This is a genomic window from Pseudomonas sp. B14(2017), assembly GCF_002113255.1.
Classification (GTDB): Bacteria; Pseudomonadota; Gammaproteobacteria; order Pseudomonadales; family Pseudomonadaceae; genus Aquipseudomonas; species Aquipseudomonas putida_Z.
This window is the reverse complement of the sequence record NZ_NEJY01000004.1, coordinates 229,357-287,027: the sequence shown is the minus strand read 5'-3', so window position 1 is coordinate 287,027 and position 57,671 is coordinate 229,357. Positions and strand designations below refer to the sequence as shown.

Sequence of the window (57,671 nt, the reverse complement as noted above, 5' to 3'; positions counted from 1 at the left end):
GCGTCCACCTGGTCGGCCGGCAGCCCCAGCACCCGCGCCACATCCCGCACCGCACCGGCAGCATGGTAGGTGTTGACCACCGCAGTGAGCGCCGCCCGGTGCCGGCCATAGCGACGAAATACATACTGGATCACCTCCTCGCGCCGGTCGTGCTCGAAGTCCACGTCGATGTCCGGCGGCTCGTTGCGCTCGCGCGACAGGAAGCGCTCGAACAACAGGTGGTGTTGCATGGGGTCGAGCTCGGTGATGCCCAGCACGAAGCACACCACCGAGTTGGCAGCCGAGCCCCGCCCCTGGCACAGAATGCGCTGGCTGCGGGCGAAGGCGACGATGTCGTGCACAGTCAGGAAGTAGCTTTCGTAGCCAAGCTCCTCGATCAGCGCCAGCTCCTTGGCCAGCACATCCCGCACCTTGCTACTCGGCCCGTCTGGCCAGCGCGACGGCAAACCCTGCTGGCACAATTCGCGCAACCAGCTCGCCGGGCTATGCCCCTGGGGCACCAGTTCGCGTGGGTACTGGTATTTCAATTCGCTCAGTTCGAACTGGCAGCGCGCAGCGATGGCCAGGGTCTCGGCCAGCAGGTCGGCGGGATAGAGCTCCCCCAGTTGCGCCTGGCTGCGCAGGTGCCGCTCGCCATTGGCAAACAGGAAGCGCCCGGCCTCGGCCACCAGGCAATGCTGGCGAATGGCGGTCATGCAATCTTGCAGGGCGCGGCGACCGCGCACGTGCATGTGCACGTCGCCACAGGCCACGGCGCGGATACCGACCCTGGCCGCCAGACCGCGCAGGCGTTCAAGGCGCAAGGTATCGTCACTGCCGCGGTGCAGGTGCACGGCCAGCCACAGGCGCTCGCCGAACACGCCGTGCAGCCACTGCCCGGGGGTGGCATCGCCGCTGTCATCGGCTACCCACAATGCCAGCAGGCCCTGATGGTGCTGCTGCAGGTCATCGCGAAACAGTTGGTACTCGCCCTTCTGCGCCCGCCGCCGGGCCCGGGTGATCAGCGCGCACAGGTTCTGGTAGCCGGCCAGGTCCTGCACCAGCAGCACCAGCCTGGGGCCGTCCTGCAACTGCACTTCACTGCCCACGATCAGCCGCAGCTGGTGTTCCTTGGCCGCCTGCCAGGCACGGACGATACCGGCCAGGGTGCATTCGTCGGTGATCGCCAGCGCCTGGTAGCCCTGTTCACGCGCGCGCCGGAACAGCTCGTCGGCGCTCGACGCGCCGCGCTGGAAGCTGAAGTTGGACAGGCAGTGCAGCTCGGCATAACCCGGGGTGTTCATGCGAACCAGCCCTGCAGCCACAACGGGCCGGCCTTGCCCAGGTCGCGGTAGGCCCAGCCGCGCAGGCCGTCGCGGGTTTCGATGCGGTAATAGTCGCGGCGCACATCGCCGCCATCCCACCAGCCCGACTCGATGCGCTCGGCATGGCCTTGCAGGCGATAGCCGCCTTCGTCCAGCGCCATGGGGGCCGACAGCAGCCAGCCAGGGCGGCTGCCAGGAACGACCGGCATGCTGCCCTGGGCACCCTGCTCTACCGCTTGCCAGGCACATTCGGGGCGATGATCGGCTGCCGCGCTCAGGCCCTTGACCGCCTCATCCCCCAAGCGGGCGCGCAGCCGTTCGCGCAATTGTTCCCAAGGTTGCGCCTGTTGCGCACGCGGGTCGAACAATGCCTGGTGTTGCGGCACGAAGGGTGGCAGGTCCTCGGCAACCAGCCGCAGGTTGCGCACCGGTGCGGGAATGCGTAGCGGTTCCAGGCGCCCGCGCGCCAGCTCGAACAACATTGCCGCATCGCGTTCGGCGGCCAGCAGGCCTACCTTCAGCAAGGTATCCGGCCCTTCGGCGTGCTCCAGGTGCAGGCAGAAACGCTGCACGCCACAGTCACGCCCGGCGAGGAACGCGGCAAGGTCGTTGAGCATGCGCCGCAGCGGGAACAGCAGGGCCTGGTGCGATTCGACGTCGAAGTTCAGCTCCAGCCGGGCTTCGAAACGGTCCGGCGGCTGGTAGAAGCCCAGCCCCAGGTTGCGCAGGCCGAGCAACTGGTCAAGGTGCAGCTGCACCTGGGCCGGAAAGCGCCTGGCCAGGCTGTCGCGGGGCAAGGCCAGCACCTGGCTCAACTGGCGCAGGCCCATGCGGGCAAAGGCCTCGGCAGCCTGCGCAGGCAGGCCGATACGCTCGATGGGCATGCCCAGCAGCGCCGCACGGGTGGCATCGGCGTCACTCACGGCCAGGCCATCGTGAGCGTTGGCGAGCATGCGCGCCGCCACCGGGTTGCTGGCCAGGACGATGCGTTGGCGCAAGCCCAGTTCCGCCAGTTCCTGGCGCAGGCGTGCCTCGAACAGCGGCCAGGGGCCGAACAGTTGCAGGCTGGAGCCCACCTCCAGCAACAGCGCCCGTGGGTAGTGCAGGCTGACCTGGGCACTGAAGCGGTAGGCCCAGGCTGCCAGCAACTGCTGCACCTGGTCGATGCGCCTGGGGTCGGCTTCGACGCAGCTGAAGCCATCGGCCAGCGCACGCGCCGCCGTCAGGGTTTGCCCGGCCCGCAGGCCGAGCGCGGCCGCCGCCGGGTTGACCGCCTGCAGCACGCGTCGCTGGGTCGGCCCGCCAAGCAGCACCAGAGGGGTATCAGGGTCGTCACGCTCGCGCAGGACCGTGTCCAGCGCCAGCTGCGGGAGCAGGATGCAGGCCCAGAGCATGTTGCATCAGCCCCGCCCCGGGCAGGCGATGGGCAGCGCCGGTGGCATGCCGCCACGGCTTTTCAGCACGCGCCATTGTGCCGGGCGGGTGTCGACGGCAATACGCAGCGCCGCGGGTGAAGGGTTGTGCGCCGCCTGTTGCGGCCGGCAGGCGAAGGCCAGCGCCTGGCCGGTTTCGGCAGCCACCTGCAAGCGCCGCAGGGCGCGGTCATCGGCACGTTCCGGCCAGCACAGCACCGCCGCGCAACTGCCGGAGCGCAGGCACTGCTCGGCGGCCCACAAGGCATCGGCAGGCGCGGCGTCCACTTGTACCAGCCAGCGCAGGTCCACCCCCGCGGCCTGCCAGGCCGGGGCGTAAGGAATGAATGGCGGTGCCACCAGCACGATTCGGCTGGCTTCAGCGCTCAAGCGGGCCAGGGTTGGCCACAGCAGCTGCAATTCGCCACAGCCGGGGCTGGCCAGCAACAGTTCGCTGAGCGCAGACGCCGGCCAGCCGCCTTCCGGCAGGCATTGGTCAAGGGCTGCATGGCCCGTGGGCTGCAGGCCGAGCGGCCGCGCCTGGGCCTGCCGACCGCGCCATACCCGGCGCTGGTCGAGCAACCTGTCGAGGTCGACCACCGCGCCCATCAGTCACGCCTCAGCAAGCCGCAGAACACGCCTTCGATGAAGAACTCCTGTTCAGGCCGCACATCGATGGGCGCATAGGCCGGGTTGCGTGGCAACAGCCGGTAATTGCCACCCTGGCGCTGCAGGCGCTTGATGGTCACCTCGCCGTCCAGGCGGGCGACCACGATCTGGCCATCGCGAGCGTCGGCCTGCTGGAGGATGCCGACCAGGTCACCGTCGAAAATGCCGTCGTCGATCATCGAGTCGCCACGCACCTTCAGCAGGTAGTCGGGGGTACGGCGGAACAGGCTGGGGTCGAGCAGCAACTGCTCGTGAATGTCGAGGTCCGGGCCGATGGGGGCACCTGCCGCCACCTGGCCCAGCACCGGCACTTCGAGGATTTCCGGGCGGCGCAGCCGTTCGGCCAGGCGTATGCCCCGCGCCTGGTTCGGCGTGACGTCGATGTAGCCGGCCTGGCACAGGGCGGTGATGTGCTTGCGCGCGACACTGCGCGAGGCAAAACCGAAGCGCGTGGCGATATCGGCCAGGCTCGGCGGCTGGCCGTGGTCGGCGATGCGCTCACGGATGAACTCGAAGATGGCGCGGCGTTTTGGGGTAAGATTGTCCATGGAGCACATTTGTACTCTTTTCGGAGCACGCTGAACAGCCCCCTTCGTCGACGGCTTGGCGGCTGCGATCAATTGCGACAGTGATCAGAACTGAAAAGGCCAAAAAGCGGTAAGTCAAACCCCCAAATCGACCCTACCGCACATTCCCTAAACATTAGTTCCAGGCCGCCCACCACCATCGCGTGGTCTCAGTCGTTCCGCCTGGCCCTCTCTGTGTCTACTGTGTCATCGGGGGATGCTCCTAGGCCGTTGCGTGAAAGCTCCACATCCGTGGCGTACATACGCTTCCGCTGAACGACCGCCCTTGCCACGTCGACCATAAAAGCCACACAGCTGTGGCTTTGCTTACTGTTGATTTGGGGGCATGCTGTTAACGAAAGGTCGCGAGGGGAACAAGTCATGAACCAAGAGGCATTTCAAATAAGCGCGCTGTCAGCTGCTGAATTGGCTGATTACCTACGCAACACGAAAGGGACAACCTCTCCAGGGGAACGTTACGCCAGGGCTTTTGGTCTGAACCCAGCTGAGTTTGACGTTTACCTCGCTACGTATCGCAAAAGCCAGGCAGATGGTGCAACCACGACTGACTCCGAAGCAGCGCTACGCTTCATAACAGATGTCCTACGTGTGGTTCTGATGGTGACTGAGACCGGTGCGACTATCGAGCAAGCAATTGGCTGGTTCCGCCAAGATCAATTGTTAACTTTCGAGGGGCGAACTGCGGAGCAACTAGTCAGTCAGGGCCAAGTTGAGCAGGTGCTGCAATTTCTGGCCTCCTGGCAGGCCGGGAGTCAAGGATGAGTAACGACGCCTACCTACAGACCGGCCAGCAACCGAACTATCACTTATGCTATCGAACCATCCTTTGCGCCATGGATGAGCGATACGACATACGCGGCTATGTACTGGCGGAAATGGTGAAAACATGTCTGAAGCACCGAGCCTGTCTATCTGCGGCCCAGCGCGAGTGCTTTATGCGATATGCGCAACCGGAGGCGATCATCTATCTCGAATATCTAACGGCCAATTTATTGTTTGGCCCACAGGGACGCTTTTCACCCAAGGAGTATCATTATTCACAAACAGCAGATATCAATCAGTTTCGAGGCCTCTGATGAAAAATGAAAAAGAGCTAGTGTACAGGACATCGGACAGGATCAAGCTCGTACTTATTCGGAAGCCGATTAATCGGAGTATCATCCGCGAGCTGTAAGAAAGGGGTAATGGTACAAGCTTGATCAACCAGCGCCGTTTTGCACTAATCTGGAACCCGTTCACCATTATCCGCCAGACAAAGAAGGCGAGGTGGTTGGGCCTGGGCATTTTGTCTTTCACTCTAGGTTAGCGGATCGCAACGTCCGATCAGCCGCACATCAGTAATGATACGATGGTCCCTGGCGGCATCCCCAATCTTGCGTTCAAATCAACGGGCAGCGATTTCGCCCAGTCGGCGTCAAGATAGTCGCCTTCTTCATTGCGCGAGTGACAGCGACACGCATGGCTAAACGGGCCTGACGCACGCGATCCGGGGTTGCTTCGGTCGGCAAGAAACGCCCCTTCATCACTCCCTCATAAAGAATGACCTCTGTGAATTCCTTTCCCTTCGATTTGTGCATGGTCATCAGATGGAGCCCCTTCCAGTCCCTGGTGACAGCTTGAAAGTGGTCCTGAATAAGAGCATCCCGCACCAGCTTCTCTGCTCCTGAATAGCCTTCTGCTGAGCGCCACATCTCGCTCAAACGGCTTCGAAGCAGCGACCCCTTCCCAAGCAAGCGCACATACCGACCATCTATACCGATCTGCTTGAAAACCTGCTCGGTGCTTGAATCCAGAAATTGTCGTGCGGCAACCCAGTCAACTTGGGGGGCGCCAGTCAATTGCAACTCAAGACGCTGGACTGCAATAAGCTGTGCGGCAGCAAGAACCCGCTTGTGCGGCGCTCGACGAAGTGCTTGCCCACCGAACAACTGCTCCAGAGCGAGTACCAATTCCAAGTGAGCCTTGCTTGGGGCTTTCTCGCCTTTCCTGCCACGCAGATGAGCACATAGGTTTCTAAGAAGTCTTTCAGTAATGAGTTCAGCATTCGCGCCACCTTCCAGCAACGCGGCGATCGCCGTAGCAGAGAGCGCTGCTGCCTCCTGGTCGAACGCCACCTCATGGGAAAGCCTGGGCAGATTGTCCGCATCACTCGAAAGGTACGCAGAAACCTCAGCCATGAAGCTTTTGCTGGGAACCAGAATGGCTAGTGACCAATCACGTCCGTATCTATTCAACCGTGCTATAGCAGTCAGAATGGCAAATTTGAAAGCCCGATGGAGCATCCCCTTGCGCGGCGCATAGGGTGTAACCGACACATGGGTGTAGACTCTGCCCCTATTTACTCCTGCCAGCAGATCGTTGCCGAACTGGACGATGTCGGTCCCTGTGCTCCGGTGATTTTCCATTCCAAAAGAAAAGGAGGCGGGGCGGTAGGCCTGTTCGAACTCTTGAATCCTGCTAGCACTGGCACCGCGGAATTCGTAGATTCGTTGTTCCGGATCGGCTAAAGCCAGCACCTGGCTATGCCGAGTCAACGCCCGAATGAAACGCCACTCATCCTCGTTCGTGTCCTGGAACTCGTCGAGTATGATCAGTGGATAGCTGTTGCCGTAGATGCGCTGCAGCGACTGGCTTCTCTCCAGCAACATGGCAGCATTGCTGGCGAACAGGTCGAAGTGCAACAGTCCCTCCTCCTCGAGCAGCCTGATTTTCTCCAAGGCTATCTGTTCTTCGCTCAATGTGGACAATCGCGCAGCAGCCTCTGGCGGAGGAAGAAGCGATAAGGGTCGCCCGTTGCGGAGCAAGTAGCCATGGCTGCGCAGCAAATTCCACGTGAAGCCATGATAGGTATTGACCTCGAGCCGAGCCTGCTCAAGTTTCGGCAGCATTTTCCCGGCCTGTTCCGCAACCCTCGCGACCGTTGCCCTGGCGAAGCTCAGGAACAGCACCTGCTGATACTCTGTGAGGTCTAGTCGGCCTAGAAATGCTTCAGCTTTGAGCAATGCGACTGTGGTTTTCCCTGAGCCAGGGCCGCCCATCACCACCAGATGTCTGGGTGACTCGATAACATCCCGTCGAGACTGATCAAGCACCATCATGTGTTAAGGCCCAACCAAATCGAGAAAGTCATCATCCAGTTCCGAAAGTTCAGGCTCGGGCTTCTCGGGAACAATTGTGGCTGTAATGCTCTCGAGGGTGCTGACAATGAATTCCGGGAGTTGATGTCGGGTCATGGCGGTACAAAGTAAGCTGGCAGCAGCACCATCGCCTTTCCAGCGCTTCAGCAGCACCCCTAGAATCGCTGCTACCTCATCTTTCGTGGCATCAGGGCCCGGGGCCTTGTCCTTTAAGTCTGAAGGCCAAGCACCGCTGTCGACCAGAGACGCAACCCAGCCACGCAACACTTCCTCATCGGTTCCTTTGAGAACGACGTTCTCGAAACCTTTCTCAGGCGCTTGATAGAGGTAGTCGACCGACGCCCTAATAGCTTCCAATTGCTCGGGTGCCTGCTCGTCGAAAACGGCATAGACCTTCTTCCCGAGCCTGCGGTAGTAGGCACCCATCGGAGCGATCAGCGAGTCAGTCGTCGCATCGATGATTGGGATGCCCAACGCCTCAAGCGGCATGAAAGACTCCGGCTCCTGCTGATGAAGCAGTCGCGCTACGGCGGGCCAAGCGTCATATTCCGTCCGGCCTTCGGCAATCAGCACCCGACGTGCCAGAAGGGCCTCACAAACACGCAGCCGCATGTCTTGCCGGTACATTTTTGCTTTGATGCCCGGCGGCAGCCCTGCAGGCATAGCACTCAAGTTTCCATCGTTTCGGCTGATAACGATTACCTGCTCGGGGTCGAACTCTTCGAGCACGTAAGGCGAATGCGAGGTAAACAGCGCCTGGGCTGACTTGTTGCGCACACCGTTGATGATGCGTTTTTGAATATGCGGCGGGATTGCTATCTCTGGCTCCTCCATCGCAAAAATCACGTTCTGCTTTAGCTCCGCGATCAGTGACAGAAGTGCCAGTACCATCATGTTAACAGTACCGGTGCCTTGGCTCTGGAATGGTGCTGCATGCGCTTCGCCATCACTGCGCTGCGCACCGGTTGCCATGAAGACAGTTAACGCTTTTCGCAGAGACTCGCGAGTCAGTTGCGTGACACGCATTTGGGGATCGCTACCATCATCGCTGGGCATGTAGCCGCGGATCGAGGCCTGAACATCCGCCAGGATGTCGTTGATCCCGATCTCCGGATCAGCTGCAACCTGCAACTGTCGAAGCTCAACCAAAAGCCCTTCCCAGATTTTGAAGTTCTTGTTGTCCTGTAACCGCAAAATGATGTCCAAGAGCGAACCACGCTCAAGGCTCAACGCACGACTGCCGGTTCGGATCGTGCGCAGATACAGAAATCCACAGACACGCTTATCGGCAGTTCTGAAGAAATCGTAGGACCCATCCTGTTTCATCGGCGAACAGAAGTAAGTGGTACCAGTGAAATCATCCTCATCGGCATCGTAGCTGCCGATAAAAACGACGCGCAAACAGGCCTGAACCATCTGCTCGTCAGTACTCTCTGCTGGCGGGCCTCCGAGCAGATCTCCCGCGCCATTATCCCACCACTCGATGTGATCCCTAAAACGCATTTCCTGATCCATATTCAGATCAGTGATGACCACTTCTATGGTTATGTTTACTGGCTGCCCCTTCAGATCGACATACTCTCCCGCATAAAAATCGTGCTCATCTATCACTGGCCTACGGGAGAGTCGCTCAGGGCCTAGTACGAGATCAAGTGCCTCTAGGAGCGTAGACTTACCAATGTTGTTATCACCAACGATGACGGCATGTTTGGGCAACAAAACATCCGCACGCTTGATGCCACGGAAATTCTCAATCTGCAGCCGTGCAACCCGCATATCCGTCCGCTCCCGATCCTGTGTAAGCCTCAGACAAAAAGGCCAATAGCTATCACACAGTAGTCGAGAAATTGGCCCAATGCCTTCCGTGGGACTGCTTTTGCAGAGCGCGCGCGTTGCGCTCTCTACGAAGCAGATTCGGCATCGTAACCTTGGCAGCCACTGATCCCATCCGACTTGATAAAAGGCCTACTAGGATAAACGGCGTGACTGGCACATATGCGGAGGCGGCTTGGCATCATCCACGGCTTTTCTCTGAACGCTTGGGCCGGCTGGCCAGCGTTTCAACACGGGCTTCGGCAGCGATCGCACGCTCACGGGTCGCAGCCAACTCCTCGCGCACTGCCTGCAATGCACTTTGCAGAACAGCCATTTGCTCCCCCGCCCCAGTCGCTTGTTGCTGGGCGTGTATCAACTGGGCAGCCAATAGCTGCGCCTGGGTACGCGCGACGTGCGTTTGCTCACGGGCATCGCCGAGATTGAGCTGATACTCCTCGAGGCTGCGTTGGGCCACACTGAGCCGGCCCTGGGCGTCCTTGAGTTGTGCGCCCAGCGCCTTGCTCTCCTCCCGGGCTCGATCGATCTCGCGATAGGCCCGGTCTTCGACGTCACGGGTGTAGCGCTGCTGCTCCACGCGCGCATGTTCGGCCTGCTTACGGCTGTCATACAACTGCGACTCTATCTGCTCCAGTTGCTGGTGGGCATCGTCACGCTGCGCCTGCAATTCATCACGCTGCGCACGCAGGTCGTCGATCTGCGCCTGACGCTGAGCCAGCAATTGTTCTAGGTCTGCCAAGCGGGTTTCTGCGCCCTGCCGTGCGGTAACGGCCTCGGTTGTTTGCTGTCGCGCCTGGGCAACCTCCAGTCGGGCACGAGCTTCCAGCGCACCCAGCACTTCGCGCTCCTCGGCTAGGACCTGACGCTGGCCGGCCAACGCTTGCTCCGCCACACCCTGGGCCAGGGTAGTGGCCTGCTGCCAGATAGCCATAAACGCCTGTGCCACCTCCGCTGGCAATCCAGGCAAGCGCGTTTCGCCGCGCAGGCGCGCTGCCAGTTGCTCCCACCACTGATCGAGCAAGGCCCCGACCCGCGCGGGGCTGCCGCGCCCCAACTCTTGGCGCACCCGCTCCACCGTTGGCCGCTCGCCACGGGCGAGGACCGCGTCCGCCGCCGCAAACACGTCATTTTCCGGTACGCCTACCGCCATGCCCTGCCCTCCACCATTTTAGGTCTGATAATTAAATCTTATCCGACCTAATTCTCTAAATATTAAAATAATAATACGGTAAACGTAGTAGATAATACATTGCCTCCCTACGGTGGGCGCCAGCTAACTCTTGCGCTGGATGCTCGGCGCAAAACAGCCGCTCGGCCGCTGACGCGTTCATCGCCGGCGGTTCCGCTGATACCGTGCGCAGCTATCAGAGCGCCCTTGCCTAGGGTCAGACGTACTATCCACAACTGACCCGGAGTCGAGATGAACAGATTCGAGAACAAAGTGGCGTCGTGACTGGAGGTGCTGGCGGTATCGGTTCCGCAATAGCAGCGCGCCTGGCAAGTGAGGGGGCGACGGTCGTAGTCAGCGACGTCAATCTGCAAGCCGCGCAGGACGTTGCCAAACAGATTGAGGGCTCCGAAAGCCAAAAAGATCACACCCGTCGTACGGTCCATCCAGCGGATAGCCTTTTCTTTACGCAGCACCGTGGCCAACGACTGGGTCGCACCGATCAACACCAACGACACAGCAGCCGAAGCAGTACCTGAATCCCCCAAAGGCCGAATGTCCAAGCAGCCAGTGGTTGACCTTGCGGAATGAACTGGGGCGGGAACGAAACGTAGAAAATCCACACTTTCGGATTCAGTAGGTTCCCCATCATCCCCTTCACGAACCAGTTTGAGGACGCCTTCTCTGGGATGCCAAAGGCTGTCTACGCAGTGATTTTCGCCTTCCAGAGTGCTCCCGAAAGTCAGACCGCCGCTTAAACTCACCACCTTCGTAAACCGGGCTGCCCCAGCAGACCTGGCGCGGAGGATTGTCGGCACTGACCAACGGTCAGATAATGCGGTAGTGCTCGCGACTGGTGATTTCGAAACAACTGATGGCCTCTCTAAGCTCCCCTTGTAGGAGAACAGGAGCTTGGCCTTTTCGTGACCTTGTTCTGATCATGGCTAAAGCCATCTATCCAGCGAGGCAAAGCCAACCGGCAATGGCCTGTTGCATGTTCCGCTGATGTAGGCGCTTTTCAGAAACTCCCAACTGGCCATCAGCGATGGCCAGATTCCTGAACACGACAAATTTGCTTAGATCTTATGTCGACCTCGAGCCGAGAGATGGTGGAGGAGTCAGTCCTTACTTGCGTAAACCCGATCAGCAAACCTGGAAATCGCATCAGCCATCTCCTTCGGCCGTTCAGGTGCAAGGGCATGGCCTGCTCCGGCAATTACTTGGTGTTCCACTCGATCACCCAGCATCGACTTGAGTATATTGGGAATTACAACTGCATCCTTTTCAGCTTGAAGGTCCAGAATGGGCACTGTGTTACCAGCAGACCAGTAGCTCTCAACCGGTGTGCTATCTCGGGCGTGATCTTGAGCCACATGTGTTTTGTCATACCACCCGGTTAACCACGCTCGCGCATCATTGCCAGGGGCGAAGAATGCTAGCTCAAGGTATTTGATTCGCTGAGCTTCAGGTAACGCATAGTTGCCCGCTCCCTTGATCGCTTCAACCATCCTTCCATAGGGCTTCTCCGACGATCCCGGAGGCAACTTCCCAATGGATGCAGCAGCCAATACCACACCTTTCACAAGATCCGGACGATCAACCGCAAGCACGCGTGCGGGCTGGCTTCCCCAGGCATGACCAACGACAATTGCAGCCCCGGTGTGGGCCTTGTCCATCACTAACGCAACATCGGCAGCAAAATCATGCAACGTTGGCGTGTCCATGGGGGCCCGGCTTCCATTGACACCCCGAGGCTCTGGTCGAATCACGCGGTAACCATCATCAGCCAGGTAGCTGGCTACCTGATCGTAATCGTGAGCACCCCGGCCCTTAGACGGCAGGATGACGATGGTTTTTCCAGATCCCTGAACCAATGCCTCAATGTGGACATCCCCCTTGCTCGCAGTCAGGATGGAGACATCATTCTTGGCGTGAGCAAATTGGCTAGCCAAGCAAAAACTGAGCAGAGTTAGTGAAGTCGCAAAGTAGGTAGAACGCATGGTCTATGCCTCTTATTTTTATCTGGTATGCGAAGGCTGATACCTGCCCCGCTGACAGCAGACTATGCATTTAAAAAAAACTGACAAATACCGTGTATTGATAGCTGTTCATGACAATTGAGCATGGCTCTCTTCAATCCGCTCCCTCGGTGAAAGAACAGCATGCGAGGGCGATGTCTAGCACAGGACATACGTGGGTTTGAGCATCGCTGTCACTGCGCCAACCAGTGCGTTGCCTCTTTCCAAGCACCGACCGTAACGAGCTCTTCCAGGGTCTCTAGCAAGATTTTTTCATAGCTTAAGGCCAGACGAGAGCTACGTCGGTCGCGTAGCCGAGTCAATGACACGGTTGAGCGGATACCGGGCCGTTCAATTGCATGGCCGACCAGCGTGTGGCTGTTCATGTCCTCCTGAACAGCGGCATGGGCGAGAATGGAGTAGCCAAGCCCCTCAGCGACCAACCGCTTCGTCAAACTAACGCTATCGACCTCGAGCACGACATTCAGACGAACCGCGTTTTGTGCGGCAATCTGTTCCACCAGGCGACGGTTGCTATGAGGCAACCCCGGCAAGATCAAAGGGAAGTCGCCAAGCGCAGTCAGACGGACGTTACGCGATGCCTCGCCAGGTGGGCCAACCAGCACCATCCGTTCGCTGAACAATGGCCGCACATCGAATGCCTCGATCAAGGGTTGGTTATAGACAACCGCCACATCGATCCGGCCCTCCAGCAACCATTCTTGAAGCGATGTGCTGAGCCCCTCAAGCGCATGCAGCGATGCCTTTGGCCACCGTTCCTTGAAACTACGAATCAACTGAGGGCCGACAATTGACCCAATTGCTGGGGGCAGGCCTATCGCCAAATGCCCCCGCTCCTCATCCGCAGTGTTGCGCACATGGTCTGCAGTTTCTTCCATGTAGCGCAGCATGATCTCTGCACGCTCCAACAAACGAGAGCCTGCTGCAGTCAGCTCAACACCTCTCCCATGTCGAGTGAAAAGCTCGACCTGCAGCTGCTCTTCCAACTTTGCAATCTGTCGACTGAGCGCTGGTTGAGCGATGAATAAATCCCTCGCAGCCCGACTGAATCCACCACATTGGGCGACCTTGACGAAGGAACGAAGCTCACGGATATCCATCTGAAACTCCATGCTTAACTGGCATAGCTTTTTATCAAAATAAGGTTTTTGCACCGATTACGCCAGATCTCTATGCTCAGTTCTAATAGCTATGCCGGTGGGATTGGCCATCCCAGCATGCGAATCACAAGAACAATGACGCCCATCCCGTGGGCGAGGAATTGCTATGAACCAGTTGAAGAAGCTCCACGTTCAGGTGCTGATAGCACTTGTCGCTGCCGTCATCCTCGGTTTCGCCGCGCCCACCTGGGCCACTGCCATGAAACCTCTCGGACAAGCCTTTATTGCGCTCCTGAAAATGATGCTCGCTCCAATCGTCTTCGTGACCTTGGTGCATGGCCTCACCCACGTCCAGGACATGCGCAAGCTAGGCCGGCTTGGCATGAAATCACTGCTCTATTTTGAAGTCGTCAGCACGGTCGCGATGCTCGTAGGCTTTGTGTTGGTGAACGTTGTCGAGCCAGGTGTTGGGCTGCATGCCACAGGGATGAACGAGTCTTCGGCTGCCATCAAGGCTACAGCCGCAGCAGGCGAGGTCTCGGTCATCACCTACCTGCTGAGCTTGATCCCGCACACCCTTGTGGATGCTTTCGCCAAAGGCGACATCATCCAAGTCCTGCTGATCTCAGTACTGGCCGGTATTGCTATCAACCGTACGTGCGGGCCAGAGTCCGTAGCAGTGCGCGCAATTGACGAAGCTCAAACCATCCTCTTCAAGATGCTCAGCTTCATCATGAAGCTGGCCCCCCTCGGCGCATTTGGCGCGATGGCCGCTGCGATCGGTAGCTACGGTGGCGACACCCTTCTTTACCTTCTCAAGCTCATCGCCGTCTACTACGCCGCCTCGCTCCTGTTCGTGTTCGGAGTGCTCGGCACCATCAGCTGGTCGGTTGGCCTGCCGTTCATGACCGTGCTGCGGTTGATCCGCGATGAAATTCTGCTTGTGTTCGGTACCGCTTCTGGTGAAGTCGCGTTCCCGCGGCTTATCGAGAAACTGAAACGTACTGGTTGTGATGAAGTGGTTGTTGGTTTTGTGCTGCCGGCCGGTTACAGCTTCAATCTGGACGGCACGGCGATCTATATGGCAATCGCTATCGGATTCATTGCGCAAGCCACCGACACTCCGTTCTCGCTCTGGCAACAGGCCGGCTTGCTGGCAATCCTCAGCATTACCTCCAAAGGCGGTACAACGGTTGCAGGTGGTGCTTTCATCAAGCTGGCAGCCACCCTGCAGTCTGTACAGACCCTTCCGCTGAGCGGCTTGGGCCTTCTGTTCGGCATTGATCGGATCATGGCGACAGCAACAGCCCTGACCAACATCGTTGGCAACACCATCGCCGTTTTCGCAATCGCCCGCTGGGAGGGTGCTTTTGATCCGGAAGCGTTCGAACGTGAAACGGGCCGTGCCCCTGGCCGCAGCCTGCTGCGCCCCTCGGATGTCAGCGCAGCTCAAGTAACTGCCCCCGAAGCTGTTGCGCAAGCCCAACCCCAGTCTCAATCGCAAACCCAGCACTCGTAACAGGAACGGCCATGAATCGCTTGCCTCCCATTGATCCGCAACAACTGAATGACGCCCAGCGTGTCGTTTACGACCGCATCGCCAACGGCCCACGCAAAGGCGTCCGCGGCCCGCTCGCCATCTGGCTACATCGACCAGAACTGGCTGAGTGCGCCCAGGCCCTTGGTCGCTACTGCCGCTACGACAGCTGCCTGGAACCGCGCCTCTCTGAATTGGCCATTCTGCTGATGGGGCGTCATTGGCTCGCAGAGTATGAGTGGGCTGCACATAAACCGTTTGCTCTGGAGGCCGGCCTGGCTCCCGAGATCATCGACGCCATACGCGATGGGAAAGAGCCGAGCTTTCAGAAAGCCGATGAGGCGTTGGTTTATCGCTTCGTTCGTGAACTGCACGATACCCGCGGCATTAGCGACGGCCTCTACAAAGAGTTCATTGAGCTGCTGGGTAACGACGCCGCAGTCGATCTCGTTGGCATTGCCGGCTACTACACGCTGATTTCCATGACTATCAAGGTCTTCGAAGTGCCGCCACCGGCTGGTGTCGCTCCCGAACTGCCTACCACGTTGAATTGAGGATTACCCCATGACTGAAGATATTCCAACCAGCGATCGCTTGAAAGGCAAGGTCGCCATCGTCACCGGTGCAGGTTGTGTGGGTGCCGGCTGGGGTAATGGCCGCGCCGTGGCAGTACTGTTCGCCCTTGCCGGCGCCAAGGTGTTCGCTGTCGATCGCGACCTCGGCGCCATGGAGGAAACGCTGGGCCGTATTCGTGAAGCGGGTGGTGAAGTGACGCCGTATGCCTGCGACGTCACCGACAGCTCAGCGGTAGCTGCCATGGTAGAAGCCTGCAAGCAAGCGTACGGGACTGTAGACATCCTGGTGAACAACGTCGGCGGCTCCGCCGCGGGTGGCGCAGTTGCCCTGCCAGAGGACAAGTTCGACGCCCAGATCGCTCTGAACCTGAAAAGTGTGTACCTGACCTGTAAACACGTGATCCCGGTAATGGAGGCAAAAGGCAGCGGCTCAATCATCAACACTGCTTCGACGTCTGGCATTCGGTTCACCGGCTCGGCGCAAGTCGCCTACGCCGCGAGCAAGGCCGGCGTCATCCAACTAGGCCGTGTTACTGCCGTTGAGTACGCCCCCAAAGGTATTCGCGTAAATACCGTGGTACCCGGTCAGCTGCATACGCCTATGGTCGAAGTCCGTCTCGCAGGGCAGCGCACCGGCGGCGACGTAAACAAGCTGCTCGACTCCCGCCTGGCTCGTATTCCACTGGGCTTCATGGGCGACGGTCGTGACACCGCTTACGCCGCGCTGTACCTGGCCAGTGATGAGTCGCGCTTCGTGACTGGTACCGAGATCGTCGTCGACGGCGGCATGACCGTTCGCTGCGGCTGATTTCTATAGGGGGCCGGCCATGGCCCCCCGTCCACCGACAAACAATAAGAGCAGGTCACTATGGACGATCTAAATCAAGTTCAGGCCTCACGACGCCTGTTCATCAAGCACACAGCCATCGCTGCAGCAGCTATCACCCTACTCGGCGAAGCAACCAGCCAGACATTTGGAGCCTCCATGTCCAGCCCAACCAATGCGCCTGGGATGTGGGATTGCCACACCCATATTTACGGCCCCTGGGATCGTTTCCCACTCCCTGCGAACGCCGCATACACTCCCGCCCCCGCGCCATTTTCAGATCTTCTGGCGTTGCATCAGCGCCTTGGCATTGAGCACGGTGTGCTTGTTCAAGCTGCACCCTATGGAACGGATCACTCCGCCATCCTGGCCGCAATCGCTGAGAGCGGTGGACGCTACCGCGGCGTTGGTCTGATCGACGAAACAACCACCGATGAACAGCTGCAGGTTCTGCACGACGGCGGGCTGCGTGGCATCCGTTTCAATCTAATGGGGCACCTGCCGGGCGCACGGGATCCTCAAAAGCTGCGACAACTGGCCGAACGTGTTGCTCCATTTGGATGGCATGTGTTGGTTCACGGAGAACTACACACTTTGTTGCCGTTCCTGGACCAGTGGAAGGACCTGAAGACGCCTCTGGTCATTGATCACATGGCGCGCCCAGATTTCACCCAACCCCTCGATAGAGAAGAGCTTGCTGCTCTGAAGAAGCATCTTGAGCATTCGGCCCGATGGATCAAGCTCTCCGGTATCGATCGCGCCATGCAGGGTCAACCTGGCCCGTGGCCGCAGGCTCTGGATTACGTTCGCGAGTTTCTGGAGTATGCCCCGGAACGCGCGATTTGGGGCTCCGATTGGCCGCATCCAAACATCAAGGGCTCCCCTCCGGATGACCGCCAACTGCTCAACTTCATTCAACAGGTATGTGACAGCCCTGCACTGAAACAAGCCGTTCTGGTCGACAACCCGGCCCGCTTGTACCGCTGAGCTCTTTTGGTTTCAACACACTGACGGAAACGAATAATGGACGATAGAGATTGGCGTCCAAGCACCCGTGTGCCTGATCCGGCCGTACGGGAGCTTGACCCACGCTTTGCACATTACCGCCTCACCCACGCAAAAGTGGAACGCTTGGGTGGGGGAATGCGGTGGGCTGAGGGGCCGGCTTGGTTCGCAGATGGCCGGTATGTGCTGCTCACCGATCTGCCCAACGACCGCATCATGCGGTGGGATGAAGCCACCGGTGTCCTCGGCGTGTTTCGCCAACCGGCCAATCAGGCCAATGGGATGACGCGTGATCGCCAAGGCCGCCTGCTGGTGTGTGAACACGGTGGTCGACAAGTCACACGCACGGAATACGACGGCAGCATCACCGTTCTGGCGAGTCACTTTGAAGGCAAGCCACTCAACTCTCCAAACGACATCGTGGTGAAGTCGGACGACAGTATCTGGTTCACCGATCCGCCCTTTGGCTTGGTCAGTGACTACATGGGCCGTCAAGGCGAAGCAGCGCTGCCGGCTAACGTTTACTGCCTAACGCCAGACGGGAAGCTTCACTGCGTTGCCGAAGATGTCGAAGGTCCTAACGGACTCGCATTCTCACCCGACGAGAAAATCCTCTACTTGGTCGAGTCGAGAGCTCGCCCACGCCGCATCGTCGCATACAGCGTCGATGACCAGAACCAGCTCAGCGAGCGCAGGGAACTCATCGATGCAGGCCATGGCCTGCCCGATGGCATACGCGTCGACGTGGACGGAAACCTGTGGTGTGGCTGGGGCGCTCCCGAGCCTGGCCTGGATGGGGTTCGCGTCTTCGCACCTGACGGTACTCCTATTGGACACATTGATCTGCCTGAGCGATGCGCCAACCTCTGCTTCGGCGGCCCGCGACGCAATCGCCTGCTGATGGCCTCCACAACCTCATTGTATTCGCTGTTCGTTAACACTCGCGGCGCCTGAAGTGCGCCCTTCCTAAGGTAGCTATATGAAAAAAACAAGATCTGCTCCGCTACTGCTCTCGACTGGCCTCGCCGGTCTTCTGACCCTCTCTGCCGGCGTTGAAGCATCCGAGCTCAAGATAATCGCGAGCGGTGCGCTGAAGGGGGCCATGGCCCAACTACAGCCAGCGTACGAGAAAGCCAGTGGCAACACACTCAGCATTAGTTGGGGACCTTCGATGGGAGACTCTCCTGAGTCCATCCCCCAGCGAATCAAACACAAGGAGCCTATGGACTTGGCCATCATGGCCAGCGAGACCCTGGATCTACTGGGACCTACAGGTGCTTTCGACATGAGCACTCGCCGAGAAATCGCCGACTCCCGTATCGGCATAGGCGTACCAAAAGGTCATCCTCACCTGGATGTGTCCACCGTGTCCGCTCTGCGTGCCGCGCTACTCAGCTCTGACAAAATCGCATATTCCCAAGGCGCTAGTGGTGTCTACATCCGGACAGAGCTGTTTGCTCGCTTGGGCATCACCGATTCGGTCAAGCACAAAACAGTCGAGATTCAAGGCAAGGAACTGGTGGGCACTGCGCTTGCTCGCGGCGACGCGGACATCGGCATGCAGCAGATCAGCGAACTGAAGGTAACCCCTGGCGTGGATTACCTAGGTCCGCTTCCCGAGGAGGTACAGAAAGTCAGCCGGTTTTATGCGGCCGTGGCCAGTACCACTTCTAACACCAAGGTTGCACGTGAGTTCCTTGAATACCTCAACAGTGCCGAAGCTAACAAATTGCTTGAGGAAAGCGGCCTTGAACCTGCCCCATCACTTACTGCCCAAGGAAAAAAACAATGAAAAAGATTTCTCACTTCATCATTGGTGCGTCCCTGACGCTGGCTGCCTCCATCGCCATGGCTAGCAGCTCTGCCGCAACGAATGCAGTGCAACAGGAAATGGTGCGGTACGACAACGTCCAGATCGAGGTCAACTCCCAAGGTAAGGGTCCGATCATCGTGATGCTTCCCTCGCTGGGACGCTCGGGTCGTGACTATGACCAAGTGGCAAATTACCTGCAGCAAGATGGGTTCAGGGTGGTGCGCCCTGAACCCCGCGGCATAGGCCAAAGCAAAGGCCCGATGGAAAAGCTCTCAGTCCATGACTTTGCCCGCGATATCGCTGCAGTTGTCGAGCACGAGAAACAAGGGCCGGTAGTAGTGGTTGGGCACGCCTGGGGTAACTTCCCGGCTCGACAACTGGCGGCCGACAGGCCCGACCTGGTGCGCGGCGTGGTGCTCGCAGCGGCTTCTGCCGGCAAGGTTCCACCCGGATCGTCTGAGAAGCCCATCAACGCCGAAATGCGTCAGGCAATCGATGGGGCCGGTGACATGTCTCTGTCCGAAGAGCAACGTCTGGTCTACCTGCGCAAAGCATTCTTCGCCCCCGGCAACGACCCTCGTGTCTGGCTTGGCGGATGGCACGACGAAACGCATGAAGCTCAGTCCCATGCACGCAATACCACACCGGTCGATGACTACTTCGCCGCTGGCAAGGCCCCGATCCTGGACCTGCAGGGTGAATCCGACACAGTAGCCCCACGCAGGTTCTCAGGCGTTCTGCAAAGCATGCTGGGCGATCGCGTTCAGGTGGTGGTGCTCAAAAACGCCGGACATGCGATGGCGCCTGAGCAACCGAAGGCAATGGCCGACGCTATTGCGACGTTTGCCAAAGCTCAGTACGCGCATTGATGGAAACCAGGACGGGCGCCGCGAGGCGCCTGCCCTTGGTCTGCACATCCACGTTTCACTGCCCCTGCCTGAGCGACGACATCACGGCGCATTTGCGCTTCGCAAAGCTAATCAAAGCCTGCCGCAGGTTCCGAAAACTCCTCACTTGAAAAAGTCGACACCCGGCCTGGCGCGCTCATCGACGCTCAGTGAAAACACATCGGGCCGCGAATAGTGGCCAACCACATCGAAGTCGTAGCGAGCACGCACCAACTCATCAAGATCGATTTCTGCCGTCAGTAATCCCTCTTCACCACGCAGTGGACCGGCGAGTACATCACCCAGCGGCCCGACGATGACACTGTTGCCCTGAATCAGGGGACGGTCAGGATCCCAGGCTGGTACCTCGATACCCAGTTCGAGTGGCGATTTCTGCACCTGACATGCACTAACCAAAAACATCCGCCCCTCATGAGCGATATGCCGCATGCTGGCCAGCCAGACGTCACGCTCATCGACTGTCGGCGCGCACCATACCTGCACGCCTTTGGCGTACATCGCAGTGCGTAACAACGGCATTTGGTTTTCCCAGCAGATCGCCGTGCCGAGCTTGCCGGCTGGTGAATCGACAACAGGTAATGTCGAGCCGTCACCCTGCCCCCAGATGAGACGCTCAGTACCCGTTGGCATCAACTTGCGGTGCTTGGCGATGAGTCCACCCTCTGGTGAGAAGAACAGCGCGGAACAGAACAGCGTGTTACCAGAACGCTCGATCACCCCGACGACCAGGTGAGCTCCCGTGCGTTCGGACAATGCAGCGAGCTCGTCTGTCTCCGCGCCGGGGACATCAATAGCATTCTCGAAATAGGCTTGGAATGTCTCACGCCCCTCCGGCAAGCGATATCCCAGGAAAGTGCCGAATATCTGCCCTTTTGGGTACCCGCCTAGGATCGCCTCGGGCAATACGACCAGTTTCGCCCCGCTCGACTTTATCTTGGCCTCATACTCGATGATGGATTTCAGCGTCTGGGCCTTTCCGAGTGGATGGGAGCCAACCTGTAGCGCTGCAACGGTGATACGGGACATGATGAGATCTCGCATGATGTAAGTGCAGGCAATGTTCGGCCCCGATCCGTTATTGAGCAATACTGCACCGACTCGATCTGATATCAATTACAATCATATCGTGACAGCATTGGGGGACTGCTACCTGTGTGCCTGGAAAGGTTCCACCAATCATGAAAAAGCTGGACATCGCCTCTGTGGATCTGAACCTCTTCAAGGTTTTCGAAGCCTTGTATGAGGAAGGAGGCGCGGGCCGCGCCGCCATTCGCCTGGGCATTACCCAATCAGCGGTGAGCGCTGCTCTATCCAGACTACGGGCAGTGTTCGGTGACCACTTGTTCGAACGGACAGGACGAGGCCTTAAACCCACCGCAAAAAGCGAGGAATTGCGCCCTATCGTGGCCGCCGCGCTGGACAAGTGTCGTCAGGGGCTGATGTTGGCACTCCATGACGATGCGGCGATTCACGGGCGCGCCATTGCACTGGGCATGTCGGATGACTTCGAACTGGCAATTGGCAGGCTGTTGATCGACAAAGTCCGGGAACAGGCGCCTGGTATCCGCCTAGTGTTCAAGCAAACCCACAGCTTGCTGGCAAGCGATGCTTTGATGAACCGGCAATTTGATCTTGCCTTGACATCGGGCGCCGTGGCCTCGAAGACGCTGGGGCGGCTGGCGCTTGCAACGGGTGACTACACCTGCCTTACTGCGGCCCGTGCTGACGCCACCCCGCTGACACCCGGGTCTTACCTTGAAAAGCGCCACATTCTGGTTTCATCGGGCGGCTATGTGGGCGTGGTTGATGAGGTGCTAGCTGCGCAGTCGCTGAATCGCACAGTGGAGGCTTCAACCACTCATTTCTCCGCGCTTCCCGCGCTTCTGCAGCACAGCGACTGCGTGGCCACCTTGCCGACCCATGCCGCCAAAGCCTTGGCCAGCGTCAGCAACGTCCAATGCCACCCATGCCCAATCAACCTTCCGCGCTACTCAATAGAACTGGGATGGCGAATCGACAATGCGCGTGATCCTGCCATTGGCTTGATCATTACCTTGATTCGTGAAGTCATCGGCCAATTGCCTGGTGTCGTGGTCGTCGGTTGATTCAAAGGACAGAGACGCTGCTGGCCCAGTCAGGCTGGCGGTTTATGGTCCACCAGCACAGCAATATCTTTCTCTAGGTGACAGCGTCGATACGTTCGAAGGCCAGCGCCAAGCCTTGTCCCACCCCCACGCACATCGTGGCCACACCAAAGCGCCCCCCCGTCTTCTCGAGCTGGTGCACCGCTGTCAAGACCAGTCGATTTCCGCTCATCCCCAAAGGATGACCCAGCGCTATAGCTCCACCGTTGGGGTTCACTCGCTCACTGTCATCTGGCAAACCGAGCTCGCGCATCACTGCCAATCCTTGCGCTGCGAAGGCTTCATTGAGCTCAATGACGTCGAAAGCATCAATTGTCATGTTCAGCCGTTGCAGAAGTTTTCGCACAGCAGGGACTGGACCAATTCCCATTACTTCAGGCAAAACACCGGCGCTGGCCATTCCAAGGACCCGGGCACGAGGTTTTAGACCGAACTTGTCTACCGCATCAGCACTAGCGAGGATCATCGCGCTGGCGCCGTCATTCAGGCCTGAAGCGTTGCCAGCAGTTACCGTGCAATAAGGACCATTTACCGGTTTGAGTTTGGCCAGCGCTTCTGCAGTGGTTTCAGGACGGGGGTGCTCATCACACACCACAACGGTTTCGCCCTTTTTGCCGGGAATGATGACGGGAACAATCTCTTCAGCATAAAACCCGCGCTCGATCGCGCTAGCAGCTCGTGCTTGACTACGCAGAGCCATGGCGTCCTGATCCTCACGAGAAATGCCGTACTGCTGGGCAACTTTGTCACCGGTCATCGGCATACTATCGACACCGTACGCGCTTTCCATTGCCGGATTGATGAAGCGCCAACCGAGCGTCGTGTCTTCAAGTTTCTGCGTACGCCCAAACGGGCCGTCAGCTTTTCCCATCACGTAGGGCGCGCGAGTCATCGACTCAACGCCTGCGGCAACGGCCAATTCCATTTCACCATTAGCAATCGCCCTGAAGGCCGCACCAATAGCTTCCAGACCGGATGCGCACAGCCGATTCAACGTCACACCAGGTACCGAAGGAGAGAGCCCAGCGAGTAAAAGCGCCATGCGTGCCACGTTGCGATTGTCTTCACCTGACTGGTTGGCGCACCCCATGAAGACTTCGTCCACGGCGGCCCAATCGATACCTGGATTGCGCTCAATCAACGCTTTGAGTGGGATAGCAGCAAGGTCATCCGCCCTCACTGCAGAAAGTACACCATTCAGACGGCCAATCGGGGTGCGTACTGCATCACAGATGAAGACATCGCGACTCATCAGAGCTCTCCTTACAAGAGTGGTTAGCGCAGCCAATCGACGCGCGCCCACAGTGTCGGAGAGCACTTCGGCAGTGACAATGAGCTAGTTCCACTGACTGGAATCAGATCTCTGTGAAAAATCGCTTTCCGTCAGCCTTCAGCAGCTCGACCATCAGTCGCACAGCCGGTGCCAGATAGGCCTCCGCTCGCACTGAAACCGCGACGGTCCGAGTCATCGTAGTCTCTTGAATGGGGATCTCTCTTAGAGTGGATAGCCAACGTCCAGACACTAACGTTTCCCGGGCCAGAAAGCTCAGTAATTGCGTCTTGGCTATCAGCCTCGGCAACAATGAAACGGCATTTGCTTCAATCTGCACCGTAGGAGCAGGCAACTGATGTGACCTGAATGCCTCGTCGATCCAGCGTCTGGAGGCAACTGCATCGCCAGGCAGAACCCAGCGGTATTGGCATAGCGCTGCGATGCTGATAGCAGAAGAGAAGACGGGATGATCTGCGCTGGCCACGACTACAGCTTCATCTTGAAGAATCGGGAAGGTGAGCAGATGGGGATCACCAGCATTCAAAGGGCAAATAATCGCATCCAGGCGGCCGGAGCTCAGGGACTCCCTGAGAATGTCATCTTGGCCGATCGAGAGCTTCAATCGCAGCTCGGGAGCGCGCTCCAACAAGAAGGATGCCAACTGCGGAAGGAGGTGCTCGGCCATGCTCGCGGAACAGCCCAAGCGTATAGTCCCGATTTGCCCGCTCGCAAAGTCTCGTACTTCGCGCTCGGTCTCCGCAATGCTCAGTTGTAACTGCCGCCCGCGCTGGAGAAGGAGCTCGCCAACCTCAGTGAGCCTTATTCTCCTGCCTTCTCGTCTGAAAAGCTGCGCGCCTAAAGCCTCTTCGAGACGCTGAATGCTTTTGCTGAGCGCAGGCTGACTTTTGTGCAACAACTCTGCAGCTTTACCGAGATGACCCGTTCGTGCAATGGTCTCGAAGTAAGTGAGGTCCCTAAGATCCATGATTCATAACTCTCGGTAATCGGTTCATCAAAAACAGCAAATGGACCACGCCCATCAGCCCCTCGGATAATCATCTGGCCCAGCATCCGAGGATTCTCCAGTGCCAAACCCCTCTTCACTCTCGAAGCCCGCCCTGTTGCAGTGGCTATGCGTGATACTCGCAGCCGGCGCTGCGGGGCAGTTTTTTCACTTCCTGCATATCCCTGCAGGTTTGTTCCTCGGGCCCATGCTCGCGGGCATTGCTTGTGGTCTTTTGGGCGTGACAATCCGTGTTCATCGTCATGCGTTTCGCTTCGGCCAAGGTTGCGTGGGTGTGTTGGTGGCTCACTCGATGACTTGGCCAGTCATCCAGACGCTCGCACAATCCTGGTATCAGATGTTGGGTGTCACAGCCCTGACACTGGCCATGAGCGCACTGGTAGGCCTGGGAGCTATCCGATTCAGTGGCCTATCTAAAGCAACTGCAGCTTGGGGAACAGCACCCGGTGCAGCATCGGCGATGGTGGCAATGTCGGAAGATTATGGAGCTGATGCACGTGTGGTTGCGACCATGCAGTACGTCAGGGTGGTTTGCGTGGTAGTTGTAGGAGCACTGGTAAGCCATGTGCTAGGTGCGCACACGCCCTCCTCTGGAGCCGCCAATATGAGCCAGACCGCAAACCTGTTGGATCTAGCTTTGAGTCTCGGGGTCATTTTAGTCGGTGTTGCAGCAGGTACGCGTCTGCCGGCAGGCGCACTGCTAGTGCCACTGCTGCTTGGAGGCGGGTTACAGTTGTCTGGCGCACTAACGATTGATCTTCCTAGTTGGATCTTCAGCCTCGGCTACGGTTTGATTGGATGCTACATCGGGCTCAGATTTGACCGACGAACCGTCGCATACGTCTGGCGGCAGATGCCTGCAATGGTTCTGAGCGCTTCTGCCCTGATCTTACTGTGTGCCGGCTCTGCCTGGTTCCTTGCAGAGCTGATGGGTATTGATTTTCTTTCGATGTACTTAGCCACAAGCCCAGGCGGCCTGGACGCCATGGCGATCCTAGCTGTCGAGACGCACGCAGACACCGGCTTCGTGCTCGCCAGCCAAACGCTGAGACTGTTTTCAGTAGTATTGGTCAGCGTGGTGATAGCGCGCCAGGTTTTACGAAACGCGCCCGCAGATGCCGCGGAAAAAAAGGGTCAGCCAAAGTCGTGGTCATCGGCCGCCCCAAAGTAAATCCACAGCATTAACTTTGGCTAAGTGAAACACGCTCCTTTGCTCTGGATTGAAGCAAAGCGCAGACTTTCAATTGCCGGTCAGGATGCTTGAGAGCCCACTGCTCCAGGGCTTCGCCGATCTGAGTCAGCCCGATCTGATCTGCATAGTAGAGAAGCCCACCGCGGTAGCGTGGGAAGCCATATCCGTGGATCCAGATGAGATCAATGTCATTAGGGCTGTCGATGATACCTTGCTCCAACATGTAAGCGGCTTCATTGATCATTACGAATAAACACCGCTGCAAGATCTCATCGTCCGAGATTACCCGCGGCTCCAGGCCTCTTGCTTGCCGGTGCTCAACAAGCATGTTCGCAACGAATGGATCAGGAGAACCCTTGCGCTGGCCCTCTTCATACCGGTAGTACCCCGCCCCCGACTTCTGGCCGAAACGGCCCGCCTCGTGTAGCTGCTCAATCAGGTTACATTGACGCTCAGCCTGACCAAGGTGTTCCCCCCGGCCTTTCCTGTTGAACCAAGCGATATCAACGCCAGCCAGATCACGCAGTTCAAAGGGGCCGATCGGGAAGCCGAAGCCACGTAGCACTCGGTCGACATCCTCTGGTGACGCGCCTTCTTCAAGCAAGAATGTCGCTTCGCGCTCGCGGACGGCCAACAACCGATTCCCTACAAACCCATAGCAGTTCCCTACCGCAACCGCGGTCTTGCCCAAGCGCCCACCCAGTTGGAGCACGGTTGCCAGCACATCGGGGTGCAGGTGAGCGGTTTTCACAACCTCGAGCAGCTTCATGACGTGAGCGGGGCTGAAAAAATGCATACCGATGACGTCTCCTGGGCGATCGGTAACACTGGCAATCGCATCGACATCGAGGTAAGAGGTATTGGTTGCCAGGATCGCCCCGGGCTTGGCAAAACGATCCAGCGTTCGGAAGACGTCTTGCTTGACGGCCAAGTCTTCAAACACTGCCTCGATGATCAAATCTGCACCTGCGATCGCCTCAAGACTTCCTTCGTACCGAATATGCCCAGCATGCTCAGCCGCCTTTTCTGAGGAGAGGCGGCCTTTCTCAAGCGCGCTGACATAGTAGCGCTCGACAGCCGCTCGTCCGCGATCAAGCGCCGCAGGCTGAGTATCGATCAGCACTGTCGCGATACCCGCGTTAGCCAAGCACAACGCGATACCGCTCCCCATCGTGCCCGCTCCGATCACCGCGACCGAATCAACGGCACGAACTGGGGCTTGTCTAGCTAATGTGCGGCGGCGAGAGGCAAGATCACGCTCGGCAAAGAAGACATGCCGTAAGGCGCGTGCCTGAGCACTTTCACGCCGGGAAATAAAAATATCTCGCTCCAGCGCCATGCCCTCGTAAAAGGGAACCTGCCAAGCTGCCTGCAGTGCTTGGAGCGCGAGAGGTGGAGCCTCCTGCCCCACAAGCTTACGAAGAATCGCCTGAGCCCTACGCTGGAAAACTGCAGGATCAAATGCAGATACGGTCCGATTGCAGGAGCGCGGTATCGACTGCCCAATAGTCTCCTGTGCGAACGCCAAAGCAGACTCGAATACGGATGAGCGACTCAAGCGATCCAGTAAACCAATCTCCAACGCTTGCTCTACACCAACCTGCTCTCCGCCCAATACCATATCGAGCGCCGGGAGCATCCCGCATAAGCGCGGCAGGCGTTGCGTTCCGCCGGCGCCGGGGATCAAGCCCAAACCCACTTCGGGTAGCCCGAACTGAGTGCCTGGACCTGCGATGCGGTAATGGCAGGCAAGCGCAAACTCAAGGCCGCCACCTAGGACCGAACCATGCATCGCAGCGATAACAGGCTTCGGCGAGTTTTCGATTGCCGCCAATACATCAGGCAGGTGCGGAGCCTGCAAAGGCAGATCGAACTCTTTTATATCGGCACCGGCGATGAAGGTACGCCCCTCACACACGATCACTACTGCCCGAATATCGGCGTCACCCGCCGCCTGCTCGAATCTCGCAAGTACCTGTTCACGGACCTCACGCGAGAGGGCATTTACTGGCGGATTGTTGATGATGATCAGACCGACATTACCTTCGCGTTGAAGCGCTACGAGGGAGTGCATCGTTTCTCTCCTGGTGAGGATATTGATTACAGAAGCGACAACGGGTAGCTGACAATCACCCGCACATCATCGGCATCCCGAGCGAAGTCCGCGCGGTAGGTGGCACTGCGCAGACGCATGCTCAGCCCCTTCAGGGACCCGCTCTGCAACACGTACTGCAACTCGACATCCAGCTCGCGCTCGCCGTCCGAGCCCGGATCCACTCCGCGCACATCAGCTTGGTTGCCTTTCAGATATCGAGTCATGAAGGTCAACCCTGGGACCCCCACGTTCGCAAGATCGAAGTCGTAGCGGGCCTGCCAGGAGCGCTCGTCCTTCTCGGCGAAATCGCCCACCTGCACGAAGTTGACCAGGTAGGGGTCAGTGCCATCCACGTAGGGGAATGCCGAGTCCCCGGACATTTTCTGGTAGCCGAGACCAAAAGCGTGGCCACCGAGTTTGTAGGTACCCATGACACTGAGTGCGCGGTTTTCGATAGGACCGCCGCGGGCTTGCCCCTGATCGTCGCTGTCGAACAAGCGGACATCACTCGTGAATGAGCCCCAGGTGCCCTTTCTACGATCAGTCAGACCGTAGAATCGCTGGGTATAGACGTCTTCGAGAACCGCGTACTGAGCCAACAAATCCGTATTATCAGCAACGTGGTACGTCACCCCCATCAGGTTGAAATCACCACCATCAAGAGGGCCGCTAAACCGACGGTTCTTGTTGTTCAGTGCCAGACCTGTGGAACCGGATTGATCGCGATACACAGTTCCCTGGATCTTCGCCCCGGTAAACTCCAAGGCTTTCCATTCGTTGATCTGAATCTGGGCACCGTCGAATGTCTGGGGCAACAAACGTCCGTTGTTAGAGACCAGGGTCGGCCATTTTGGTATCAACGTGCCGACACGGAGCTCGCTCTCGGACACCTTGACCTTGAGTGTCCCACCGGCTTTGGAGTAGTTGTCCGGCACATCACCATCATCTTGCACTGGCAGCAACCCAGTACCCGAACGACCCGGCCCTGAGTCCAGCTTGACCCCAAGCATGCCGATTGCATCGAAGCCAAAACCTATAACGCCAGGCGTGTAGCCCGACTCATAGCGCAGAATGAAGCCCTGGGCCCATTCCTGTCGCTTGGATTGCGCACTACCTTCGCGAAAATCTCGGCTCATGTAGAAGTTGCGCAGCTCCAGGGAAGCTTTGCTGTCTTCAAAGAACCCTTGCGCACCAGCAAGCGGCAGATACACGGCAAAGCCAACCCCTGCCGCGCAGAGCGGCATATTTTTTTTCATCATTACTGCTTACCAAGAAGTTGATCGTGCGCGGCGGTAGTCCGTCGCCACCGCGGTGATCAGGCAGGAGTTTGCAAGGCGCTTCAGCGCACCTGGGTCAGGTAGTCTTCGGCTTTACCAGGGATTTTCTCGTTCTGAATCTCACCCAGGAACTTGATCGCACGATTGACTTCCTCATCGGTGAGGTAAGGCGTCTGGGGGAACGACTTGCGATTGTTCTCCCACGCGGCTGCATAAACCTTGTCGTTCACGCCCTCGAAGCGGCTGCGAACTGACTTCATAGCTTCCTGAGGCTGCTCGTTGATGAGTTTCGTGGCATCGCTCAAGGCAGCCAGGAAGGCTTTGACTGTGTCCTGGTTCTCGGTCGCCCACTGACGACGAGCACTGAGTGCAATCGACGGGTAGCCATCAAGCTCAGGTACCATTCCTTCGGACATGTCGAGCAAGGTGTAGCCCTTGTGGTCGATTACGGCGCTATCGGACGCCGGCGACGAAAGCGCGAAGCCGTCGATCTTGTTCTGGGCAAATGCTGCAAGCATCGCCGCACCGTTGTTGAGGTACAGAAGTGTGAAGTCTTTTTCTGCATTCAACTTCGCTTCTTTACCTAGGAAGCGCACGAGGAAGTCTGCGCTTCCGCCGGCGCCGCTAACTGCCAAGCGCAGCCCCTTGAACGCAGCCAAACGTTGCTCAACCGTCGAGTCTGCTGTGAGGCCCAGGCGATCAGCGAGGTCTTGATGGATAACTATGTTGCTTGCGTATTGGCCGACCAAACGACCAAGCAGGGTGATGTCCGCCCCCTTCACCTTCGCGTTGATCGCATTCTGGATAGCACACGAGCAGAACTCGACCGAGCGACTGGCAAGCCCTGAGGCCGCCGCGCCGCCACCTTTGAATTTCACCAGCTCGACATCTAGTCCATGCTTTTTGAACATGCCGCCGTCCAAGGCTACGAACAAGGGCATGTGAACAAACCCCTCCGTACCCAGAGCAACTTTAACCGTTTCGGCAGCCTGCGCGTAAAAGCTGGTTGCACTCATGGCAACGCTCAACCCCAGCGCAGAGAACAGACGCTTGATAGACATGGCAAAGACCTCTTCTTGTTGTTGTGTTGGTTGCAATCAGACGGAAAGTTCACGTTCTTCCTGATCTTTTTTCCAAGGCATCAATGACGCTTCCAGTTTGCGCACAGCGGCTTGGAGGATCAGCGCAAGCGAGATGATTGCAATGAGCGCTGCGAACACGCCTGCCGTATCCAGCTGCCCGGCAGCGTCCTGCAGCAGATAGCCCAAGCCTCGGTTGGCGGCCATGATCTCGCCAACGATGGCGCCGATCAGCGCGTACGGGACCGACATCTTGAGGCCGGTAAATACCCACTGAATTGCCGAAGGCAGGACGACTTTGGTAATCAGGTGATGCTCTTTGGCACCCATCAACCGCAAAATTTCCAACTGTTCGCGCTCCACAGCACGAACACCGCTGTAGGTGTTAAGGAACACCAGGAAGAAGACGATCGTGGCGGTAAGGATGATTTTCATCTCTATGCCGATTCCGAACCACATGATGAACAGTGGAGCCAAAGCGACTTTCGGCAGGCTGTAAATCGAGACAAGAATTGGGTCGAGCAATTTAGCCAGAAGCTCATTGCGACCGAGGATCAGGCCTACCGATATACCTGCGCAAGCGCCGAAGAAGAAGCCCACGAGGGTTTCAACCACAGTGATCCAACCATGCGAGAACAGACGGCCACTGGCGACCAGGTCAATGAAACGGCTCCCGATTTCCAATGGCGAACTCACGAAAAACGGGTCGATCAATGGGCCTGAAGCGAATTGCCAGGACAGAAAGAGCACAGCAAAAATGGCGATACGGCCGAGGAAGATTTTCATGTTCGTAATTCTCCGGAAGAAGGACCTTAGGCGTCATGAGAAGGAGTGATGAACTCCCAAAGATCGCCGCACAACTCGTGGTAACGCGGGTCCTTGCGTAGCTGGAGAATGTTGCGGTCATCACCTAGAGGGATGCTCACGTCGCGAACGATAGTGCCCGGACGTCCAGAGAAGATCAGGCAGCGATCGCCCAATGCCACGGCCTCATCCAGGTCGTGCGTGACGAACAGCACCGTCTTGTTGAGCTGACGGCTGAGCTTGAACAGCTCGGTCTGCATGCGCATGCGCAGCTGTGCATCAAGGGCAGCGAATGGCTCGTCCATCAGCAAGGTTTCTGGGTCGTAAGCGAGCAATCGAGCCAGTGCAGCGCGCTTGCGCATGCCCCCGGAAAGCTGACTGGGATACGCCTTTTCATGCCCCTCAAGCCCAACCAGGGACAGCAGTTCGCGAATCCGCGCCTGTCGCTTGGCTTTCGGGACACCTTGGATTTCAAGCGGAATGGCGATATTGCCAGTCACATCACGCCATGGCAGCAGATGGTCGCTTTGGGTCATGTAACCGGTACGGCCGTTGATACCTTGAACAGCCTGGCCCCGGTACAGCACTTCACCTGTTGTAGGCGCGAACAGCCCGGCGACCATGTTCAAAAGAGTGGACTTGCCGCAACCCGAAGGACCGATGATGGTCACCACCTGGCCTTGTTGGATGTCGACATTGATGCTGTGGGAGGCTTGCTTGGCAACCCCCTTCACGGTGAATGACTTCGAAACCTCTCTGAACGAAATGACCGTCGGTGAGACGGCTTTTGCTCCGATAGGCTCGGGGGAAGTGGCACTTTTCAACACGGCGGTCATGGCAATACTCCCGGCACGAAGGTGGCGTTCAGCTCAAAAATCTTGACTGTCGCAACTGAAGCGGTCGAAAGAGCGCTGCGCCGAGAAGTGGCGAAATAGAGACTGTTCATAGCGACCTACTTATTTTTATGAGTCAGAAATGAAGCGTTCTTTGATTATGCAATCGTGAGATACGAGGTCAAAGAGGCTGTTCCACAGAATGGAACAGCCATTCTTTTCACGCGATGATTGTCAAGCCATCTAGAGCGATGACCCCGCTACCCGCAGGACGAACAAGGAGCGGGTTGATTTCAGCCTCGACCAATCGGTCGCCGAGCTGCATGGCCATTTGCGAAAACGCCACGATGCATTTTGCTGCGGCGTCGACGTCTGCCTTTGGCATGCCGCGGAAGCCATCCAATAGCGGGTAGGTTTTCAGTTCACACAGCATTTCCCGGGCCTGGTCTTCACTCACAGGCAGAAGACGCAAGGTCGTATCCTGGAAAAGCTCCGCAGTGACGCCTCCCATTCCGAGCAGCAGCGCTGGGCCGAGCTGAGGGTCCCGATGGAAGCCGAGGATCAGCTCCTGTCCACCAGTGACCATCTCTTGGACCAGGAACGACTCCGGGGTGAAGCCGACATGCCCGCCGACTTCATCGCGCATGCGCTCCAAACGATCCCCGATGGTGTCCGAAGTAAGATGCAACGCTACTCCACCCACTTCACTTTTGTGCGGGATCAGTTCCGAGAGCACTTTCAAGGCTACATGCCCGCCAAGTTCGCTCGCAGCCTGCGCTGCCTCCTGCCCGCTCTTCACCACCAGTTCGCGAGTGACCGTGATGCCAAAGCCCGCGTACAAGCGCTTGCTACGCTCTTCATCAAGCGGACCACTTGGCAGTTCTTCCACCCTAGCTGCTGCCGCTGACGGGGCTATATCGGCCGCACTAGCCGAGCTCCCCTGACCGCTCATGACCAAAGCCTTGAGCGCGCTGGCGCAGCTCTCAGGGGCGTTGAACGCAACACCACCGGAGCCGTTGATACGCTGAGCTGCTGCGGGGGCGTGAGGACTGACGTAGGCCAAGACCGGCTTATCCGAACTAGCTAGGCTGTCGCGGATAGCGTCCGCCATCAAATGAGGTTGAGCGACACCCGATGAGCCAACTACGGTGACCACAGCATCATAGTCATCGCTGTCGAGCAGAATGCCGATGGCGCTGCGCATCAACTCTGGCTGCAAGCCTGCGAGGGTCAAATCGATGGGATTACGATCGAGCACCGCTTGGTCACCGATGTCCAAGTTACGCAGCTTCTCGGCAGTTTCCGGCCCAGGCGCAGGTGTTTCGAAACCGCTCATGCCCAGGTTGTCAGCGATCAGTGTGCCAGCTCCACCGGTCGAGGTCAGGATCGCCACTCGACGGCCATTCATTGATCTTCCGCTTGCCAACGCGAAGGGGATATCGAGCAAATCCGCGAAGGTTTCGGCGCGGATCACGCCAAGCTGCTTGAAGTAAGCGGAGTACAGGTCGTCAGAGCCAGCCAGTGCGCCGGTGTGCGAATTGGCCGCATGAGCACCTGCCTCGGACCGTCCTACCTTGTAAACCACAACTGGCTTACCAGCACTGCGGGCCTTGCGAGCTGCTCGAGTGAATTTTTCGCTGTCGCGCAGTCCTTCGATGTACAGCGCAATGACCGATGTGGCTGGGTCATCAGCTAGGTAGTCGACGAAGTCTGCAACGTCGAGATCTACTTCGTTACTGGTAGAAATGAGCTTCGAGAAGCCAATTCCAGCAGCGACACCGCGAGAAAGAAGCGCGCCCAGGATACCCCCGCTCTGAGAAACCACAGCGACGCGGCCGGGGAGCAACTGGTCCATGTCCAATGCACCACTTGCAGAGAGGGTCACGCGCTCCGTGAGGTTAACCAGCCCGATGGTATTAGGGCCAAGGATTCTCATCGAGCCTCGAGCCGCCTTGAGCTCTTCTTGCCGTTGAGCCCCGATTGTGCCGGTCTCACCATAACCACCCGCCAGTACGATCGCTGCTGGGCAGCCGCGCGCAGCGAGATCGGCAACAGCCTGGTTCGCCCGCTCTGGACCAAGCAGAATGATCGCGACATCCGGTACTTCCGGCAAAGCATCCACGGAGGGGTAGCAGCGCAATCCATCAATTTCCTCGTACCGCGGGTTCACCGGGTACAGCCGGCCCTCGAAGCCGTGCTTGCGAAGAAATGCGATGGGACGGCCGGAGGTTTTTCGAGCATCACCCGATGCGCCGATGACGGCAACGCTGGCAGGGCTGAGGAGGCGTGCAATTTGGTCCATGATTTAGCTCCGCTCTGCCTTGCGAGCAAGGAAGGCGGCAACCGACTCCTGATGCTCGCTGGAGGTGTAGCAGATGCCCTGGGCTTGGCTGCCCATGGAGAAGATCTGGCTCTGAGTCAGCTCAAAGGTGTTGTTGAGGATCGACTTGCTCAGCGCCAGAGCAGTAGCCGAGCCAGCAGAGATCTGCTGAGCCCAATCCTGAGCTGCAGGGAGAAGGTTCTCATGCGGTGCTACGCGATCGATCATCCCGATCTGCTGTGCTTCGAGTGGCGAAACGGTGCGGCCGCTGAAGATCAACTCTTTTGCTTTACTCAGCCCTACACGGCGTGGAAGGAAGTACAAACCACCGCCATCAGGGATCAGGCCCCGCGCGATGTAACTCATAGCGAACGAGGCTTGCTCGGAGGCGATGATGAAGTCACAGCTCAGCGCCATGTCGCATCCCAGTCCGGTTGCCGCGCCATTGACTGCAGCGATGGTGGGTTTAGGCAGGTTATGGAGCAGAGACACTGCATGGTGGACGCGCTGCTGACGCTTCCAGCCGTTGAAAGCTACCGAACCGGCCGGTGCACTCATTCGGGCTTGCATGCCCTTGATGTCGCCGCCGGCGCAGAACCCTTTGCCAGCGCCGGTCAGGATCAGCGCTTTGATGCTGCTGTCCGCCGCGACATGCTCAAGGTGCTCGATGAGCAGCGATCGCATTTCATCGCTGATGGCGTTACGTGCCTCTGGACGGTTGAGCGTCAGGGTTGCGATACCGTCAGCAACGGTAAGGTCGATCGGAGTCGACAATTCCGGGGAAGTCGTCATGCGGTGCCTCTCTTATTATTCGGTTGATTGACCGCCCAGCAATGAGCCAAGCTTGATTCCAATCTGAGGGAGAGTGATTTTCATGACAACGCGACCGTTCCACCTATTGGAACATGGCGAGAGCGGCCTTACCTCCCCTCACATTCCCGGGCAAGGCAAGGCACCGCTCAATCGCTCGCTGGAGCGCGGGCTAGATATTCTTCGCGCCTTCAGACCTGGCAGCGAACATCTGACCAATGGGGACCTGAGCGAGATCACCGGACTATCAAAGTCCACTGTCAGCAGGCTTACACAGACCCTCGTAAGGTCTGGCTTCCTGGATTTCGACAGTATTTCCAGAGGCTACAGGCTAGCGCCTTCGGTACTTGGCATGGCTCACTCCATGTACCACGGCAGCTTTCTGCTTCAAGTCGCTACGCCTCTGATGGCCCAGGTGGCGCGAGACCACCAAGTGAATGTTGGCCTAGCCGCAGCGGACGGCGACGAGATGATTTACCTCGAGTCGATACGTTTTAGTAAACGCAAATCTCCGCGAAACGTACTGACCGGCCAGCGGCTGCCCATGGAAATGACATCCTTGGGTAGAGCCTATCTCTCGATCCTGAACGACGCGCAACGACGGCCCCTGATCGAGCTGTTCAGATCAAGACGATGCGAAGCCAGAGCTGGACAGCTCATATCAGATATCGAGGCCGCGATTACCGATGTAGAAAACAACGGCTATTGCGTTGCTTCATGGCAGCCTGAAGTCATCGCTATCGCTACCCCACTGAACCACCCGGTCTACAAGACACACGCTCTGAACATCAGCCTTTCAACGGTCGAAGCTCCCGAAGGAGTCATCGATCGGTATGCTCCAATCCTCCTGTCGCTCGCAGAATCCATCCGAGCATCACTCAACCAGCCCGGGGACGAGTGAGCGGAGAGCATAGCTAGCGAGCCCTGCCCTTTGCCCATCCTTATACAACCGACGAAAAAAACCGCCTAGCAAACCCGCACGGTAGCTAAGCGGTGTGAGAAAGCCCTGGGCATTAACCAGATGTCATCACCAAGTACTGGAAAAACCTGACCCTTCAGCGGAACTTAGCAGATGGCATAAGCCCGATTTGCGAATTTCGAATTGGCATCGACCATCTCCATTGGCTGTTCCAGAGCCATGACATGCCCGGCGCTTCAGAAGCCTAGCGTTTGGTGTTCAGTTCCATCCCAAGCATGAATTTCAAGATATTGGGGACCACAGTCCATGGTTGGTCTTGAAAACACCCATATCTTATGTTCATGGCATGTAAAGGTAGCCCAGAAGGATAAGTAACAGAAGGAAAACAGCAAATGCTTTGTTTTCATAAGTAACGATACCAATTAAGCATGGCGCGAGCATGCCGTAAAGTTATGGCAGGCCATGGCTAAAAGGTTTTGGCACTGACCGTCTTCTCTGCTCTATGCTGCGCGGCCCTGCCCCTACAAAAATAATGGCTACCTAAATGACAACCCTGACCTTACCCATTGCACAGGAAAGAGATCCTGCCGAAATACACGCGTGCAAAAAAGCCGCAATACGACTTATACCGCTTCTAGCGCTTGCTTACTTCTTCAACTATCTGGATCGTACAAACGTAGGATTCGCTTCACTAACAATGAACGAGGATCTCGGGCTCACAGCGTCGCAATTTGGCTTTGCCGCAGGTATCTTCTACTTAGGCTACTGTATATTTGAGGTGCCTAGTAATCTGGCACTCTATAAATACGGTGCACGTCGCTGGCTTGCGAGAATCATGATTACGTGGGGACTGTTTGCCGCCGCCACCTCCCTTGCACAAGGCCCAACCAGCTATGCCGTGATTCGGTTACTTGCCGGAATTGCCGAAGCAGGTTTCTTTCCTGGCGTGATCTTCTTCCTTTCGTTGTGGTTCCCCGCTCATTACCGCACGAAGGTCATGGCTTGGTTTCTTTTCGCGATTCCAATGTCCTCCGTGCTCGGCGGCCCCTTGTCTGCCGCAATGTTGGAAATGGATGGTATCTGGGGCTTTGCAGGGTGGCAGTGGTTGCTTGTCTTGCAGGGTCTCCCGGCCTGTTTCTTGGGGCTCTTGTGTTTGCGCTTACTGGCGGACAGGCCAGCTGACGCGCACTGGCTTACACCCGAGGAGAAGCGGGCTCTACTGGCAGTTCTCGATGCCGAACATGAATCCAAGAGCGCTCATAGTTTCAAACAGTCACTCAAGGATCCGAGGGTTTGGTTGCTCGCAGCAATTCTCTTCAGCTACATCATTGGTATCTTGGGCATCGGCGTTTGGCTTCCACAGATCCTCAAGAGCCATAACTTGACAAATATGCAGATTGGGTGGATCTCCGCTGCCCCTTATTTGATCGCCAGTGCAGCCATGCTGATTTGGGCCAAACTGCTCGCCCGTAAAAGACGTTACATTTTGCATCTTGCGCTGACATGCGGCACGGGCGCGGCTGGCTTCATCTTCTCTGTGGTTTACAGTGACTTACTTCCAGCTCTATTCGGGCTCACAGTAGCATTGATTGGACTCTGCTCCGTGCGGACCTGTTTCTACAGCATCCCGTCGACATTTTTGAGCAAGCAAGCCGCCGCTGGGGGTATTGCTTTCATCAACGCGACTGGCAGCCTTGGTGGCTTAGTAGGACCTTACGCAGTCGGCTGGCTCAAGGATGTCACTGGATCCTTCAGCGCCGGCTTGATGGGCATGGCATTCATGCTTTGCTTGGCTACCGTGCTGACCATCGTTCTTAGCTTCATGGTCAAGGAGAGAAAATAGACGGCTGACTAGGTGATACCGCATGCAGGTGGCCCATGAGTAACCTGCATGCGGGGGAGCATTGACCTTACTGACGACATCCTTCGAGGATGACCGCTTTCGACCCAAAGAGGACAGCCGCGAATAGTTTCCCTAATCCATGATCAGCCATCCTTGCATTCACGCTCATGCCTTGTGACGTGAGGGGTTTAGGTGCTGTCATTGACAGGGCGAGTAGGGATTCAGTGATGAGTGACCGTTCAAATATTAATGGACTGTCTTAATTTAACGCTTGGACCATTGACGGGAAACACTGTAGCGCTCAGCTTTACTACTTCCGGAGGGGTTCCACCTAATATGACTAGAATGGGTTCACGACACGAATATTTCGAGTTTGTGGCGATAGACCGCATTGCTCGTATATCGGGGGCACTTGGCTCCGGTGAGCCACCAGGATGATAGTGCCACTCTCCAATATAGTGAGATCCTTCATTCCAACGCTCGGCAAGCAACTCCTTAAGCCCGATGATTCCACGTTGGAAGGTAACCGAACTACTGATCGAGTCCTTGGGATGCGACGTAATCTCCGAAATTAGGGCGATACTTCCGTCGCTACTGTATTTTCCGATTAGTATGCCACCTGTTTCATGTGTCCCTGCTCGTATGCAGTCACTCACCATTTGGCTTAAAACTTCGGCTTCAATGGTCACTGTGTATGAGTCACTAGAACTCACAAATGACAATGGAGCTGGGTAGTTCATTTCACTAGCTCGATTGTGCCGTCCGGCATCTGTTGGAAATACTCGTAGCGCCGTCCTGGATTCATAACTGCTCTACGGATGAATTTGCTACCAATTGCCCCCCATAGCTGAACATCATCAGCAGTCGCAGGGAAAACTGCATGCCAGCACCCAATGCCTTCAATCTGTGCGTCTAGTTCATTCATAGTGGGGCTGGGAGAAGATGCAAATTGGGACTTGGCATCTATAGCTGGAAAGCTTGATTCGGAGGCTGAATACGCGAAAAGACCTTCAGCTCGCCATGTCATTGCTAGGCTCACAAATAGCTTTTCACTTTTCCAGTCAAACGAAGCCAAGGCATCCAGTACGTCATCGTCCCCTGTGCAGTCGACAACCATGTCATAGCCTCTGACTGCTTGTTTCACCTGTTCGGTGTTAGGTGGAAACACCGCATCAAAGGCCCGGACCTTTGCGTCGGGCATGCACTCGTTGAGGTGCGTGGCAAGGGCCATGGCCTTCTTGTGTCCGACAGCGTGCATGGAGAGCGAATGGCGACTTAGATTGCCCATCATCACCCAGTCAAAATCCAGAATGCCTAGTTCGCAAACGCCCATTCGAAGGAGGTTCTCCGCGACTGAGCTTCCCAAGGAACCTGCACCTATGAGCAGAACTCGACGTCTGCACATCTCATTCTCGGCAGCCCCCCTTGTTCGAAGCTGGTCTGTGGCCCAGTTGGCTGTTCGCTGCCACTCCAAGGCGTCTTTGGATGTAGCAATCTCAGCATCCCAGTAGCGGTAGTTGTGCTCGCAGGACCGGAAGCCCTTTCTTCGTGATTTCTTATTGGAAAGTGAGGGTGATTTAGTCGCGAACCAGTGCATTCGGGATGGTGCTAGCCCAACCTGCTCTGAGATAGGGAATCCGAGTAGCAGTATTGACGGAGGGGCTTTGAGGGGATTTCGTCTAACGGCGCGCCCCATTTCAACGAGTAACTCTCCAAGGTTGATGTGGTTTGCGGCTAGCCATTCACTCAACTCCAGCCACGATGCTGGAACCTGCCAGGGAGGCATGACTGGAATCTCAGGTAGGACAAGCCATACGGCATCGCAGCTTTTCCCGTTGCCCAGCATGGAGGCCGGCCATTCCATGGACCTGATGACTTCGCCGTCGGGCCGTTCGAATTTCGTGATGACCCGGGTGCTATTCGCCCCCCGCAATTGGCTTATGCTTGCATACCCCCATCTACCCTGATGTGGTATCCACTGCAAAATGCCGCCGGAGGCTTCTCGAAATCCCAATAGCGGGAAAAGGGATTGCCCAGGTAGTGCCGGCAGTTCGAGTGGGTCTCCCGCAACGTTAAGAGAGCCGCTAGCAGCCGCGTCAAGCCACTTCAGCAAACGCTGTAGTAACCAGGGCAATCGTTCGGCTAGGTTGCGGGGCTCGTTCGACCAGCTAGTACGGTTGAAAACGGCGATAGGCTTTTCCAAACATGGTTTGCCAAGTTTCCAGGGACGCGGCGGGCATGTTTTGCCATTGTAGTCTTGATGAGGAAATGTAGACGTGATGCCGTGAACAGCATCCGGATAAATGTGAGCTGTCTCCCCATTGGCAGTTGGCATAACCACCATGTGCCAGCTTGATTCGTTTGGTACGAACTCGGTCGCTGGTACAGAGAGTCGCGCGCAAAATTGTAGCGACCATTCTCCTTCTGCGTGCAGCCGCCAGCTGCTGTCTGTATCGAGGCGTGCATCGCAGTTGATGGCATCGACAACAAACAGCAGGACCGGGGGGGTAATCAGTTGGAGGGAGGTCACGCGAACCGCTCAGTAGTGTTCGGCTGGGCAGACTGGGTCGGTGCGGTAAAGCCGCCGTTAGGCTTGTCGCCACCCCTTGGGCCCGGTAACGGGAATTTGCTCCCCAACAAGTCTCTCCACAACTGACCGCTCTCTTGGGCATCTGTGCTGTTGAGTGCTTTCCTGGCTAGCTTGGCTGCCTCCCCTACTGCTGCGTAGAAGGCCTTGAAATCCTCAATCGGCAAGCGCGCTAGAACGTTGTGCTCTGGTACTCCGTGGTCCGCAAGTGTTGGGACAATGTTGAGCTGGTTGTAGCTAGACCAGGTGCTCATGAAGCTCTCCAAGGTCTGAACCAAGCCCGTTGCCATTGAAGTGCTACCGTCGGCCAGAACATGCCCGATCATGTGTTCCAGGGGATAGCCTTTTGGGTATTTAGGAAGACGCTCTGCATTCTCTTGGCGCCACCACTTCATTGCCCGTACAAGGTTTACGTAGTGGCCGTTGCACGCACGATTTTTCGCAGCAGTCCATTGGATCTGCGCGAGTGGGTGAGTACGCCCCCAGTTGCCAGCATCCCGATCAGGAAGAAACAGTGGATGAGGCTTCCACTCCTCCTGAGGTGCATCCTGGAAAAGCATGGCGTTCCCAAGCAGGCCGCTAGGTGGTGTCCAACTGCGGTTCAGTCGCCAGCTGGCCTCTTCTTCGAGCGAGTTGGTGGTCAACACAGATTGAGACCGGTAGAGCTGTTCTAGGAGGCTACGACTTGAGCCGTCGCTCGGTAGAGCTGTGATTACTAGGTCTAGATCCACGTAGGAAAGCTCAATTCCAAATGAGCGGCCCTGTGGCCGCCATTTCCCTTTGTAGTACCGCTCCAGAAAAGGCTCGAACAGATCCATCGCCTCCTTCGGTGTCAGTCGGTTGTAGTCCAGATTCGTTACTACCACGACATCAACGTCGGGGCGTTTTTCTCCTAAGGGGCGGACCGCTGTTGATCTTCGAACGCTGCCTTGCAGGAAGGTAGCTACGACGATGTCTTTGAGTTTTTCATCCGCCTCGAGCCGGTTGCGCAAGGTTTTCGACCCGATTTTCCAATCTTCCTGCAGCCGGATCGTTGGTCGAATTCCGGCAAGGAACTCCGTGAATTGTGGTTTGAGTTCCATGTCATTGAACCTTGAAGGTGGGGTGGTAGCTACCGTCGATACGGCGGTTGAAATCAAACTCGTAGAAAACGCATGGGCCCATGGCTTCGACGTGTTGACCCACGAAGAAGTTAACCGCATTCGGTGCCGCGCTGAACACGTGAATCTTAGCGCCGAATGGAACACGGATCTTGGCTACTGCTCTGGCAACATCATCAGCCAGACGGGCGGCATGGGCTCCACCCGCTACTGCGTTTTGTCCGGGCCCCTCTGCCGGAGTGATGTGCAAAATCTTGCCTATCGTCGGCTGTTTGGCAACGTAATCCCGCACATCGTCCACAGCATCTCGAGATATGCTCAGCACGAGCGCAATGTCTGGGCCAGCATGAAGTTGTTCAGTCGTGATAGAGGCCGCGGGCTTGTCTTTGCCGTCATCTGCTCTCCAAACGGAGGTACCTGAGCGCCCCTTCTGAACGAGTTCTACCTCCATGCCGGATTTCAACCCGAGGCAGCGTCCTGCCAGAAATGCGATCGAGGTATGAACATCCAGAAAAAGCCGAATTCGACGTTCCGCTTGCTTTATTCGCGCGAGGAACGACTCAACAGCTGGTTGGATCGCAGATGCCCAATCCTCGCCTGGTCTGAGATGACGGCCATCAAAGTGCTGCAAGAGTGAAAGAGTGTTTTCCGGTAGCGCGTCTATTCTATCGTTTGGACCATCTGTGAATGAGCGAAGGGCTACGTTGAGGCGATTCTCAGGTGGCTCGGAGCGAACCCAACCTTCCTCTTTGCAAAGAGTTTCGAACTGCTCACGGGTAAACTGATACAGCCCTTTGCTCTTGAGAGACCTTGCAGCAGCGTCGAAGCGAAATTCCGAACTGTCATGACAACTGATCAGACCCACTACCCGGAAACGAAGGTTCACGTCATCGCGTAGCTGGGTCAGAGATCGCTGGGCGGTGGCAATATGTAGGCCTTCCAGTACTTTCATCAGTTCATCATCCGATGCGAGCTTAAGGTGTTCGCGCCACAACTTGCGAACCTTGCCCATTTTGCTGCCGTCCGTTTTCCCAACCGAGAGTTTGTCTAGCCGCAGGGAATAGTCCACGGCCGAGATGATTTCAGCCAGTGGATCGTTGTCTTTGACACTGTCGATCGTAACGAGGTGAAAAGCAGCGTTCGGGGGGGCGCTCTCTTTTGCCTGCTTCAATCTTTCCAAAAGAGACACCGTTTCGGCGCCTATGAAGGCAGGGTCGATGAGATCCGCGTAGCCGAATCGTCCCGCGCCGGTGACATGGAATTTGATCTGATGGTAATCCACCGAGATCCGCACGGGGCCAGTGCTCGCCCGCGGAGGGTCATAGCGAATAATTACATCATCGAACGCTTTTGGCCCATCAGCCTCATAGGAGACCTCAACAACGTGCGACTGGTCTGGATCTCTTAATGCGGAGGCATGAATCCAGAAAAAACGAGCTTGATAGTCATGCCCGTGCCATCCGGCCGAAACAGCGTTTGCCATGCTCAACTCCTTTTGCAGCTTAATGGCGAAACGCTATCCCCTCTTCACGTTGGAATCAAGCTGGAACGATGGTTAGTCGACCGGTGACTAAGCCCAAACCGGCTTAGCCGGCGATCAAGTTATAGCGCCGCGTTTCGCGGAAGGTAACTCATGACCGATTTCTGCCCTTCGTCAAGGACAGCTTCGGGTCGATAGCTGTCAGTAGAAAGCATGTGAGCGTAGGATGGAAGCTCCCCCATCAGGCCGCCCCTTATGTATAAGTCCTTAAGGACAACCGCCCGTGCGCCAGCTATTGGGGACTCCACTTCATGCTTCTTGTTCGCTGCCCAACGGCCCTTTGTAGCTCCATAATCTATCAGTTCCGCGTCCCGTCCCATATGAATCCAAAAGAATTCAAATGATGCATTTTGGATTCTGTTGCCGCACAATGGTCAGATTCAGGTACCGAGAATCTTCCATGAACCTTTCAGCCACCGACGAACGTCTGCTCAAGGCACTCGCCGCAGCAATTGTTATCCACCCCAGAGCCACGCTGAAAGAGTTGGCGGAAACGGCCGGTGTCAGCAAGGCGACCCTGCATCGCTTCTGCGGTACTAGAGACAATCTGGTCAGCTTGCTGGAAGGTTACGGCGAGCAAGTTCTGCGTCAAGTGATCGCCGATGCCGATCTTGAAAACAGTGAACCGCTGGCGGCATTGCGCCTGTTGATCGCCGAGCATCTCAAGCATCGCGAAATGATGGTGTTCCTGCTCTTCCAGTACCGCCCGGACACCTTTGACGGCAGTGAAGCCAACCAGGGTTGGCGGGCCTATGCCGACGCTCTGGACGACTACTTCCTGCGTGGTCAGCAGGCCGGGTTTTTCCGCATCGATATCAGTGCTGCGGTGTTCACCGAGATGTTCCTGAGCCTGGTCTACGGAATTGTCGATGCCGAACGCCGCGGTCGCGCGGCAAGTGCGACATCTGCATTGACGCTCGAGAATCTGTTCCTCAATGGCGCCGTGGCGGCATCTCGCTAGTTTACCGATGCCCAGATAAAAAAAGCCCCTGATCACTCAGGGGCAAAAGCGGTTGGCCAGACCAACCAAAGGATCGATGAGCTATCCCCGCGCAGGCCAGCCACCACCAAGGGCGCGGAACAGGTCGATGAGAGATTTTTGCCGCTCGATACTCGCATCGATAGCAGCCGCTTCGTTCAGGTAGCTGTTGCGCTGCGCATCCAGATACCGCAGATGGCTGTCCACACCACCCTCGTAGCGAGCCTTCGCCAGTGCCAGGCTCGCCCGGCTGGTGTCGGCCAACGCTTCGCGTGCGATCTCCTCACGCCGCAAGGTATCGCTGGCGGCAAGTGCATCGGCCACTTCCCGGAAGGCGGTCTGGATCGTGCCTTCGTAGGCTGCAACCGCCGAGTCCTTGCGCGCCTCGGCCAGGCTCAGGGAAGCCTTGTTGCGCCCGGCGTCGAACAGCGGCAACGACAGTTGTGGCATGAAGCCCCAACTGCGCGAGCCACCCTCGAACAACCCGGACATCTGCGCACTGGAGGTACCGAAGCTGCCGGTCAGGCTAATCCGTGGAAAGAACGCCGCCCGTGCCGCGCCGATATCAGCGTTACGCGCCCGCAGTCGATGCTCGGCGGCAAGAATGTCCGGACGCCGCTCGATCAGTGCCGACGGCGCACCCGGGGCGATGTCCTGCAGCAGCATCGGAACCTCGGGGCGTTCGGCAGGGATCACCTTGGCCGCGTTGGCGCTACCGAGCAGAAGTACCAAGGCGTTGTACGCCTGCTGCTGCTCTCGCAGGACGGACTCCAGCTCCGCTCGCGACTGCTCGACCAGCCCCAATGCCTCCTGATGATCCAGCGCCGTCGCGGTGCCTACGGTGCGGCGCTGGCCGACCAGTGCCAGGGAGTCTTCGCGACTGCCAAGGGTCTGGCGGGTCAGCGTCAGGCGACGCTCGGCGCCATCGAGGGTCAGGTAAGCCTGGCTGACCTCGGCGATCAGGGCAATGTGTGCAGCCCGGCTGACTTCCTCGGTTGCCAGATACTGCTCGAGCGCTGCGTCGCTCAGGCTTTTCACGCGGCCGAACAAGTCGATTTCATACTCCGGCAGCGACAGCCCTACCTGATAAGTGCTGTTGACGCCTTCGCGGCCATCGCTGGAGAGGTCCGACGGTAAGTGCTGGCGATTGCCCGAAGCGCCGGCGTTCAGCCCCGGCACGCGATCGGCACGACGGATGCCATACAGCGCGCGGGCCTGCTCGATATCGAGCAGGGCCTGGCGTAGGGAGCGGTTGTTGCCCAGTGCGGTGCCGACTAGCTGGCGCAGCGTAGGGTCAAGGATGAACGCCTGCCAGTCCAGCTGCGCCACCGCCTGGCCCTGCTGCCCGGTGGCATTGCCCCACTGCGCCGGCACCGGTGCCTCGGGGCGCTGGTAGGTCGGCGCCAGCGAACAGCCGACCAGGGCACAGGCCAGCGCCAACGGCATTGCAAGTTTACCCATGACCATCAATTCACCACCTCGACAGCGTGTTGCATTGGGGCCGGCTTGCGCTTGAGCAGCTTCAGCACCCAGACGAAACAGATCGGCACGAATACCACGCCCAGCAAGGTTGCGCTGAGCATGCCGCCGATTACTCCGGTACCAATGGCGCGCTGGCTGGCCGCGCCAGCGCCAGTGGCGATGGCCAGCGGCACCACGCCGAGGATGAAGGCCATGGAGGTCATCACGATCGGGCGGAAGCGCAGGCGCGCAGCCTCGATGGCGGCGGCACTCAAGCTGTAGCCCTTTTCCCATAGTTCCTTGGCGAACTCGACGATCAGAATCGCGTTCTTCGCCGCCAGGCCGATGATGGTGATCAGGCCGACCTTGAAGTACACATCGTTGGGCAGGCCGGTGAGCAGTACCGCCCACACCGCGCCCAGCGCACCGATCGGCACGATCAGCATTACCGTCAGCGGGATCGCCCAACTCTCATACAGCGCTACCAGCAGCAGGAACACCACCAGGATGGCGAGGGCAAACAGGCCGGCGGCCTGGCCGCTGGAGACCTTCTCCTGGTACGACAGGCCGGTCCAGGCGTAGCCGATCCCCGGCGGCAGCTCACCGACCAGGCGCTCCATCTCGGCCATGGCCTGGCCGGTACTGTGGCCTGGCGACGCGTCGCCAGCGATACGGATAGACGGGTAGCCGTTGTAGCGCACCAGTTGCACCGGCCCTTCTTCCCACTGGGTGGTGACGAAGGCACTGAACGGCACCTGCTCGCCCTGGGCGTTCGGCACATACAGGCGCAGCACGCTTTCCGGGGTCATGCGCTCGCCCTGCTCGGCCTGCACCACCACGCGCTGCTGGCGCCCGGCGTTGCTGAAGTCGTTGATCACCGCAGAACCGAAGGCGGTGGCCAGGGTGTTGTTGATCGACTCGAAGTTCACGCCCAGGGCGCGGGCCTTCTCACGGTCGATGTGCACGCGCAACTGCGGTGCCTCGGCCAGGCCTTCCATCATCGCGTAGAGAATCACCGGGTTTTCATTGGCGCGGGCCAGCAGTTGGTCGCGGGCGGCCAGCAACGCCTCGCGCCCCAGGCCGCCACGGTCCATCAGGCGCAGGGCGAAACCACCGGAGTTGCCCAGGCCGTCGATCGGCGGCGGCATGACCGCGGTAATGGCCCCGTCGCCGTTAGCGGCGAACTGCTCATTGACCACGGCAGTTTCAGCTGCTGCGGATTGCTCCTTGCCACGCAACGACCAGTCATTGTAGGTCGGGAATGCCAACGCGGCATTCTCGCCCTGGCCCGAGAAGCTGAAACCCGTCACGACGATGGTGTTGGCGACAGCTTCCCGGGACATCAGGAAACCTTCCAGTGCCTGTGCAGTGTGATCAGTACGCACCCGGCTGGCACCCGGCGGCAACTGCACGTCGACGATGCCATAACCCAGGTCCTCGGCGGGGACAAACGCCTCCGGTACTCGTACATAGGAGTAACCGAGGACCACAAGGATGCCGACATAGGCCAGCATCCAACGCCCGGCACTGGCCACCAGGGCACTGTTCATTACCGAGTAGCGTTCGGTCATGCGGGCGAATGTGCGGTTGAACGCCCCAAAGAAGCCGCCCTTTTCATGATGCCCATGTGCGACCGGTTTGAGCAGTGTGGCGCACAACGCCGGGGTGAAGGTCAGGGCCAGGAAGCCAGAGAACAGGATCGACACCGCCAGCGACACCGAGAACTGCTGATAGATCACCCCCACGGAGCCGGACATGAACGCCAGCGGCAGGAACACCGCTGCCAGCACCATGGTGATACCGATGATCGCCCCGGATACCTGCCCCATCGCCTTGATGGTTGCGTCTACCGGCGACAACCCTTCCTCAGCCATCAGACGCTCTACGTTCTCCACAACCACGATGGCGTCGTCCACCAGGATGCCGATAGCCAGCACCATGCCGAACATGGTCATCATGTTCACCGAGAACCCGAGCAGCTTCATGATCATCAGCGTGCCGAGCAGGCACACCGGTACCACGATCGACGGGATCAGGGTATAGCGCACGTTCTGCAGGAACAGGAACATCACCAGGAACACCAGCACCATGGCTTCGATCAGGGTGTGAATCACCTTCTCGATGGCCACGTCGACGAAGCGGGAGGTGTCGTAGGGCACCGAATACTCGACGCCCTCGGGGAAGAACTGCGCAAGCTCCGCCAGGCGTTCCTTGACCAGCGTCGCGGTCTGGATGGCGTTGGCCCCGGGCGCCAGTTGCACTGCTGCTACCACTGCCGGTTTACCATCCAGGCGCGCAGACAGGTTGTAGTTCTCGCTGCCGATGGCCATGCGCGCGACATCACCCAGGCGTACGCTGGAACCGTCCGGGTTGGCACGCAGGACGATAGCGGCGAACGCTTCCGGGGTTTCCAGGGTACCTTGCACGGCCAAGGTCGCGGTCAGTTCCTGTTCGCTGGCGCCCGGCGTGCTGCCGAAGCTGCCAGCCGGTACCTGAACGTTCTGACCACGGATGGCATTGCCGATGTCGTCGATGGAAAGGCCGTAGCCCACAAGTTTCTGCGGATCGACCCAGACGCGCATGGCCGCTTCGGAGGCAAAGAACTGCAGCTTGCCCACACCGGGTATGCGCAGCAGTTCGTTGTTGATGTTACGCGCCGCATAGTCTGACAACGCCGTTACATTGTCGCGCCCACCTGTCGCACTGGTCAGGGCATACATCAGCAGGAAGCCCGAACTGGCCTGCTCCACCTTCAGCCCCTGGGTCAGCACCGCCTGGGGCATGCGCGCCTCGGCCTTCTTCAGGCGGTTCTGCACATCGACCTGGGCCATGTCCGGCAGGGTACCTGGCTCAAATGTCACCATCACCTCGGCGACACCGTTGGAGTTGTTGGTGGACTCGTAGTACAGCAGGCCCTTGGCGCCGTTGAGCGACTCCTCGATGATGCTGGTCACCGACTCTACCAGCACCTTGGCCGAAGCACCCGGGTAGGTGGCGGTGATGGAAATTTGTGGCGGCGCCACGCTGGGATACTGGGCCACCGGCAGCGCCGGGATCACCAGCAAGCCGGCCAGGGAAATGAACAACGCCACGACCCAGGCAAAATTCGGCCGATTGATGAAGAACTTGGACATCTCGCTAACCTCGCCTTAGTGCGCCGCGGCCTGTTGCGCCTGAGCCGGCGCCACGGGCATGCCAGGGGCCAATCCGGCCGGGCTGCCAACAATGACCTGGTCACCGGCACGCAGGCCTTCGCTGATCTGCCAGCGCGAGCCTTGCATCACGCCGGTACGCACGCTGCGTACCTCGGCCAGGTTGTCGGTCCCCACGACCATCACCCGTGCCATGCCGTCGCTGCCACGCTGCACTGCCCGTTGCGGCACGAGGATGGCCTGCTGGTCGGTGCCCTGCGGGGTGCGCACACGCACATACATGCCAGGCAGGAGGATGCCGTCGCGGTTGTCGAAGCGCCCGCGCAAGGTGACCTGACCGGTGCCACGGTCGACCGCCACATCGGTGAACATCAGCGCGCCCTGGCGCTGATAGTCGGTGCCTTCCACCTGGGCGCTCAGAGCCTTGTCTTCGCCACCTGTCAGGGCACCTTCCTTGAGCGCCTGACGCAAACGCAGGGCATCGGCGGCAGACTGGGTGAAGTCGACATAGATCGGATCAAGCTGCTGGATACGCGCCATCAACGTGGCGTCGCCCTGCCCGACCAGCGCACCTTCGGTGGTCAGGGCACGACCGATGCGGCCGGAAATGGGCGCGGTTACTGTGGCATAGCCAAGGTTCAGGCGTGCGGACTGCACGTCGGCCTGTGCTGTACGCACAGCGGCCTGGGCACTGCGCAGCTCGGCAGTGGCGCTATCGAAATCTTGCTGGCTGACAGCTTCGATCTTGACCAGGGGCTTGTAGCGCTTGACCCGCGCCTGAGCCTCTTGATGTACCGCCTGAGCACGCGCCAGGTCACCTTCGGCGCGAGCCAGGGCCACCTTGAATGGCTCAGGGTCGATCTGGAACAGCACGTCGCCGGCCTTTACATCGGCACCTTCTTCAAAGCGTTTGTGCAAGACGATACCGGCCACTCGGGCACGCACTTCGGCTACCCGCATCGGCTCGACCCGGCCAGGCAACGTCGAGGCCAGCGCCAACTGTTCGGTCGTCACCGTCACGGTCTCCACGGGCATAACCGCTGCAGAGGCGGCCTGTGGCTCCTCGCCCGCCCCGCAACCGGCCAACGCCACCGCAGCGGCTAGCAGCCCACTCATCCCTATCGCATGTTTCTTGCCCATCACTCACCACAGCCTTGATTGAAAACGACCCGAATGATACCTTCGAGGCGTTAATGAGTCAATTATGTCTCATTAGGCTCATAAAAGGCCATGCGGCTTCTGATCTCAGCCGTGCCTCGTTAAAACGTCTTGGCGGCAGGCGTCGCGACCTGAGCCCCTGCGTTCTCCAAGGCGTAGCAAGCCGCCCACAGATAATTGCAAGCACAACAGAGGTACTGGATGAAAAACTTGTTTAGAAATGACGTCGTCACCATGAAAAGCGGTGGTCCTCTGATGACTATCATAAACATCAGACAGCTACGTTCAATTTCCGGCTTTCCGACAACGACCTTTGCTTTATGTCAATGGTTCGAGAATGGCACACTCATGGAGAAATGGTTTGACAGTGTCGTTCTGGAAACTGCAAAAAAACGTGTTGTGGTATGTCCCGATAAAGCACCGGGAAACTGGCAAAGGCACCTAATACACTATTACCAAGGCTGAAACTTTGTGATCGATATTGCCAGCGTCGGCATCTTTCAGTCTGGATGCGACACCACGAACATGGCCGATTTGCCATGCAATCGCCTACCCTATTACATCTTGTGCAACACCTCTAGATTTCCAGCGTGTCGACGTCGAACATGACGATCCTCCCGCGGCAGCAAAAGCAATAAGGCACTGGTAGGAGGGTCAACGTTATGAACGTTGCAATGGCAAGCTCGCCGATGAACGCATAGGCCATAGGCCCCTTGAAACTCTGAGGTGATGCGGTTGGATAGGTGTCCCAGTCGGCACAATCGCCATGACCATACCATCAAGCCGAACGGCGCCATTACCAGCGCCAGGAACATTCGCAAAACTACGTAACTGCACCATCAACAGCACGCACATTACCAACGCAGGCAGCCCTCCGCTCAATGCCATACACGACGTTTGGGCCAACTCTACTAACTGATTGGACCGGTGATCATGCTTGCTAGCGACGCGTGTGCCTTCGTCAATGGCGTAGTGTTACCGGTGGACGGAGCCATCACATTCGTTTGGCATAAGCGTATTCCAGAACAACAGCTCAAGCGCAGCGGCAATCTGGATACGATGGTCGGCAAAAGAAACCGGCAACAGGTCTTGGGCACGCTCCAACCGGCGCAGCAGTGTATTGCGATGAGTACCCAATACTTCGGCGGTCTGGGTGATATTGCAGCCATTGGCGAGAAAAGCATGCAACGAGTGCTGCAGCACTGTAGGCTCCGTGGCCAACCGCCCCAGAGTACTCAAGACGAACTGCCTGGCCGCGCGGGCGTCTTGGGTCATCAGTGACACCATCCGCACCTGATCGATTGTGGCAACGGCGGGGGCTCCCGCCAAACGGCCCATCAGTCTCTGAGTGGTCAATGCTTCCATATGTGAGCGACGGAAGCCGTTCACACCTGTCCCCGGGGAGCCGATTGCCACGCGGATCTTCGGAAACTGTCGACCTATGTCCTGCAGCATGCTCAAGTCCAGCGGTTTTGCTGCATTGCTCCAGACCCAGAGGGTAGCAGGCCCCGCGAACACTATCAGGGGCGCCACCGTGCCAGTGAGTTGAGCTAGTGTGCGCGCCACATCCTCCAGGGGGCGGATCTCCGCTTCCGGGCTTTCGCTCCAGATCAGGTAGGCACAGTGCTTTGGTAAAAGACTATAGCCCAGGCGTCTGGCAAACTGCTCCGCATCTATATCCCTGCCGTCGAGCAACCGACTGACCAGGCTGCGTTTGTCGATCGGGTCGTCATGGGACTGGGCGCTCTTTTCTTCCAGGATGATCTGGGTCACCACCCGCATGTTGCTATCGATGAATTCCGAGATCGACCGCGACGAGACCTTCAGGAACTCTTCGAGCACCACGGGATCCTGCGTCAGGCTGAACGCCATTTTCATCCACAGTTCCCAGGCTGTGTTCTGCGTCGACCTTGCGACATTCATCAGCAGTTCGGACATCCCTCTGCGGGCGAGCTCCCTGGCCGTGTCCACCATGTCGGTCGAGACGTAGGGTTGCACCGGCTCTCCGGGACGCTGCATATTCGCGTTCGCCCAGTGCAACAACTCCGCCCGGTTTGCGCGTCGGCACGCTGCGAGGATCACAGGGTCCTCCAGCAGCTTGGCATCTTCCGGTGAAGAGCAAAGCGCCTGATTAAGCCTCTCGACCCACTCCGGCGGCAGTGTCTGAGCGAGCTCGGCACCTTTACGCATGAGCTCACGAACAGCTTCCGACGGTCGTGGCCAAGGGGATGGGGTACTGCTCATGGAAGTCGCATCTCACTAGGTACATAATGCGGGTTGGCCGGTTGATAACACCCGGCCAGCCCTTCACTCAAGATAGGGCATTACCCCGCGACGTGAAAACAGAACCGGCTTGCCGTCGGATTTGAACAGCGCAGCCGTCAATGACACACCATCAACCGACTGCGCTTCCTCGAAGCTCTCCCCTCCATTGCTGCTATGCACTCTCAACCCATCCAGCCCGACTGCCAATACCTGAGCACCGGCTACCGCAACCGAAGTGACAGAACCCTTGCCCTGCGTTGGCACTCTGCGAAAACGCTTGTCATCGACAGAACCCAGCAGCAGAGTGCCACGCTGGCCGCCCACTAGCAGACGCCCATCGGCCAAAACCGCGCCCGACCACAGGGTGCCTTCGTAGCCGGTATCCAGGTAATGCCAATTTTTCCCGTGATCGTCAGAATGCAGCACCTTACCGTGCTCCGCTGTGGCATATACGGTGCCGCGGTTGTCGGCAAAAAGCCCCATCAGGTTAAGGTCAGCTCGCTTGGCCCCGGGGGGAGCTTGCACCGGCTGTTCGGCCCACGTCTGCCCCCCGTCTTCGGTCGTCAGCACCAACGACCAGAGGCCTACCGCAACACCCTGTCGGGGATTGAAGAAGTGCACGGCAAACAGGGGCCGATCTTCTTCGGTGGACAGACGCTGGATCTTCCACGATTCTCCGCCATCGACGGTGGCAAGGATCGCGCCCCACTGACCAACTGCCCAACCATGCTTGGCATCTACGAAGGAGACCCCCGTCAGCGGTGTGGACAGCGGTACCGAGCGCGCTTGGCGCCACTGTTTGCCCTGATCGTCTGATAACAACACCACCCCGTGATCGCCAACGGCAACTGCACGCGCCCCGGCCCACGCGGCGTCGAGCATGGTGGCCTGCGTCGCATTACTCGACAGTGTGGCCGGTACGGCTTCCAACGTCGCGGCCTGAAGCGGGAGCAACGGCAGGGCTGCGGCGACCATGACCGCAGTAAATAAACCTATCAATCGCATGCTTTTCTCCTCAGTGCACCAAAGTGCCGATCATGCGTACAGGGCGTTTACGCGGGAACATCCGCTCCAACCAGACGGCAAAGGCAGGCAGCACGGTCATGGCCATAACCATGTTGACGATGAACATGAAGGCGAGCAGCTTGCCCATGTCGGCCTGGAACTTGAGCTCCGAGAACGCCCAGGTTGCCACGCCCACAGCCAGCGTAATCGCGGTAAAGATGGTGGCGACACCCACCTCGAGCAGCGCGTGTTCGACCGCCTTGGTGATTGGTTGCCCGAGGGCCTGGTGCAGCTGCAGGCGGTTGTAGATGTAGAAGGCGTAATCGACGCCGATGCCCACCGCCAGCACCATCACCGGCAAAGTAGCGATGGTCAGGCCGATCTGCAGCTCTTTCATGAACCAGTAGCCAATGAATGTGCCGATGGTCAACGGCAGGCAACACACCAAAACCGCTCGTAGGTCGCGATACACGACGAACACCAGCAGCGCGATGGCGGCATAGACATAGAGGAGCATCGGAGTTTCGCTTTTTTCCACCTCCTCGTTGATCGCGGCCAGAACGCCGGCGTTGCCGGAAGCGAGCCGAACCGAAATGCCTGGCATCGGCTGCTCGCTGCGGAACGCCTTCACGGTGTCCACCGCCTTGTTGATGGTCGTGGCTTTGTGATCGGCCAGATAAAGGTGTACCGCTGACATGCTGCAATCGGTCCGCATCAGCCCGGGCGTGCGAGCAACCTCGGTAGCCAGCGCCGCATAGTTCATCGGGTCGATGGGCACGGTTGACATCTTCGGGTTCCCTTCGTTGTAACCCTCGTTGAACTGGCGCATGTTGGTCGAGAAGGAAGCGACAGAGAGTACGCCCGGCACCGCCTGCATGGTCCACACGAAGCGATCCTGATAGTGACCCAAGGCTACATCTTCACAGGCCACTTGGCCGTCTTCACCAGAAGCGGACTTGTTGACTTCGAAAACCACGCTGAGCCAGTCGAGGCCAATGTCGTAATTGCTGGCGATAGAGACTGCATCGCGATTGAAACGCGAGTCCTCTCGCAACTCCGGAGCGCCCGCCTGCAGCGTGCCGACCACACGGTCGTGACTTTGCCAGATCGACACCAGGAACAGTACCAAGGCCGCACCAAGCACCCACTGCGCCTTGCGCGGCTCGGCGAGTCGAGCGAGACCACGTAGCCAACGGGTGCGCAGCTGCCGGGAGGATTCCTGCGCAGCAGCGTATTTGTCATCGACGCGAAGCATGGACGCTATCAACGGCAGCATCACCAGGTTGGTGACGATCTTGTAGGCCACGCCAAGGGATGCCGTGATAGCCAGCTCACGTACCATCGGGATAGGGATCAACAACAGTGTCACGAAGGACACCAGTGCGGTCACCAGCGCGAGCGTCCCGGGAACGAGTAACCCGGTAAAGCTCGAACGCGCGGCCTCTTCGGCGCTCTTGCCAATCGCGATCTCGCGAACGATGAAATTGATTTGCTGCACGCCATGGGAAACCCCGATGGCGAATACCAGAAAGGGCACCAGCACCGCGAGCGGGTCGAGCCCATACCCTAACAGACGCAGGCTGCCGAACTGCCAGACCAACGAAGCCAGCGAACAAACCAACGCCAACAAAGTGAAGCGCAACGAATGGCAATACCAGTACACCGCCCCCGCCGTCAGCAGTAGCGCCAGCAAGCAGAACTCCAGTACCGCAGATGCTCCATCGGCGATGTCACCGATCTGCTTGGCGAAACCGATGATCTGGATTTCAAAATTGCCGTCTTCGTACTGCTGACGTATCTCTTTCTCCAGACGATGGTTGAACGCGACATAGTCCAGGTGGGCGCCTTGGGTGTCGTACTCGTTGAGTTCCACCGTGATCATCGCGCTACTCTGATCTCGGGAGACCAGCGTGCCGATGAAGCCGCCCTGTGCGGTGGAGCTAGCGATCGTCGCGATAATCTGATCATCCAGGTGCTCGGGCGTAACCGTCCCTGGTACCAGTGGATCAGCGCGAAAGCCCTCTTCAGTGATTTCGTTGACGAAGGCGTTGGGTGTCCATATCGAACGCACGCTGCTACGCGAGATACCTGGGAGAAAAGTCACTGCCTGGGTGACGTCGTACAGCCGTTTCAGGCCTGGGGCGCTCCAGATGTCGCCCTGTCGGGCTTTGACCACAATAGTCAGTCGGTTCGCCCCAAGCAGATCGTTTCGGTAGGCCTCGAATGTCTTGATGTATTCGTGGCCAATCGGCAATTGTTTTTCGAAACCGGCATCCATGCGCAATTGCATGGCGAACCAGCCCATGAGCAACGTGAATAACGCCAGGCTCGCCAGCACCAGCCGACGATTCCCGAACAGAACACCCTCGACACGTGACAGGAGGCCACGAGCCGGGGCTTCAGATAGCTTTACAGAACCGTTCACGGCAGGCCTCACAAAGTGCGGGATATCGCGATGCCGACATAATCGCGGTCACGATAAAGCTGATCGTAGGGAGTCTCGCCGCCCATGAACTTCGCGTAGTTGAGGGAAATCTGCCAGCTGGCGGGATTTCGCACGAAGTTCAGGTACAGGTTCATGCTGCTCGCGTCTTCGGTGAAGGTCGCGCTCAGGTTCGGCGTTCGCCCGCCCAGCGAGCGCGAGTAGAACACACCTGGGGTGACCTGCCAGCCTGGCAGCAACGTGCCGTCATAAGTCAAACTGAAGTCGAGGTTAATGCCCGACGAGGTCTTGTCACCCCGGGACTTGGGCGCTGTCGCTGGGTCCAATTGCCAGGTATTGAGCCCTGCGGCAAGTAGCTCGCCATTGACCTCATCATGCAGCCCTGGGTATTTGATGACCACCAGTTCGGACAGCAAGGTGCCCGTGCTGGCGCCGGTGAAGTCGAGCAGTGTCGGGGAGTTGGAAGGCGTGAAGCTGTAAAGGCCGGTGAGGTGCCACTGAAATTTCTTTTCGTCCTTCCAGCATTTGCCACCATTGCTGGAGCACAGGTCGATGACTGGGTTGAGCATCACCGAATCCTTCGGCCGATATGACAGTTCCGTACCTACCGCCCAGTCACCAATTGGCATGTTGGCACTGATGCCATACATCATGCGGTCTTCCTGATATTCCCAGGTCGGGGCTGCTGCAAAGGTGTTCGGGTCAAGAATGGCGACCCGTAATGACGGCAACTTATCGTGATAACGCATCACGTAGAAGCCATAATTGATGTCGCTGTCCTCCGGCTGCCAGCGCAGCGAAAGACCCCACTGGCCGCTGTCGCGGGCGTCTTTTTCGGAGAAGCCGTAATCCCTGTTGCCTTCACCCAGCGCATTGTTGTTGGACCAGTAGCTGCCCACCGGGGGCAATTCGCTCTTGTTCCACCTGAACTGATAGTAGGCCTCGATGTTGATCCCGGAGCCTAGGCCCGAGGCAACGCTGAGCATCGGAGCCGGAAGCACAGCTTCCTTGAGCTGCACGCCAGGGCGCGCTAATGCTTGGTAATCATAGGCGTTGGTGTTATTGATACCACCAGCCACGAACAGGCTTTCGCCCCAGTTGATCACCTGATTACCCAAGCGCGCGCGAACCCGCTGCCCGCCAACATCGAAGCCTTTGCTCACCCACAGGTCCAGCAGGCGAGCCTTGAAGGCGAGCTCGTCCCGGGCATCGTCGCTGAGCCCGTTGCTGCCGACGCTTTCAGGCGTGTTAAACGACAGCGTGCCTGTGGTATCCGTTGCGGCAAAGTCGCGGATCCAGGTGCCACGCGCCATGAAGGTGACGTCCTCGGGCATCTTCAGCAACAGTTCATGGGTACCCTTGAGGTAGTTGGTGAACATATCGCCGCGATCGTAGTTCAGGTCACCCTGATCCGCCACGCCGGAGCTCTGCGCCAGGCAGCCGGAGGGCACGTTGTGCCCAGTCGGCCCCTGGTTGATCAGATTGCAACCGCGTGACTCCGTACGCAGGCCCATGCCTGCGGTGATGGTGGAGTCGAATGAGCCATTGAGGGTTTCGGTTTCGAAGGTGAACCCCATTGCCAGTGGGGTTGCGCACACGATGACAAGGCCTGAGGCTTTGGTAATTATTCTTTTCATGCTGGCTCTCGATCTGACGTCGTTTTCTTAGCGCTCGCTGATGGCTCGCAGGTTGTCTGAAGTGAAGAAATCGCGTTTCAGGCGTGGGCTGCTGCCGTCTTCTGTGAGCCACCGGATATCGTTCTTGCCGGCGCCAATCGAGGTCATGTCGAACAGATAACGGCCATCGACCAAGTTGTACTGAACCTGTGCCTGCACATCGCAGGTGCCGGTTTCGTACACAGGAATCGAGAAACCTTCACGCACTTTCCAGATCTGCCCTTGCTTGTCATAGTCCACGGCCAGCAACGGGTTCCAGCTGTCCTCGTCGATGTAGAACATGCGCTTGGGAGCCTGGTGGCGCATACCTTGCCGAACATTAGCCTCCACCACCCAAACGCGGTGCAGCTCGTAGCGTCGCGACTGTGGCGCGAGCGAATCGTTGCCGGCGAACGTTTCCACTTTGGCAGCGGTGTCATAAGCACCGAAGGCGTTGTACGGCACCAGCAGTTCCTGCTTGCCAACCAGCTTCCAGTCGAAGCGGTCCATGGTGCCGAAGAAGACGTTGCCCTCGTCGACCGTGTATTGGTTATCCAAGCCGATTTGCGGCGCGTCGTAGGAGTACGACGGCATGCGCCGCACGCGTCGTTGGCCCGGGAAGTAGTAGAAGGTCGTGGCTTGCTCACCGGCCACCGCCGTCTGCACCGCCGACTGGCCGGCTAATGCCGCGGGCTCCAGGTAGTTGAAGAAGGTGGCATTCTCCAGCCGCCCGACTGATGAAAAGAGCGTGCTCCCCTTCTTGCCCCAGGGGGTGAAGAAGAAGGTGTCGGTGGACTGGC

Annotated in this window: 46 protein-coding genes and 2 pseudogenes (2 of these 48 only partly in view); 16 read left to right on the top strand and 32 right to left on the bottom strand. The window is 58.2% G+C overall.

Going from position 1 to position 57,671, the window contains the following annotated elements; all coding sequences use genetic code 11:
* The 4 genes in view from CAG34_RS05900 to lexA are tightly spaced (at most 6 nt apart) and all read right to left on the bottom strand, a layout consistent with a single transcriptional unit that may run on beyond the window.
* Window positions 1-1,283: the 5' portion of an error-prone DNA polymerase gene (locus CAG34_RS05900; RefSeq protein WP_085588737.1), read on the bottom strand. Its footprint begins 1,798 nt before the window's first position; the window shows 1,283 of its 3,081 coding nt (coding positions 1-1,283); its start codon is at window positions 1,281-1,283; its stop codon lies off the left edge, out of view.
* Complete coding sequence (locus CAG34_RS05895) at window positions 1,280-2,698, bottom strand: DNA polymerase Y family protein (RefSeq protein WP_085588734.1); 1,419 nt, start codon at window positions 2,696-2,698, stop codon at window positions 1,280-1,282. Before CAG34_RS05895 ends, CAG34_RS05900 begins: the two co-directional genes overlap by 4 nt.
* Window positions 2,699-2,704: 6 nt before the next feature.
* The gene (gene imuA / locus CAG34_RS05890; RefSeq protein WP_085588732.1) at window positions 2,705-3,325 is read right to left on the bottom strand and encodes a translesion DNA synthesis-associated protein ImuA; all 621 of its coding nucleotides are present in this window, start codon (window positions 3,323-3,325) and stop codon (window positions 2,705-2,707) included.
* Window positions 3,325-3,942, bottom strand: a complete 618-nt coding sequence (gene lexA / locus CAG34_RS05885) for a transcriptional repressor LexA (protein WP_025339260.1) — start codon at window positions 3,940-3,942, stop codon at window positions 3,325-3,327. The genes imuA and lexA overlap by 1 nt, the downstream gene beginning before the upstream one ends.
* Before the next feature lie 390 nt (window positions 3,943-4,332).
* Between lexA and CAG34_RS05880 the strand changes: the two genes are divergently transcribed.
* Window positions 4,333-4,734 carry a hypothetical protein gene (locus CAG34_RS05880; protein WP_085588730.1) on the top strand — a complete coding sequence of 134 codons (402 nt, stop codon included), beginning with the start codon at window positions 4,333-4,335 and terminating at the stop codon, window positions 4,732-4,734.
* Window positions 4,731-5,048 carry a hypothetical protein gene (locus CAG34_RS05875; protein WP_015270427.1) on the top strand — a complete coding sequence of 106 codons (318 nt, stop codon included), beginning with the start codon at window positions 4,731-4,733 and terminating at the stop codon, window positions 5,046-5,048. Before CAG34_RS05880 ends, CAG34_RS05875 begins: the two co-directional genes overlap by 4 nt.
* A 303-nt stretch (window positions 5,049-5,351) precedes the next feature.
* Here the strand turns inward: CAG34_RS05875 and CAG34_RS05870 are convergent, their stop codons facing one another.
* The 3 genes from CAG34_RS05870 to CAG34_RS05860 form a co-directional block, all read right to left on the bottom strand.
* Window positions 5,352-7,070, bottom strand: a complete 1,719-nt coding sequence (locus CAG34_RS05870) for a UvrD-helicase domain-containing protein (RefSeq protein WP_085588728.1) — start codon at window positions 7,068-7,070, stop codon at window positions 5,352-5,354.
* Between the two features lie 3 nt (window positions 7,071-7,073).
* Complete coding sequence (locus tag CAG34_RS05865; RefSeq protein ID WP_085588726.1) at window positions 7,074-8,885, bottom strand: ATP-dependent endonuclease; 1,812 nt, start codon at window positions 8,883-8,885, stop codon at window positions 7,074-7,076.
* Window positions 8,886-9,123: 238 nt separating this feature from the next.
* Window positions 9,124-10,092 (bottom strand): DNA-binding protein, encoded by a 969-nt coding sequence (locus CAG34_RS05860; protein ID WP_085588724.1) that lies wholly within the window; start codon window positions 10,090-10,092, stop codon window positions 9,124-9,126.
* A 299-nt stretch (window positions 10,093-10,391) separates the two neighbouring features.
* Between CAG34_RS05860 and CAG34_RS29395 the strand changes: the two are divergent.
* Window positions 10,392-10,472 (top strand): annotated as a pseudogene (locus CAG34_RS29395) (dehydrogenase); the annotation flags it as partial.
* 42 nt (window positions 10,473-10,514) lie between these two features.
* Here CAG34_RS29395 and CAG34_RS29140 read toward each other — a convergent pair.
* The 3 genes and pseudogenes from CAG34_RS29140 to CAG34_RS05845 all read right to left on the bottom strand — a co-directional run.
* Window positions 10,515-10,792 (bottom strand): annotated as a pseudogene (locus tag CAG34_RS29140) (LysE family translocator); the annotation flags it as partial.
* Between the two features lie 436 nt (window positions 10,793-11,228).
* Complete coding sequence (locus CAG34_RS05850) at window positions 11,229-12,110, bottom strand: alpha/beta fold hydrolase (RefSeq protein WP_015270316.1); 882 nt, start codon at window positions 12,108-12,110, stop codon at window positions 11,229-11,231.
* A gap of 212 nt (window positions 12,111-12,322) precedes the next feature.
* Window positions 12,323-13,303: a LysR family transcriptional regulator gene (locus tag CAG34_RS05845; RefSeq protein ID WP_224765921.1), complete on the bottom strand. Its 981-nt coding sequence runs from the start codon at window positions 13,301-13,303 to the stop codon at window positions 12,323-12,325.
* Window positions 13,304-13,415: 112 nt separating this feature from the next.
* On the opposite strand from CAG34_RS05845, the gene CAG34_RS05840 reads away from it, so the two are divergent.
* From CAG34_RS05840 to CAG34_RS05810, 7 genes are read left to right on the top strand one after another with little or no spacing between them, the layout of a single operon-like run.
* A complete protein-coding gene (locus CAG34_RS05840) occupies window positions 13,416-14,768 on the top strand; it encodes a C4-dicarboxylate transporter DctA (protein ID WP_015270314.1) in 1,353 nt (450 codons plus the stop codon).
* 11 nt (window positions 14,769-14,779) lie between these two features.
* Entirely contained in the window at window positions 14,780-15,340 is a 561-nt protein-coding gene (locus CAG34_RS05835) for a carboxymuconolactone decarboxylase family protein (protein ID WP_015270313.1), read from the top strand.
* Between the two features lie 10 nt (window positions 15,341-15,350).
* Window positions 15,351-16,169, top strand: a complete 819-nt coding sequence (locus tag CAG34_RS05830) for an SDR family NAD(P)-dependent oxidoreductase (protein WP_003258699.1) — start codon at window positions 15,351-15,353, stop codon at window positions 16,167-16,169.
* A 60-nt stretch (window positions 16,170-16,229) separates the two neighbouring features.
* On the top strand, window positions 16,230-17,174 hold the full coding sequence (locus CAG34_RS05825; protein ID WP_241523207.1) for an amidohydrolase: 945 nt from the start codon (window positions 16,230-16,232) through the stop codon (window positions 17,172-17,174).
* A gap of 36 nt (window positions 17,175-17,210) precedes the next feature.
* Window positions 17,211-18,146: an SMP-30/gluconolactonase/LRE family protein gene (locus CAG34_RS05820; RefSeq protein ID WP_085588720.1), complete on the top strand. Its 936-nt coding sequence runs from the start codon at window positions 17,211-17,213 to the stop codon at window positions 18,144-18,146.
* A 25-nt stretch (window positions 18,147-18,171) separates the two neighbouring features.
* Window positions 18,172-18,984: a substrate-binding domain-containing protein gene (locus CAG34_RS05815; RefSeq protein WP_085588718.1), complete on the top strand. Its 813-nt coding sequence runs from the start codon at window positions 18,172-18,174 to the stop codon at window positions 18,982-18,984.
* Window positions 18,981-19,874 (top strand): alpha/beta fold hydrolase, encoded by an 894-nt coding sequence (locus CAG34_RS05810; RefSeq protein ID WP_085588716.1) that lies wholly within the window; start codon window positions 18,981-18,983, stop codon window positions 19,872-19,874. Before CAG34_RS05815 ends, CAG34_RS05810 begins: the two co-directional genes overlap by 4 nt.
* Window positions 19,875-20,015: 141 nt before the next feature.
* Here the strand turns inward: CAG34_RS05810 and CAG34_RS05805 are convergent, their stop codons facing one another.
* A complete protein-coding gene (locus CAG34_RS05805; RefSeq protein ID WP_085588753.1) occupies window positions 20,016-20,939 on the bottom strand; it encodes a carbon-nitrogen hydrolase family protein in 924 nt (307 codons plus the stop codon).
* A gap of 152 nt (window positions 20,940-21,091) precedes the next feature.
* On the opposite strand from CAG34_RS05805, the gene CAG34_RS05800 reads away from it, so the two are divergent.
* Complete coding sequence (locus CAG34_RS05800; RefSeq protein WP_085588714.1) at window positions 21,092-22,018, top strand: LysR substrate-binding domain-containing protein; 927 nt, start codon at window positions 21,092-21,094, stop codon at window positions 22,016-22,018.
* Window positions 22,019-22,091: 73 nt separating this feature from the next.
* Here the strand turns inward: CAG34_RS05800 and pcaF are convergent, their stop codons facing one another.
* Both pcaF and CAG34_RS05790 read right to left on the bottom strand, forming a co-directional pair.
* The gene (gene pcaF / locus CAG34_RS05795; protein ID WP_085588712.1) at window positions 22,092-23,309 is read right to left on the bottom strand and encodes a 3-oxoadipyl-CoA thiolase; all 1,218 of its coding nucleotides are present in this window, start codon (window positions 23,307-23,309) and stop codon (window positions 22,092-22,094) included.
* A gap of 103 nt (window positions 23,310-23,412) precedes the next feature.
* Window positions 23,413-24,315: a LysR family transcriptional regulator gene (locus tag CAG34_RS05790; RefSeq protein ID WP_085588710.1), complete on the bottom strand. Its 903-nt coding sequence runs from the start codon at window positions 24,313-24,315 to the stop codon at window positions 23,413-23,415.
* Window positions 24,316-24,415: 100 nt separating this feature from the next.
* Between CAG34_RS05790 and CAG34_RS05785 the strand changes: the two genes are divergently transcribed.
* Window positions 24,416-25,525, top strand: coding sequence for an AbrB family transcriptional regulator (locus CAG34_RS05785; protein ID WP_085588708.1), 1,110 nt, complete (start codon window positions 24,416-24,418; stop codon window positions 25,523-25,525).
* A 10-nt stretch (window positions 25,526-25,535) separates the two neighbouring features.
* On the opposite strand, the gene CAG34_RS05780 is transcribed toward CAG34_RS05785, so the two are convergent.
* The 7 genes from CAG34_RS05780 to CAG34_RS05750 all read right to left on the bottom strand — a co-directional run bounded on the left by CAG34_RS05780 (window position 25,536) and on the right by CAG34_RS05750 (window position 34,746).
* The gene (locus CAG34_RS05780; protein ID WP_085588706.1) at window positions 25,536-27,620 is read right to left on the bottom strand and encodes a 3-hydroxyacyl-CoA dehydrogenase NAD-binding domain-containing protein; all 2,085 of its coding nucleotides are present in this window, start codon (window positions 27,618-27,620) and stop codon (window positions 25,536-25,538) included.
* 26 nt (window positions 27,621-27,646) lie between these two features.
* Window positions 27,647-28,900, bottom strand: coding sequence for an OprD family porin (locus CAG34_RS05775; protein ID WP_085588704.1), 1,254 nt, complete (start codon window positions 28,898-28,900; stop codon window positions 27,647-27,649).
* Between the two features lie 80 nt (window positions 28,901-28,980).
* Window positions 28,981-29,979: an ABC transporter substrate-binding protein gene (locus CAG34_RS05770; RefSeq protein ID WP_085588702.1), complete on the bottom strand. Its 999-nt coding sequence runs from the start codon at window positions 29,977-29,979 to the stop codon at window positions 28,981-28,983.
* A gap of 36 nt (window positions 29,980-30,015) precedes the next feature.
* Window positions 30,016-30,783 carry an ABC transporter permease gene (locus tag CAG34_RS05765; protein ID WP_085588700.1) on the bottom strand — a complete coding sequence of 256 codons (768 nt, stop codon included), beginning with the start codon at window positions 30,781-30,783 and terminating at the stop codon, window positions 30,016-30,018.
* Window positions 30,784-30,809: 26 nt separating this feature from the next.
* The gene (locus CAG34_RS05760; RefSeq protein ID WP_085588698.1) at window positions 30,810-31,637 is read right to left on the bottom strand and encodes an ABC transporter ATP-binding protein; all 828 of its coding nucleotides are present in this window, start codon (window positions 31,635-31,637) and stop codon (window positions 30,810-30,812) included.
* A gap of 217 nt (window positions 31,638-31,854) precedes the next feature.
* Window positions 31,855-33,936 (bottom strand): acetate--CoA ligase family protein, encoded by a 2,082-nt coding sequence (locus CAG34_RS05755; RefSeq protein ID WP_085588696.1) that lies wholly within the window; start codon window positions 33,934-33,936, stop codon window positions 31,855-31,857.
* 3 nt (window positions 33,937-33,939) lie between these two features.
* Window positions 33,940-34,746, bottom strand: coding sequence for an enoyl-CoA hydratase/isomerase family protein (locus CAG34_RS05750; RefSeq protein WP_085588694.1), 807 nt, complete (start codon window positions 34,744-34,746; stop codon window positions 33,940-33,942).
* Between the two features lie 82 nt (window positions 34,747-34,828).
* Between CAG34_RS05750 and CAG34_RS05745 the strand changes: the two genes are divergently transcribed.
* Together CAG34_RS05745 and CAG34_RS05740 are read left to right on the top strand one after the other, a co-directional pair.
* Complete coding sequence (locus tag CAG34_RS05745; RefSeq protein ID WP_085588751.1) at window positions 34,829-35,665, top strand: IclR family transcriptional regulator; 837 nt, start codon at window positions 34,829-34,831, stop codon at window positions 35,663-35,665.
* Window positions 35,666-36,227: 562 nt separating this feature from the next.
* Window positions 36,228-37,526 carry an MFS transporter gene (locus CAG34_RS05740; RefSeq protein ID WP_085588692.1) on the top strand — a complete coding sequence of 433 codons (1,299 nt, stop codon included), beginning with the start codon at window positions 36,228-36,230 and terminating at the stop codon, window positions 37,524-37,526.
* Between the two features lie 239 nt (window positions 37,527-37,765).
* Here the strand turns inward: CAG34_RS05740 and CAG34_RS29390 are convergent, their stop codons facing one another.
* The 4 genes from CAG34_RS29390 to CAG34_RS05720 are packed head-to-tail and all read right to left on the bottom strand — an operon-like array spanning window position 37,766 to window position 42,696.
* Window positions 37,766-38,266 (bottom strand): Mov34/MPN/PAD-1 family protein, encoded by a 501-nt coding sequence (locus CAG34_RS29390; RefSeq protein WP_085588690.1) that lies wholly within the window; start codon window positions 38,264-38,266, stop codon window positions 37,766-37,768.
* The gene (locus CAG34_RS05730; protein WP_102085095.1) at window positions 38,263-40,056 is read right to left on the bottom strand and encodes a ThiF family adenylyltransferase; all 1,794 of its coding nucleotides are present in this window, start codon (window positions 40,054-40,056) and stop codon (window positions 38,263-38,265) included. The genes CAG34_RS29390 and CAG34_RS05730 overlap by 4 nt, the downstream gene beginning before the upstream one ends.
* On the bottom strand, window positions 40,053-41,195 hold the full coding sequence (locus tag CAG34_RS05725) for a hypothetical protein (protein ID WP_085588686.1): 1,143 nt from the start codon (window positions 41,193-41,195) through the stop codon (window positions 40,053-40,055). Before CAG34_RS05725 ends, CAG34_RS05730 begins: the two co-directional genes overlap by 4 nt.
* A 1-nt stretch (window position 41,196) precedes the next feature.
* Window positions 41,197-42,696 carry an SAVED domain-containing protein gene (locus CAG34_RS05720; RefSeq protein ID WP_085588683.1) on the bottom strand — a complete coding sequence of 500 codons (1,500 nt, stop codon included), beginning with the start codon at window positions 42,694-42,696 and terminating at the stop codon, window positions 41,197-41,199.
* 457 nt (window positions 42,697-43,153) lie between these two features.
* Between CAG34_RS05720 and CAG34_RS05715 the strand changes: the two genes are divergently transcribed.
* Window positions 43,154-43,714: a TetR/AcrR family transcriptional regulator gene (locus CAG34_RS05715; protein ID WP_085588681.1), complete on the top strand. Its 561-nt coding sequence runs from the start codon at window positions 43,154-43,156 to the stop codon at window positions 43,712-43,714.
* 81 nt (window positions 43,715-43,795) lie between these two features.
* Here CAG34_RS05715 and CAG34_RS05710 read toward each other — a convergent pair whose 3' ends face one another.
* From CAG34_RS05710 to CAG34_RS05700, 3 genes are read right to left on the bottom strand one after another with little or no spacing between them, the layout of a single operon-like run.
* The gene (locus tag CAG34_RS05710; protein ID WP_085588679.1) at window positions 43,796-45,199 is read right to left on the bottom strand and encodes an efflux transporter outer membrane subunit; all 1,404 of its coding nucleotides are present in this window, start codon (window positions 45,197-45,199) and stop codon (window positions 43,796-43,798) included.
* A complete protein-coding gene (locus CAG34_RS05705; protein WP_085588676.1) occupies window positions 45,199-48,327 on the bottom strand; it encodes an efflux RND transporter permease subunit in 3,129 nt (1,042 codons plus the stop codon). Before CAG34_RS05705 ends, CAG34_RS05710 begins: the two co-directional genes overlap by 1 nt.
* Window positions 48,328-48,342: 15 nt before the next feature.
* A complete protein-coding gene (locus tag CAG34_RS05700; RefSeq protein ID WP_085588674.1) occupies window positions 48,343-49,485 on the bottom strand; it encodes a MexC family multidrug efflux RND transporter periplasmic adaptor subunit in 1,143 nt (380 codons plus the stop codon).
* A 219-nt stretch (window positions 49,486-49,704) separates the two neighbouring features.
* Here CAG34_RS05700 and CAG34_RS29385 point away from each other — a divergent pair, with 219 nt between their 5' ends.
* Window positions 49,705-49,968: a DUF2158 domain-containing protein gene (locus tag CAG34_RS29385; RefSeq protein WP_085588672.1), complete on the top strand. Its 264-nt coding sequence runs from the start codon at window positions 49,705-49,707 to the stop codon at window positions 49,966-49,968.
* Between the two features lie 510 nt (window positions 49,969-50,478).
* On the opposite strand, the gene CAG34_RS05690 is transcribed toward CAG34_RS29385, so the two are convergent.
* The 5 genes from CAG34_RS05690 to CAG34_RS05670 all read right to left on the bottom strand — a co-directional run.
* Complete coding sequence (locus CAG34_RS05690) at window positions 50,479-51,693, bottom strand: CdaR family transcriptional regulator (RefSeq protein ID WP_085588670.1); 1,215 nt, start codon at window positions 51,691-51,693, stop codon at window positions 50,479-50,481.
* Window positions 51,694-51,810: 117 nt separating this feature from the next.
* Window positions 51,811-52,773, bottom strand: a complete 963-nt coding sequence (locus CAG34_RS05685) for a YCF48-related protein (RefSeq protein ID WP_085588668.1) — start codon at window positions 52,771-52,773, stop codon at window positions 51,811-51,813.
* 10 nt (window positions 52,774-52,783) lie between these two features.
* Window positions 52,784-55,198 carry an RND family transporter gene (locus CAG34_RS05680; RefSeq protein ID WP_085588666.1) on the bottom strand — a complete coding sequence of 805 codons (2,415 nt, stop codon included), beginning with the start codon at window positions 55,196-55,198 and terminating at the stop codon, window positions 52,784-52,786.
* Window positions 55,199-55,206: 8 nt separating this feature from the next.
* Window positions 55,207-56,853: a DUF1302 domain-containing protein gene (locus tag CAG34_RS05675; RefSeq protein WP_342588101.1), complete on the bottom strand. Its 1,647-nt coding sequence runs from the start codon at window positions 56,851-56,853 to the stop codon at window positions 55,207-55,209.
* Window positions 56,854-56,880: 27 nt separating this feature from the next.
* On the bottom strand, window positions 56,881-57,671 hold the 3' portion of the coding sequence (locus CAG34_RS05670) for a DUF1329 domain-containing protein (protein ID WP_085588662.1). The gene runs 631 nt beyond the window's last position; only the last 791 of its 1,422 coding nucleotides appear in the window; the start codon falls outside the window, past its right edge — the gene reads right to left on this strand; the stop codon is at window positions 56,881-56,883.

What these genes read in the sequence shown, in the direction of transcription:
- CAG34_RS05840 (WP_015270314.1), top strand. Translation starts at nt 13,416, where the DNA reads ATGAACCAGTTGAAGAAGCTCCACGTTCAGGTGCTGATAGCACTTGTC.
- CAG34_RS05895 (WP_085588734.1), bottom strand. Translation starts at nt 2,698, where the DNA reads ATGCTCTGGGCCTGCATCCTGCTCCCGCAGCTGGCGCTGGACACGGTC.
- CAG34_RS05690 (WP_085588670.1), bottom strand. Translation starts at nt 51,693, where the DNA reads ATGCGTAAAGGTGCCGAGCTCGCTCAGACACTGCCGCCGGAGTGGGTC.
- CAG34_RS05710 (WP_085588679.1), bottom strand. Translation starts at nt 45,199, where the DNA reads ATGGTCATGGGTAAACTTGCAATGCCGTTGGCGCTGGCCTGTGCCCTG.
- lexA (WP_025339260.1), bottom strand. Translation starts at nt 3,942, where the DNA reads ATGTGCTCCATGGACAATCTTACCCCAAAACGCCGCGCCATCTTCGAG.
- imuA (WP_085588732.1), bottom strand. Translation starts at nt 3,325, where the DNA reads ATGGGCGCGGTGGTCGACCTCGACAGGTTGCTCGACCAGCGCCGGGTA.
- CAG34_RS05790 (WP_085588710.1), bottom strand. Translation starts at nt 24,315, where the DNA reads ATGGATCTTAGGGACCTCACTTACTTCGAGACCATTGCACGAACGGGT.
- CAG34_RS05685 (WP_085588668.1), bottom strand. Translation starts at nt 52,773, where the DNA reads ATGCGATTGATAGGTTTATTTACTGCGGTCATGGTCGCCGCAGCCCTG.
- CAG34_RS05815 (WP_085588718.1), top strand. Translation starts at nt 18,172, where the DNA reads ATGAAAAAAACAAGATCTGCTCCGCTACTGCTCTCGACTGGCCTCGCC.
- CAG34_RS05825 (WP_241523207.1), top strand. Translation starts at nt 16,230, where the DNA reads ATGGACGATCTAAATCAAGTTCAGGCCTCACGACGCCTGTTCATCAAG.
- CAG34_RS05760 (WP_085588698.1), bottom strand. Translation starts at nt 31,637, where the DNA reads ATGACCGCCGTGTTGAAAAGTGCCACTTCCCCCGAGCCTATCGGAGCA.
- CAG34_RS29390 (WP_085588690.1), bottom strand. Translation starts at nt 38,266, where the DNA reads ATGAACTACCCAGCTCCATTGTCATTTGTGAGTTCTAGTGACTCATAC.
- CAG34_RS05805 (WP_085588753.1), bottom strand. Translation starts at nt 20,939, where the DNA reads ATGTCCCGTATCACCGTTGCAGCGCTACAGGTTGGCTCCCATCCACTC.
- CAG34_RS05770 (WP_085588702.1), bottom strand. Translation starts at nt 29,979, where the DNA reads ATGTCTATCAAGCGTCTGTTCTCTGCGCTGGGGTTGAGCGTTGCCATG.
- CAG34_RS05675 (WP_342588101.1), bottom strand. Translation starts at nt 56,853, where the DNA reads ATGAAAAGAATAATTACCAAAGCCTCAGGCCTTGTCATCGTGTGCGCA.
- CAG34_RS05725 (WP_085588686.1), bottom strand. Translation starts at nt 41,195, where the DNA reads ATGGAACTCAAACCACAATTCACGGAGTTCCTTGCCGGAATTCGACCA.
- CAG34_RS05875 (WP_015270427.1), top strand. Translation starts at nt 4,731, where the DNA reads ATGAGTAACGACGCCTACCTACAGACCGGCCAGCAACCGAACTATCAC.
- CAG34_RS05835 (WP_015270313.1), top strand. Translation starts at nt 14,780, where the DNA reads ATGAATCGCTTGCCTCCCATTGATCCGCAACAACTGAATGACGCCCAG.
- CAG34_RS05750 (WP_085588694.1), bottom strand. Translation starts at nt 34,746, where the DNA reads ATGACGACTTCCCCGGAATTGTCGACTCCGATCGACCTTACCGTTGCT.
- CAG34_RS05865 (WP_085588726.1), bottom strand. Translation starts at nt 8,885, where the DNA reads ATGCGGGTTGCACGGCTGCAGATTGAGAATTTCCGTGGCATCAAGCGT.
- CAG34_RS05860 (WP_085588724.1), bottom strand. Translation starts at nt 10,092, where the DNA reads ATGGCGGTAGGCGTACCGGAAAATGACGTGTTTGCGGCGGCGGACGCG.
- CAG34_RS05715 (WP_085588681.1), top strand. Translation starts at nt 43,154, where the DNA reads ATGAACCTTTCAGCCACCGACGAACGTCTGCTCAAGGCACTCGCCGCA.
- CAG34_RS05705 (WP_085588676.1), bottom strand. Translation starts at nt 48,327, where the DNA reads ATGTCCAAGTTCTTCATCAATCGGCCGAATTTTGCCTGGGTCGTGGCG.
- pcaF (WP_085588712.1), bottom strand. Translation starts at nt 23,309, where the DNA reads ATGAGTCGCGATGTCTTCATCTGTGATGCAGTACGCACCCCGATTGGC.
- CAG34_RS05810 (WP_085588716.1), top strand. Translation starts at nt 18,981, where the DNA reads ATGAAAAAGATTTCTCACTTCATCATTGGTGCGTCCCTGACGCTGGCT.
- CAG34_RS05700 (WP_085588674.1), bottom strand. Translation starts at nt 49,485, where the DNA reads ATGGGCAAGAAACATGCGATAGGGATGAGTGGGCTGCTAGCCGCTGCG.
- CAG34_RS05870 (WP_085588728.1), bottom strand. Translation starts at nt 7,070, where the DNA reads ATGATGGTGCTTGATCAGTCTCGACGGGATGTTATCGAGTCACCCAGA.
- CAG34_RS05800 (WP_085588714.1), top strand. Translation starts at nt 21,092, where the DNA reads ATGAAAAAGCTGGACATCGCCTCTGTGGATCTGAACCTCTTCAAGGTT.
- CAG34_RS05720 (WP_085588683.1), bottom strand. Translation starts at nt 42,696, where the DNA reads ATGGCAAACGCTGTTTCGGCCGGATGGCACGGGCATGACTATCAAGCT.
- CAG34_RS05820 (WP_085588720.1), top strand. Translation starts at nt 17,211, where the DNA reads ATGGACGATAGAGATTGGCGTCCAAGCACCCGTGTGCCTGATCCGGCC.
- CAG34_RS05745 (WP_085588751.1), top strand. Translation starts at nt 34,829, where the DNA reads ATGACAACGCGACCGTTCCACCTATTGGAACATGGCGAGAGCGGCCTT.
- CAG34_RS05830 (WP_003258699.1), top strand. Translation starts at nt 15,351, where the DNA reads ATGACTGAAGATATTCCAACCAGCGATCGCTTGAAAGGCAAGGTCGCC.
- CAG34_RS05850 (WP_015270316.1), bottom strand. Translation starts at nt 12,110, where the DNA reads ATGCGTTCTACCTACTTTGCGACTTCACTAACTCTGCTCAGTTTTTGC.
- CAG34_RS29385 (WP_085588672.1), top strand. Translation starts at nt 49,705, where the DNA reads ATGAAAAACTTGTTTAGAAATGACGTCGTCACCATGAAAAGCGGTGGT.
- CAG34_RS05740 (WP_085588692.1), top strand. Translation starts at nt 36,228, where the DNA reads ATGACAACCCTGACCTTACCCATTGCACAGGAAAGAGATCCTGCCGAA.
- CAG34_RS05775 (WP_085588704.1), bottom strand. Translation starts at nt 28,900, where the DNA reads ATGATGAAAAAAAATATGCCGCTCTGCGCGGCAGGGGTTGGCTTTGCC.
- CAG34_RS05755 (WP_085588696.1), bottom strand. Translation starts at nt 33,936, where the DNA reads ATGGACCAAATTGCACGCCTCCTCAGCCCTGCCAGCGTTGCCGTCATC.
- CAG34_RS05780 (WP_085588706.1), bottom strand. Translation starts at nt 27,620, where the DNA reads ATGCACTCCCTCGTAGCGCTTCAACGCGAAGGTAATGTCGGTCTGATC.
- CAG34_RS05880 (WP_085588730.1), top strand. Translation starts at nt 4,333, where the DNA reads ATGAACCAAGAGGCATTTCAAATAAGCGCGCTGTCAGCTGCTGAATTG.
- CAG34_RS05765 (WP_085588700.1), bottom strand. Translation starts at nt 30,783, where the DNA reads ATGAAAATCTTCCTCGGCCGTATCGCCATTTTTGCTGTGCTCTTTCTG.